The following is a 57,671-nucleotide window of genomic DNA, read 5'->3' as shown; positions in this document are numbered from 1 at the left end:
CGATGGTCATGGCTTCGCCCTTACCCGCTTCGCGCGGACTTGCGCAACCGGGCAGCCGGGCGCCTTGCGGACGCCGAAGCCGACTTATCCCCTTGGAACTTGCGCCGAAACGCGCCATCGTTGCGCCGAAGGGATCGAAACGCGACGGAAGGACGTTTTGATTCCGGCCTCGATCGACAGGGAGCAAGATAATGACGATGGGTTCGCGCCGCAAACAGACCATGACCGGGGCGCTCGCCCTGATCGGCGCGTTCGCGCTCGCCGGCTGCGCGGGCATGGGGGGCAAGGATCCCGCCGCCGATCTTCCCGTCCCCGACGCCCGGGCCGAACTGACCGACGCGCGCGGCGCCGATCGCGGCCGTGTCGATATTTTCAAGGACGGCAGCGGATTGCGGCTCGAGGTCGTCGCGCGCGGTTTCGGCACCGGCACCTATGGCATGCACGTCCATGCCGTGGGCCGCTGCGATGCGCCCAAATTCACCAGCGCCGGCCCGCACTGGAACCCGACGGGTGCCCAGCATGGCCGCGACAATCCGATGGGGGCGCATCATGGCGACCTGCCCAACCTCGTCGTCGAACCCGACACGATCGGCCGCGCCTCCTTCCAGCTGGTCGGTACGCGCCTGCTCGGCGAAGGCGGGATGATCGATGCCGATGGCGCCGCCTTCGTCATCCATGCCGGTCCCGACGACTACCGGACCGATCCCAGCGGCAACAGCGGCGATCGCATCGCCTGCGGCGTGATCGTCCCCGTGCCCGCGGGCTAGCCGGGCTCCGCGCTTAAGGCGACCTTTTCAGCATTGCCATCCCGAACTTGTCTCAGGGTGCATGACCTGCCGCTTCCTTCGGCCCCGCCAAATTCGAGTTCAGGCCGCGGATGCAGAAACGCTTTCCGCATGCCGGGACTGGAAGGCCGGCTTTCGGCCGATTGCAGTCCTTAATCCTCCCTGTGGCGCAGCCATGGGGAGGATATTCCACCCCGGCGCCTGCAAAAAAGCCCTTTCCTACAATATCCGGCCATGCCAGCCTTCATACCGGCTGGTTCATGTGAGCGCAGCCGGGTGCGCCCCGCATCCCCGCGGCCGTCAATCGGACGACGCACAGGGCTGACTTTTACTGACCTTTGGGCAGCGTCACCGGCGGTGGCTGCCAGCCTACCCCAAAACCGACATCGGGCGACCGATCCGCCGCAGATGTCCAAACGCCGGCGCCAAACCGGCGCCCGGTCAAATCCTCCCGCGCACGCCCAGAAAGAATCGGCGTCCCAGATAATCATATTGTGTCCCGAACGCCGGCGCCTGACCGATCACCGGCGGCGTCGCGGTGACGACGGTCGACACGCGCGGCGGCGGGGTGTCGAACAGGTTCGCGACCCCCAGCGTGATGCGGAAGCGGTCGGCGACGTCGCGGCTCAGCGACAGCGAATGATAAAAGGTCGCGGGCACGCTGACGTCGGGGCAGAAGCGCCCGCCGGGGCGGAAGCTCGAGGTGCGACAGGCATCGCCGCCCTGCGCGCGGAGCAGATCCTTCTCGTTCGACGCCGCGCCGATGACGTCGAGCCCGTAAAAGAGCGTCCAGCCGTCCTTCATCCAGCCGAGGCTGAAATCGCCGACCCATTTCGGATTGCCGATCTTGCCATTGTCGTCGATCGTCGTGCCGGGGAACAGCTCGACCTTGTCCTCGATCTGCCAGGTCATCTGCGCGCGCAAGGTGAGCGCGCCGAGCCGGCCAAGATCCTGGTCGACCGCCAGCGACAGGTCGACGCCGCGATTGCGCTGGCGGCTGACATTGACATAACGGTCGGTCACCGTCGCGACGCTCTGCGCGTCTGCCCCGGTGGCGGTACGCGCGAACAGGCCGCAAAAGGCTTCGGTCGCGAAATTGTCCGAATCATAGCAGCCGGTCAGGATATTGGCCGCGCCGAGCAATGTGATTTCGTCCTTCACCTTGATGTCGAAATAGTCGACGGCAAGGCGCGTCTTGAGCCCGCCCCACAGCGCCCCCGACAGGTCGGGGGTCAGGATGACCGACACCGTCTTCGCGGTCGAGGTTTCGGGCTTGAGCCGGCCGAGCCCGCCGCCCGAAGTGATCGTCACGGGACCGAGCCCCCCGACATAATCGGGGGCGATGCCGGCGGCAGCACAATTGTCGAAGACACGCTGGCTGATCGCGCCGATCGCGAGCCGCGCTGCGGTCTGGATGCACGGATCGATGTCCTGCTGAGCAAGGAAACCCGTCTGGTCCTGAAGGAAAAGTTCGAACAGCGCCGGGGCGCGGAACGAGGTGCCCCAGGTGCCGCGAAAGCGCAGCCAGTCGGTCACCGCCCAGTCGGCGCCGACCTTCCATGTCGTGTCGCTGAAGCTGTCCTGCGCACCGCTGCGCGCGGTCGCGTCGACATGCGTATAGCGCGCGGCGCCCGACAGCGTCAGCCGCTCGATCATCGGCACGCCTTCGAGCAAGGGTAGCTCGATCTCGCCGAACAGCTCCTTCGACACGGTGCGGCCGGCAGTGATGCCCGATGTCGTGAAGTTCGCGACATTGCCCGCACGCGTCGCCTCGCCCGGCGTGTCGTCGATCTCGTCGCGGCGGATATTGGCGCCGAACGCCGTGCCGACCGGCCCCGCGGGCAGGGTGAACAGCTTGCCCGTGACCAGCGCCTCGGCCGAGGTCTGCTTGAACAGGGTGCGGCCCGTCTCGCGGCCCATCAGGAAGGCGCGCTCCTCGGGCGTGAAATCGCCGCGCAGCACGCGCGGGTCGGTAAAGTCGATGTCGATGCACTGCACGTCGCGGATCGCCGTCCGCGTGCCCGTGCACGAGCGCGTGCGCAGCGTCTGCGACGCGATCGAATCCTGATAGATGACGTCCTGCGTATAGCTTGCGTCCGACCGGCTGTGCTGGCCGTGGACATCCCATTTCCATCCACCGCCTAATTCGCCACGCAGCCCGAGCACGCCGCGATAATAATCGACGTCGGCCGCACTTTCGCTTTTCACCAGCACGCGCGGGCGCAGGATCAGATTGCCCGCAAACTCGCCGTTGAGCGGATCGCCCATGTCGGTGGGATCGCAATTATACGCGATCGGGTCGCAGAAGAAAAAGGGCAACACCGATGCGCCGGTAAATTGCTGGAGCTCGATCCGCTGGACGCCGTTGTTATGCGACTTGCGGTTGCTGAACAGGAACTCGCCATAGGCGGTAATGCCGTCGGTGACGTCATAGGCGCCCTCGATAAAGGCACTCACGCGGCGGACTTCCGAAAAGACGTCCGAATCCTGCTCGGCCGGCTCGAACTGGTTGAGCGCGCCGGTCGAGGGGCCGTCGAAATTGACCCCGAAGAAATTGTCCGGGCCGGCGACGCCGATCGGGTTATAGACGTTGATCGGGATGCCGACGCCCGCAAATTCGGCGCCATATTGGCCCGCAAAAATCGCCTGTCCATTGGGCGCGATCAGCCCGGGGCCGAATGTGGGAAAGCCATTTTCATCGACCCCCGAAAAGTCGCTGAAGACGATCATATTGGCCTGCGTGCTGCTGCACGCCGGGCGCCCGGTGCGGAAATCGACGATATCCGCGCGGCTGCCGTCGGCCTCGCGCTTCAGATATTCTTCGGAGCAGAAGAGGAAATCGCGATCGCGCCGCGTCAGATTCTGCTGGCGAAAATAATCGACCGTCGCAAAGACATGCCCGCGATCGAATTTTTTGCCAAAGCTCGTGTCGACGCCGTAGCTTTCGCCGCCGCCATGCTCGGTGATCGAAGAGAAACCGCCGCCCTCGAAGCCGTCGAGGTCGTCGCGGGTCAGGATGTTGACCACCCCGGCGACCGCGTCCGAACCATAGATCGACGACGCGCCGGTTTTGAGTATCTCGACCTGCCGCACGACCGACAGCGGAAGCACGTTGAGGTCGAAGGGCGCTACCGCCCCGCGAATGCCCGCGGGCCCCGCGCGGCGGCCGTTGATCAGCACCAGCGTGCGTTCGGCGCCCAGCCCGCGCAGCGACAGCGACTGCACATCATTGCCGCCATTCGCGACAAAACGGTTCGAAATCGCCGAAGTGACCTGGATCGATCCCTGCGCCGCGGGCGCCTGCCGCAACACGTCGGCAAGCTCGACCTGCCCCTGCAACTTTGCGGTTTCGGGGTCGATGACCTGGATGGGGTCGGCGCTGGCGAACTCGCTTTTCGCGATGCGCGATCCGGTGACGACGATGTCGCCTTCGTCCTGTGCCATGGCGGGCGACGTCGCGAGCGCGGCGACCGAAACCGTCGCGGCCAGCAACACCTGGAAATGGGTGCCTGATATCATAGTCTTTTTCCGACCTAAAGTTGATCACACCCCCCGGCGCGTCGGAAATTACGCTACCGGGCGTTTCGATATGGTTACCAAGGCGGTAAGTTTTCGCGTTCGAACGGGCCGCTTGTCGCGCCCGCGCCGCGCGGCTAGGCAGGCTCGCGAAAGGATCGGGCGATGAGCAAGGCAATGGGCGAAACGCTGGGACGGCTGGAAGCGGTCATCCACGACCGGATCGCCGCGGGCGAGGCCGAAGCCTCCTATGTGGCGAGCCTGGCCGCCAAGGGCCGCGGCAAGATCGCGCAGAAGCTCGGCGAAGAAGCCGTCGAAGCTGTCATCGCCGCGGTCGGCGAGGACGATCCCGAACTGATCGGCGAAGCGAGCGACCTCATCTTCCACCTCTCGATCCTGCTCGCCGAGCGCGGCCTGACCTGGGACGCGATCGCCGCCGAACTCGACCGCCGCCACGGCACCTCGGGTCACGCCGAAAAGGCCGCCCGCCCGAAATAAGTACAACGCATAGGAGCTCCCCATGCCGATCGACGCGACCCTCCCCTATGACGAAACCAACATTTTCGCGCGCATCCTGCGCGGCGAACTGCCGTCGAAGACCGTCTATGAAGACGAGTTCGCGCTCGCGTTCCACGACATCAACCCGCAGGCGCCGCTGCACATCCTCGTGATCCCCAAGGGCGCCTATGTCAGCTGGGACGATTTTTCGGAGCGCGGCAGCGACGCCGAAATCGCGGGCTTCGTCCGCGCGGTGGGCAAGGTCGCGCGCGACCAGGGCCTCGTCGCGCCCGGCTACCGCCTGCTCGCCAATGTCGGTCTCGACAGTCACCAGGAAATCCCACACCTCCACGTCCATATCTTCGCGGGGCAGCCGCTTGGCCCGATGCTCGCCCGCTGATTTTCAGACCTGTCTGTGACCCCGGTCACAGCTTTTTCCCGAAGCGCGACTAACCGTGTGCAACGCGCGGCAACGGGTGGACTCTGTCCCCTGTTTCCAGCAGGATAGAGGTTCGGAGCGAAACGGGGAGTTCAGGATGGGCAAGGGATGGCGCGCGCTGGCCACGAGGCTGGCCGGCAAGGCGAAGCTGGCACTGCTCGTCCCGCTCAGCCTCGCGATGGCCGCGACCGCCACCGCCGACACCGTGCCGCAGGTCACGCTTGCGACCCCGGGCAGCAGCGGCGCCGGCGACGGAACGATCACCCGCTTCACTTTGCGCTTTTCCGAAGACATGGTGCCGCTCGGCGATCCGCGCGCCCCCGCGCCCGCGACCAATGACTGCAAATTGCCCGCGACCGGGCGCTGGGTCGACACGCGCACCTGGGTGCTCGAGTTCGACAAACCGCTCCCCGGCGGGCTCGCCTGCCATGTCGAGCTGCGCGACGGGCTCAAGACAGCGCGCGGCGTGTCGGTCGTCGGCAACAGCCGCTTTGCGCTCGACACCGGCGGCCCCTCGGCGCGGGCCGTGCTCGCGGGCGGCCTCAACGGCGATATCGAGGAAGACCAGATATTCCTTGTCGCCACGAATGTCGCCGCCGACCGCGCCTCGGTCGGCCGTTTCGCCTATTGCGCGGTCGATGGCATCGGCGAGAAAATCCCGCTCGACGTGCTGCCGCGCGCGACCGCGACCGAGATTTTGACCGGGCTCGGCGACAATAATTGGTCGCGCCAGTCCTTTACCTATGATGCGGGCCTGCCGCAGCGCCTGCCCGCCGCGGGCCCCGACCGCGAGGCGGTGCTCGACCGCGTCGTCGCGGTCAAATGCCGCCGCCCGCTGCCGCCGGGACGCGAGATGGCGCTCGTCTGGGACGCGCGCATCGGCCAGGCGGGCGTGCCGAGCCGCACCGCGGGCCGCGACCAGCGTTTCGACCATGACGTACGCCCCGCCTTCACCGCCAAAATGTCGTGCAGCCGCGTCAACCCGCAGGCGGGCTGCAACCCGATCAAGGATGTCGTGCTGAGCTTCGCCTCGCCGGTATCGCGCGAGACGATCCTCGCCGCGACGCTGAACACCGCCGACGGCAAGCGGCTCGCCCCGAAGATCGACGAGGACGACCGCAACGACGCCTGGCTCACCACCGTCCGCTTCGCCGGCCCCCTGCCGCAGAATGTCGACGCAACGCTTGCGCTGCCCGATGGCGTCACCGACCAGAGCGGCCGCAAATTGCAGAACCAGTCGAACTTCCCGTTTAAATTCCACATCGATCGCGCCCCGCCGCTGGTCAAATTCGCCGCCGAATTCGGCATCCTCGAAGCCGGCGAGGGCGGCGTGCTGCCCGTCACCATACGCGGGGTCGAAAACAGCCTCGTCCAATCGAACCTCAAAATGCCCGCCGCCACGCTCAAGGTCGGCGGCGACGATGCTGCGATCGCGCGCTGGCTGAAGCGCGTCGAGGATGCCGACGACAGCGACTATCGCGAGGAAAAAAACGCCGCGGGCAAGGACGTCACCGTCAATTACACGGGCACCAGGTCGGTGTTCGCCGGCGCGCCGTCGGGCGGCGAACGCCGCGACCTTCAGCTGACCCCGCCGGGCGGCGGCAAGGAATTCGAGGTCGTCGGCATTCCCCTCGCCGAAAAAGGCTTCCATGTCGTCGAGATCGCCAGTCCCGAGCTCGGCGCCGCGCTGCTCGGCCGCAAGGCGACGCGCTATGTCGCGACCGCCGCGCTCGTCACCAACATGGCGGTCCATTTCAAATGGGGCCGCGAAGGCTCGCTCGCCTGGGTGACCGCGCTCGACACCGGCCTCCCCGTCGCGGGCGCCGAAATCCGCGTCACCGACAGTTGCACCGGCCGCCTGCTCGCGCGCGGTACCGCCGACAAGGCGGGGCGCCTCGCCTTCACCGGCGGGCTGCCGCAGCCCGAAACCTATTCGAGCTGCCGCGACGACGCCGACCCGGCGAGCAGCGATGGCCATGCACTGATGGTCAGCGCGCGCGCGGGCGACGATTTCAGCTTCACGCTCACCGACTGGGGCAATGGCATCCGCCCCTATGATTTCGATCTCCCCTATGGCTGGTCGGAACGTGAGGACATCCTTCACACCATTTTCGACCGCGCGCTCGTCAAGGCGGGCGAGACGGTCCATATGAAGCATGTCCTCCGCCGCCCGATCGGGCTCGGCTTCCGCACCCCCGAACCGCTCGCGGGCAAGCTGCGCCTCGTCCACCGCGGTTCGGACACCGAATTCGAAATGCCCTTCGCGATCGCCGCGAGCGGCAGCGGCGAAACGACTTGGAACGTCCCTGCGTCCGCCCCCATGGGCGATTATGAGCTCGTCTTCGTCACCAAGGACCCCAAGGGAAAAGGGGATGGCGAGGACAAGACGATCTGGTCGGGTCAGTCGGTCAAGGTCGACGAATATCGCCTGCCGACGATGAAGGCGACGATCACCGGGCCGAAGACCGCGCTCGTGCGCCCGGGCACGGTGCCGCTCAACCTCTTCGTCGGCTATCTGTCGGGCGGCCCCGCGCCGAACTTGCCGGTCGAACTGCGCACCAATTTCCGCGCCTCCTGGTCGCCGCCCGAGGATTATCGCGACTGGGATTTCGATGGCCAGCCGGTGAAGGAAGGCGTCGTCCAGCTCGACGACAGCGGCGATACGCCGTCGGCAGATCTGCCGCTCGCGCGCTCGGTGCCCTTGAAGCTCGACGCCAATGGCGCCGCGACGACCAGCGTCACGGTCGACCAGCCGATCACCGAACCGACGCTGATGGCCGCCGAAATGGATTATGAGGATGCGAATGGCGAGACGCTGACGTCGAGCCGCCGCATCACCCTCTATCCCTCGGCCGTCCGCCTGGGGCTCAAGACCGACGGCTGGTTGATGCGCGACGATGACCTCCGCCTCAATTTCATCGCGCTCGACCTGGGCGGCAAGCCGATTGCGGGCAAACGCATTGCCGTCGCGCTCTATAACCGCGAGATCATCACCGCGCGGCGCCGCCTGATCGGCGGCTTCTATGCCTATGACAACCAGATGCGCACGACGCGGCTCGGCGCCACTTGCTCGGCGACGACCGACAAGCTCGGCCGCGCGAGCTGCGCGATGGCGCCCGGCGTCTCGGGCGAGGTCACCGTCGTCGCGACCACCCTCGACGCCGATGGCAACGAAGCCCGCGCGGTGCGCTCGGTCTGGCTGGCGGGCGACGACGACTGGTGGTTCGGCGGCGACAATGGCGACCGCATGGACGTGATCGCCGAAAAGCCGCGCTATGCCGCGGGCGACACCGCGAGCTTCCAGGTCCGTATGCCGTTTCGCGAGGCGACCGCGCTCGTCACCGTCGAACGCGAAGGCGTGCTCTCCAGCTTCGTCGTGCCGCTGAAGGGCACCAACCCCGTCGTCAAGGTCAAGCTGCCCGCAACCTATGCGCCCGACGTCTATGTCTCGGTGATGGCGGTGCGCGGCCGCGTGACCGGCGAGGAAAGCTGGTTCCGCAAGATGAAGCGCGCGGTCGGCTTCAAGATCGAGAATAGCGAAGGCGCGCCGCCGACCGCGCTCGTCGACCTCGCCAAGCCGAGCTACCGCATGGGCATCGCGCGCATCAAGGTCGGCTGGGAAGGCCATCAGCTCGGCGTGAAGGTAAAGGCCGACAAGGAGACATATTCGGTTCGCGAAACCGCGAAGGTCGGCATCGAGGTCAAGACCCCCGACGGCAAGGCACCGAAAAATGCCGATGTCGCCTTTGCCGCGGTCGACGAAGCCTTGCTCCAGCTCGCCCCCAACGACAGCTGGGAACTTCTTTCGGCGATGATGGGCGAACGCACGCTCGACGTGCTCACCTCGACCGCGCAGATGCAGGTCGTCGGCAAGCGCCACTATGGCCGCAAGGCGCTCGAACCCGGCGGCGGCGGCGGCGGCGACCTCAGCGGGCTGACGCGCGAGGATTTCCGCCCCGTTCTCTTGTGGAAAGGCAATGTCCCGCTCGACGCCAAGGGTCGCGCCATGGTCGATGTGCCGCTCAGCGACAATCTCTCGGGCTTCCGCCTCGTCGCGATCGCGACCGACGGATCGCAATTTTTCGGCACCGGCGAAACGAGCGTACGCACCGTGCAGGATCTCGGCGTCTTCGCCGGCATGCCCGAACTGGTGCGTAGCGGCGACACCTATGACGCGCGCTTCACGCTGCGCAACGGCACCGATCAGGCGATGGAGGTCACCGCGACCCCGACGCTGTCGCCCGCCGTCGCCACCGCCCCGCCCCTCACCGTCACCATCCCCGCCGGCGGCGCTGTGCCGATCAGCTGGTCGATGACCGCCCCCGAACAGGCCGGCCCGATCGAATGGACCGTCGATGCGGTGGCCAAGGGCGGCAAGGCGCGCGACCGTCTCGTCTTCGAACAGGTCGTCGAGCCCGCAGTGCCCGTCGAAACCTGGGCCGCCAGCCTGTTCCGCGTCGGCCCCGCGACCAACTTGCCGATCGCGATCCCCGCGGGCGCACTGCCCGGCGGCTATGTCGATATCGCGCTCGCCGGTACGCTCGCGCCGCCACTCACCGGCGTGCGCGACTATATGGCGACCTACCCCTATACCTGCTTCGAACAGCAGACGTCGCGCGCGGTCGCGCTCGGCGATGTCGGGCGGTGGCAGGCGCTCGCGGGCGCGATGCCGACCTATCTCGATGACGACGGGCTGCTGCGCTATTGGCCGAACGAGAATCTCACCGGATCGATCGAACTCACCGCCTATGTGATGAACGTGACCGCCGCAAACGGCTTCGCGATCCCCGAGACCTCCAAGGCAAAGATGGTGAAAGCCCTGCAGGCGGTCGTCGAAGGACGCCTCACCCGCCGGGGCTATGGCCCCTGGGATATCCGCCCCGTACGGATCGCGGCGCTCGCCGCGCTCGCACGCAACAATGCCGCGAATGCGAACCTCGTCGCCGCGATCGACGTCGCGCCCGCCGACATGGCGACGGGTACGCTCGCCGACTGGCTCGTCGCGCTCGAAAAGACGCCGGGAGTGCGCAACGCCCCCGCGCTGCGTACCGCTGCCGAAGCCGAACTCAGGAAGCGCCTCGTCTACGAAGGCACGCGGCTCGACCTCGTCGACGATGCGAAGGCGCCGTGGTGGATGATGACCAGCGGCGACGAAATGGCGATCAAGGCCTTGGAAGCCGTACTCGGCCGCAAAGGCTGGGAGGATGACACGGGCAAGCTGATGGTCGGCGTCGCGCAGCGTCAGCGCAAGGGCCATTGGGACACCACCCCCGCCAACGCATGGGGGGCGGTCACCGTCCGCCGCTTCGCCGAACTGTATCCGGCAAGCGCGATCACCGGCGTGACCAACGTCAGCCTCGCCGGCGCCACCGCCGCGCAGGGCTGGCCGCTTCCCGCCGAAGCCCCCTCGCCGCTCCGCCTCGCGCTCAACGCTGCGACGATGAGCCTCAACCATCGGGGCACCGGGACGCCATGGGCCACGGTCAGCGTCAAGGCCGCTGTGCCCTTGAAGGAGCCGCTCAACGCGGGCTACCGGATCAAACGTTCGGTCAGCATCGTCAAGGCGGCGAACAAGGACCGGCTGACACGCGGCGACGTCATCAAGGTACGGATCGAGGTCGTCGCGGCCGCAGGCCGGACGTGGGTCGTGGTGAGCGACCCTATCGTCCCCGGCGCGACGATCGTCGGCAACCTCGGCGGCCAGTCCGACATGCTGGGCCAGCAGGCCGGCGGATCGGGCGCGCAGCCGAGCTATGTCGAACGCGGCAAGGACAGCTGGCGCGGCTATTTCGGCTGGATGCCTGCGGGCACGCACACGGTCGAATATGTCGTGCGCTTGAACGGCTCGGGCCGCTTCACCCTGCCCCCGACGCGCGTCGAGGCGATGTATTCGCCCGCGATCCGCGGCCAGTGGCCCAACGCGCCGGTGACGATTGCGAGCGTCGGGTCGTGATCGGACGGCGTACCAACAAGATCCTCCCTGTCGCGCAGCGATGGGGAGGTGGCAGCGCGAAGCGCTGACGGAGGGGCCAATGGCGCGCCGTCGCAGCCCCTCCCCCATCCTTCGGATGGTCCCCCTCCCCATGCCTGCGGCACGGGGAGGATCTTCCAGGCTGTTCGATCAATGAAACCCCGTAAACGCAGCTGGTTCGATATTCTCGCATGGGCCGCGCTCGCGGCGCTCATCCTCGTCACCATCGCCCACCTCGCGACGCGCCCACCCGCGATGCCCGCCTTCGCCACCGTCCGCGCCGACTGGAAATCCAGCGAAGCCTGGCTCTACGATCGGGACGGCCGCCTGCTCGACAGCGAGCGCGTCAATTTCGAGCGCCGCCGCCTCGCCTGGGTGCCGCTCGAGGACATCAGCCCCGCCGTCCGCCACGCGGTGGTCAGGGCCGAGGATCGCCGCTTCTGGTCGCATGGCGGGGTGGATTGGCTCGCGGTCGCGAGTGCGGTCCGCACGCGCCTCGCGATAGGGGGGACCGGCGACCGCTCGCGCGGTGCCTCGACACTCGCGATGCAGCTTGCGGCCTTCCTCGACCCAGGCCTCGCGCAGCCCGGCCAGCGCGATTGGCGCGCCAAGCTGCGCCAGATGCGCGCCGCGCAGGCGCTCGCGGCGAGCTGGTCGCACGAACAGATGCTCGAGGCCTATTTCAACCTCCTCCCGCTGCGCGGCGAGGCGCAGGGCATCGGCGCGGGCGCGCAAAGCCTGTTCGGCAAGACACCCGCCGAAATGAACGGCATCGACGCGGCGCTCTTCGCCGGGCTGCTGCCCAATCCCGCCGCGGGCGCCGAAGCACTCGGCCGTCGCGCCTGCCGCATTGGGCACGCAAAGGATTGTACCGCGATCCGCGCCGCCGCCGCGACGCTCGTTTCGGGCGAGCAGGCCGCGCGCGTCGACCCCGCGCTCGCCCCGCACCTTGCGGTCCGCCTGCTCGATCAGCCCGGCAAACGTGTCACCACCACCATCGACCGCCGCATCCAGACCGCCGCGATCGTCGCGCTGCGCCGCCAGCTTTCGGGCCTCGGCGCGGCCCGCGTGCGCGACGGTGCGGTCGTCGTGCTCGACAATGCCACCGGCGAAGTGCTCGCCTATGTCGGCGGCGTCGGTTTGAAATCGACCGCCGCGTCGGTCGACGGCGCCAATGCGCGGCGGCAAGCGGGATCGACCTTGAAACCGCATCTCTATGCGCAGGTGATCGAGCATGGCTGGCTCACCGCCGCCTCGATCCTCGACGACAGCCCGGTCCAGCTCGATACGGCGTCGGGCCTCTACGTCCCCAAAAATTACGACCGCAGCTTCAAAGGCCCGGTCAGCGTACGCCACGCGCTCGCCGCATCGCTCAACGTCCCCGCGGTCCGCGCGCTCGTGATCGACGACGTCCAGCAGTTCCGCGACCGCCTTTGGGCCCTCGGCTACCACGGCCTCGTCGAGGACGGCGAATATTACGGTTTCAGCCTCGCACTCGGCTCGGCTGAAGTTTCGCTCGTCGAACAGGCCAATGCTTTCAGAACATTGGCCAATATGGGAAAGTGGTCGCCCGTGACATATCAGGCTACGCGGCAACTTCGCCAACATCCTCCGCGCCAGATCGTCCCCGCCGCCGCCGCTTTTATCGTCGGCGACATTCTTGCCGACGCCTCCGCCCGCGCCGACGCCTTCGGCGCCGACAGCGCGCTTCGCCTCCCCTTCTGGGCCGCCGCCAAGACCGGCACCTCGAAAGGCATGCGCGACAATTGGTGCATCGGCTTCACCGACCGCTTCACCGTCGCGGTGTGGGTCGGCAATCTCGAGGGCGATTCGATGCGCGCCGTCTCGGGCACCTCGGGCGCGGCGCCGGTCTGGCGCGACGTGATGATGGCTCTCCACGCGGGCAGTCCCGGAAAGCCGCCGGCGATGCCCGAAGGAGTCGAGGCGCGCCGGATCAGCCTCCCCGGCACCCGCGAACCCCCGCGCCGCGAATATTTCCTCGCCGGCACCGCGCAAAGCGAAATGGCCGCCGCACCGCAAGCCGCGCGCCGCCCGCGCATCACCAGCCCGGTCAGCGGCAGCGTCTATGCGCTCGATCCCGACATCCCGCTGGACCGCCAAAGGCTCGCCGTCACCGTCAGCGGTTCGGTGACGGGATACCGCCTGATCCTCGACAAAAAGCCGCTCGGCGACGCCGATAGCGGCCAGCAAATCTTGCCGCGCCCGGGCAGCCATATGCTCGCGCTCGTCGATCCGGGCGGGCGGATGATCGACCGCGTGCGCTTCACCATACGGTAAGCCGCGTTCGCCCTGAAATTAAGTTGCGCTACCGCGCGGAGCGGCTAGTCTGCCCCGCCATGAGACGGGCGGCAGCTCAGCCGCTCCAAAGGGGAAGAACATGCTATTTGACCGCGTAAAGCCGTTGGATGCCATTTTGGCGACCGCGGAAAAAAAGTCGCTTACGCGCACGCTCGGTGCTTTCCAGCTGACCATGCTGGGGATCGGCGCCGTGATCGGCACCGGGATTTTCGTGCTGACCGCCGAAGCCGCGCAAAAGGCCGGTCCCGGCATGATGATCAGCTTCATCATCGCCGGCTTCGTCTGCGCCTTTGCAGCGCTCTGCTACGCCGAAATGGCCTCGATGGTTCCGGTTTCGGGATCGGCCTACACTTACAGCTACGCGGTGATGGGCGAACTCATCGCGTGGATGGTCGGCTGGGCGCTGATCCTCGAATATGCGGTTGCCGCGGGCGCGGTGTCGGTCGGCTGGTCGGGCTATGTCGTCGGGTTGATCGAGCATAGTTTCGGGCTCGACATACCCGCGAAATTCGTGCTCGGCCCGTTCGACGGCGGCATGATCAACCTTCCCGCGATGTTCATTGCCGGGTTGGTGACCTTCCTCTTGGTCATCGGGACGCGCGAATCGGCGACGATCAATGCGATCCTCGTCGTGATCAAGGTCGCCGCGCTGACGCTCTTCGTCATCCTTGCGCTGCCGGTGATGAACATGGAGAATTTCGAACCCTTCGCGCCGCTCGGCATCGGCGGCATCGGCGCCGCCGCGGCATCGATCTTCTTCGCCTATGTCGGCTTCGACGCGGTCTCGACCGCGGCCGAGGAAACCAAGAATCCACAGCGCAACATGCCGATCGGCCTGATCGGCAGCCTCGCGATCTGCACCATCTTCTACCTGCTCGTCGCCGCCGGGGTCATCGGCACCGTCGGCGCGCAGCCGGTCGGCATCGACGCCGCGGCGGGCCATGCGCTCGAACCCGGCAGCCGCGAACTCGCGGCCGCGTGCGGCGCGATCGGGGATCAGGCGGTGGTCTGCTCGAAGGAAGCGCTCGCATGGACGCTGCGCGAAATCGGCTGGCCGCAGATCGGCAATTTGATCGGCCTCGCTGCCGGCCTCGCGCTGCCGTCGGTCATCCTGATGATGATGTTCGGCCAGACCCGCATCTTCTTCGTGATGAGCCGCGATGGCCTGCTCCCGCAGGCTTTTTCGAAGATCCACCCGAAATTCAACACGCCGCACGTGATCACGATCATCACGGGCATCGCGGTCGCGCTGTTCGCTGCTTTCTTCCCCGTGGGGCAGCTCGCGAACATCTCGAACTCGGGCACGCTCTTCGCCTTCGCCGCGGTATCGATCGCAGTGATGGTGATCCGCCGCACCGATCCCGGCCGTCACCGCCCGTTCCGCACGCCGGCAATCTATATGACCGCGCCGATCGCGATCGCGGGCTGCCTCTACCTCTTCTTCAACCTCGACCAGAAGAGCATCAACCTCTTCCTGATCTGGGCTGCTGTCGGCCTGGTCGTCTATTTCGTCTACAGCCGCAAGCGCAGCCATGTCGGGCTGGGACATGTCGAAGTCCACGAGGACGACAGCGACGCGCCGCCGCCGCCGGTTCCGCCGGCGCCATCGTTCACCGGATAAGGGGAAAGGGGGCTTCGGCCCCCTTTTTTTGCGGCCACGTCCCAATGGCCGCGTCCGCCCGCGACCGGCAACCGCCTCGACCCCCGAAGACAGCGGCGACAATCCGGAGCGAACGGCAGTTCCACCGCAGGCCGATCTGGACCGATGGGGACGATCCCGGGGATAACCCCGGTATAATCCTGTGGATCAGTTGTTGAGGCTGCGCCGGATCGCCGCGATCTCTGCGTCAAGTTCGCTGTCGGCGACGCGCAGTGCCTCGACGGTGCGCACGGCATGGATCACGGTGCTGTGGTCGCGCCCGCCGAAGCGGCGTCCGATCTCGGGATAGGAGCGCGGCGTCAGTTCCTTGGCGAGATACATCGCGACCTGGCGCGGGCGCGCGACGGCGCGGACGCGGCGCTTCGACGCCATTTCGCTCTTGTCGAGCCGGTAGTGCGCGCAAACCGCGCGCTGAATCTCGTCGATCGTGATACGCGGGCGCGCGCTGCGGACATTTTCCGCAAGCCGGTCCTCGGCGAGCCCGAGGTCGATCGTCGTGCCGGTCAGGGCGGCATAGGCGAGCAGCTTGTTGAGCGCGCCTTCCAGCTCGCGGATATTGCGCGTGAAATGCTTGACCAGATAGGCGACGACGTCGTCCGGCACCTCGACCATCGGCATCGCGGCAAGCCGCTGACGGATGATCCGTTCGCGCAGATCGTCCTCGGGCGCCTCGATATCGGCGACGAGCCCGCCCGAGAGGCGCGACAGCAGCCGCGCCTCGACCCCGTCGAGCATCGCCGGGGGCCGGTCGGCGGTGACGACAAGGCGTTTGCCCGCGGTCATCAGATCGTCGATCGTATGGAGCAGCTCTTCCTGCGTCGAATTCTTGCCGATCACGAACTGGAGATCGTCGAGCAGCAACAGGTCGGCGGCGCGCAGCCGCGCCTTGAACGCCATCATGTCGCCGCCGCGCATTGCGCCGACGAATTCGAGCATGAATTTTTCCGCCGACATCAAGATGATGTTCGCGGTCGGATGCGCCGCGGCATAATCCTGCGCGATCGCCTGGAGGAGGTGCGTCTTGCCCTGTCCGGTGCCCGAACAGAGATAGAGCGGGTTGAATTGCGGCGTCTCGACCATCGCCATGCGGCGCGCGGCATTGGCGGCGAGGATGTTGCTGCGCGCGACGACGAAGCGGTCGAACGACAGCCGCGGGTCGAAACCGAGCAGCGCCGGATTGGCGGCGGGCGCGGGCGATGTTTCGAACGCCGGCAGCGGCGCAGCCGCAAGGCTCGCCGCCCTGTTGTCTGCCGTGGCGCCGCCACGCACCATCACGCTGCGTACTGCGGGCAAATGCTGCCGCCACGCCAGTTCGAGCCGATCGCCAAAGCGTTCGTTGATCCAGTTCGCCGAAAAGCGGCTAGCCGTTTCGAGCGTCACCACGCCCGACAGCGAGCAGAAATCGGCAAAGCGCACGGGCTTCAGCCAATGATCGAAGGTGCGAACGCCAAGATCGCGGCGCAGCCCTTCGGCAACGCGCGGCCAGAGCATCGCAGCATCGCCGCTCATTGCTCCACCCGTTGCGTCATTGCCATGCCGATTGCCGCTCTCTGCCACGCTATCATGCCCCCTTGGTGCCCTTGCCCCGATATCGGGCAGCCATCCACGCGCCGAATCGTCGCCCGTGCGCAGGCACAGGTTCTCCCTCCGGCGCACGCAGCCCGAAAAGTCGCGAATCATGTCGATGTGGCGGCCGCCAGCGAAGGCCGACGACGCACCCTGTCTAGTCAGGGGGCGGCGAGTCGATCAAGGGCTCGCCATGTAAAAATACTGAAATAAAAATCTTGACTCATCGGGGGTCCCGGAATCGCGCGAAAGGCATGTTTTTCTTATATTTTTCAGATACTTATTTATGACAATCCAGCGACAGACCAACGAATCGCGGTAATTCCGTCACTTACCGCGCTGCAACACTATTGCCATCGCGATGTCACAATATCGGAAACAGAAAAGGACCCGCAGGCAAAAAGCCGGCGGGTCCTTTTTGTTCCTTTTCAGGACAGATGGATCAGGCGATTGCGTTCACGCTCTTCGTCAGGCGCGAGAATTTGCGCGCAACGGTATTTTTGTGAAGCACACCCTTGGCAACGCCGCGCGCCATTTCGGGCTGCGCCGCCTTCAGCGCAGTTGCAGCCGCGTCCCTGTCACCGGCGGCAACGGCGGCTTCGACCTTCTTCACCAGCGTGCGAATGCGCGAAACGCGATTCTTGTTCACGATGGTGCGCGCGGTGTTGCGGCGGATGCGCTTCTTTGCCTGCGGCGTATTGGCCATAAATTCCTCTAGTCTTTCAAACGGTCTACATGGTCGGAGCACAGCCTCAACGGAGCAGCCGAATCGCGCGTTTGCGGCGAATCAATGTCCGGATGCGGCCGGTTCCGGACGACCGGACCCTGCTCGAAGGGTGCGCGCATAGCGGTGACAGACGCTTTGGTCAATGGCTTTGCGGGCAATTACCCGCATTAGCGCTGGCATTTCGGGCAACAAAAGGTCGAGCGGCCCGATTGCACGATCCGTGCGATCGTTCCTCCGCATTCGCATGCCTGGCCTTCACGCCCATAGACGCGCCAGTCCTTCGCGAAATAGCCGAGGTCGCCTTCGGGGCTGAGGAAATCGCGCAGGGTCGAGCCGCCCGCCGCGATCGCCGCAGTCAGCACCGCCTTGATCGCGGGGACCAGCGCGATGAGCTTCGCCTTCGACACGTCGGCAGCGGGCTTCGTCGGCGAAATATGCGCCATGTTGAGCGCCTCGCAGCCATAGATATTGCCGAGCCCCGCGACGATGGTCTGGTCGAGCAGCATCGCCTTGATCGGCGCGCGTCGCCCGGCGAGCGCCCGCGCCAGATAAGCGGCATCGAACGCGTCGGACAAGGGTTCGGGCCCGAGCGTCACGAAGGCAGGGAAGATCGTCAGCGGATCGCCCCCGACCAGATCGACCGAGCCGAATCGCCGGGGGTCGTGGAGGAAAAGCCGGTGCCCCGCCCCCGTTTCCAGCAGCAGATGGTCGTGCTTGCCCGCCTCGCCGCCCTCGGTCCGCCAGCGCCCCGACATGCCGAGGTGGAAGATCATATGGTCGTCGCGGTCGGTCGAGATCACGCCATATTTGGCGCGGCGCGACAGGCTGGTGACCATCGCCCCGGTCAGCCGCTGCGCAAGGTCGGCGGGAAAGGGCCGACGCAGGTTGGGGCGGAAGGTGATGACGCTGGTCAGCCTCTGGCCTTCGAGGAAGGGAGCAAGGCCGCGCACGGTGGTTTCGACTTCGGGTAGCTCGGGCATATCGCGCATCGGCTACGCGCCATTTGCGCGCGCGACAAGGCCCCGCTAAAGGCCGTTCGACTTTATCTCTCCCCCGCAAAGGCGCGCAATCCATGGCCACTCCCGATACCGTCAGCTTTGGTTACGACCAGGTGCCCGCGGGCGCGAAAACCGCGATGGTCGGCGAGGTGTTCAGCCGCGTCGCGCGCAAGTACGACATCATGAACGATGCGATGTCGGGCGGGATGCACCGGCTGTGGAAGGACCGCTTCGTGCGCCGCGTGAAGCCGCGCGAAGGCGAGGCGATCCTCGACATGGCGGGCGGCACCGGCGACGTCGCCTTTCGCATGGAGCCTTCGGGCGCGAGCATCACCGTCGCCGACATCAACCCCGACATGCTGGGTGTCGGGATGGAGCGCGCGGCCGAACGCGGTATCGACAGCCTCGTCTGGTCCGAACAAAATGCCGAGAAGCTGAGCTTTCCCGACCAGTTTTTCGACGCCTATACGATCGCCTTCGGCATCCGCAACGTCACCGACATTCCGGCGGCGCTGAAGGAAGCGCACCGTGTGTTGCGCTATGGCGGACGGTTTTTCTGCCTCGAGTTTTCGACCAACGAATGGCCGGGTTTCGCGCAGGTCTATGACGCCTATTCGCACCATCTCGTCCCCAAGCTCGGCAAGCTGATCGCCGACGACGAGGACAGCTATCGCTACCTGATCGAATCGATCCGCCGCTTTCCGCCAATGCCCGCTTTTGCGCAAATGATCCGCGAGGCGGGCTTTGCCGCGGTAAAGGTCGAGCCGATTCTCGGCGGGCTGGTCGCGATCCACAGCGGGTGGAAAGCGTGAGCGGACGGCATTTCCATCCCCTCCCGCTTGCGGGAGGGGCAGCGAGACTTGCGAACTTGTTCGCTCGTCGCAGCGGGGTGGGCTTTTGCACCGTGGCCGGCCCACCCCCAACCCCTCCCGCAAGCGGGAGGGAAGCCCGTTGACCCGACCGATCACCCATATTGTCCGCCTGCTGAAGTGGGGCCGCATCCTTGCGCGCCACGGGGCGCTGCGCGGGATCGAGACGGCGCCGCAGACTCCGCCGGGGGTCAAGCGGCTCTGCCGCGTTGCGCGGCTCGGCACGATCCAGCCGAAAATCCCGGACTATGCCGCCGCCTTCCAGGCGATCGGTCCCGCCGCGGTGAAGCTGGGGCAGACGCTCGCGACGCGCCCCGACCTGGTCGGCGAGGAAGCGGCGCATAATCTGCTGACGTTGCAGGACGCGCTCGCACCCGTCGCCTTCGACCGCATCCGCCAGGAAATCGAGACGACCTTCGAAGTGCCGCTCGAAAGCCTGTATAGCGAATTCGACCCCGAACCCGTCGGATCGGCGTCGATCGCGCAGGTCCACCGCGCGGTGACGACCGACGGGCGCAAGGTCGCGGTCAAGGTGCGGCGCCCCGGCATCGACAAGCAATTCGCGCGCGATATCGAAACCTATGAATGGGCGGCGGCGCATCTCGAAGCGTTCGGCGGCGAAGCGTCGCGCCTCCGCCCGCGGCAGGTGATCGCCAATTTCCGCCGCTGGACGCTGCGCGAGCTCGACCTGCGCCGCGAGGCGGCCTCGGCATCCGAACTCGCCGACGCAATGGCGGCAGTGCCCGAATATGAAGTGCCGGCGATCGACTGGGACCGCACCGCCAGCCGGGTGATGACGCTCGACTGGATCGACGGGATCAAGATTTCGCGGCGCGACGCGCTGATCGCCGCGGGGCACGACATGGAAAAATTGTCGGCGAACCTCGTCAACGCCTTCCTGCGGCAGGCGATCGCCGAGGGATTTTTCCACGCCGACATGCACCAGGGCAATTTGTTCGTGAAGGCCGACGGGACGATCGCCGCGGTCGATTTCGGCATCATGGGGCGGATCAACCGCCAGGCGCGTTATTGGCTCGCCGAGATCCTCTATGGCCTGACCACGGGCAATTACCGCCGCGTCGCCGAAATCCATTTCGAGGCGCAATATGTGCCCGATTATCACAGCGTCGAGGAATTTGCGACGGCGCTGCGCGCGGTGGGCGAGCCGATGCGCGGCAAGCCGGTGAGCGAACTCAGCGTCGGGCAGATGCTCGACGGGCTGTTCGCGATCACGCGCGATTTCGACATGCAGACGCAGCCGCACCTGCTGCTGCTGCAAAAGACGATGGTGATGGTCGAGGGCGTCGCGACGATGCTCAATCCCAAGATCAACATGTGGGACGTATCGGGTCCCTTCGTTAGCGAATGGATCCGCGACGAGCTCGGCCCCGAGGCCGCGCTCGCCGACGGCATCCGCGAACAGGGCAAGACGCTCGCACTAATCCCCGACATCATCCGCCGGCTCGACGCCCAACTGCCGAGGAAAGGCGCGGCGCCGCCTGCACCGCCGCTGCCCGACATCCCGCTGATGTGGGACAAGGGTGAAAAGCGCATCTGGTGGCGCTACGCGCTGACCGCGGTCGCGGGCGCGGCGGCGGGGGCCGGCATCCTGGCGTGGCTCGGCTGAGCCCGGCGGCGCCGGCTACCTTGGTTACCGGACATTTACCCTGAATCGCTAAGGCTTGGCCTCGACCAGCCCCGGACCTGGAATCCGGACAGAACCGAGGTTTCATGCGTCACGACCTATTGCTTGCCGACAGGCCCCTGTCCGCCGAAACGCTGCCGCTCGAGATTGCGGTCGTCGTGCCGACGCTCAACGAAGCCGCCAATGTCGAAAAGCTGATCGCGAAGCTGTCGCTCGTCCTCGCCGGTCGCGGCTGGGAAGTCGTGTTCGTCGACGATAATTCGCCCGACGGCACGAGCGAGCTGGTGCGCCGTATCGGCCGGAGCGCGCGGCATGTCCGCATCGTCCAGCGGGTCGGCCGCCGCGGCCTGTCGTCGGCGGTGGTCGAAGGCATATTGGCGACCGCCGCGCCGATTGTCGCAGTGATGGACGGCGATCTTCAGCACAGCGAGGATGCGCTGCCGCGGCTGATCGACGCGATAGCGGACGGCGGAGCGGATATCGCCGTCGGCACGCGCTATGGCGCGGGCGGCGGGATCGGCGACTGGGACAAGGGCCGCGCGCGCATGAGCCGGCTCGCGACGCGCGCCGGGCAGATCGCGCTCGGCACCGACGTCAGCGATCCGATGAGCGGGTTCTTCGCGGTTCGCCGCGACGCCTTCGAACGCGCGCTGCCGCGACTTTCGGCAATCGGCTTCAAGATATTGCTCGACATTCTCGCGTCGAGCCCGACCCCGCTCAAGGTCGCCGAAGTCCCCTATATCTTCCGCACGCGCGAAGCGGGCGAGAGCAAGATCGGCGCGCGCGTGATCGCCGAATATGCCGAATTGATCGCCGACAAGACGATCGGCCGCTTCGTTCCTGTGCGCCTGCTCAAATTCCTGATGGTCGGCGGGCTCGGCGTGTTCGTCCACCTCGCCGTGCTGCGCGCGGTGCTCGGCACGGGCAGCGCGTTCGTCACCGCGCAGACCGCGGCGGTGATGACCGCGATCGCCTTCAATTTTTTCCTGAACAACAGCTTCACCTATGCCGACCGCAAGCTGAAGGGCTGGCGCCTCGCCAGCGGCCTCGCGAGCTTCTACGCGATCTCGGCGCTCGGCGCGGTCGCCAATATCGGCATCGGGACGTGGATGGCGGGGCAGGACGAGCGCTGGTGGGTCGCAGGCGTCGCCGGTGTCGTCGTCGGCGCGATCTGGAACTTCGCCATGTCCTCGGCGCTGACCTGGCGCAAATGACCGGCGCCGCATCCGGCTGGAACCGCTTTGCCGGCGTGCCGCGCCCCGCCGCCGCCGCGGTGCTGGCGCTGCTCGCGCTGATGATGGTCTGGGGCGTCGCGGGCGGCGTCGGGCGCGACCATATCGCGGTCGCCGGTCCTGTATCGGCGCGGCTCGACGAAGCCGTCGACGATCACGCGCTCTACGCGCGCATCGCCGAGCGCGTCGCGGCGGGTGAACCCTATTATGCGGCGGCGGCCGACGAGCACCGGCGCGGCAATTACCCGCTGCGCCCGTTCGTGACCGTTCGCCTGCCGACGCTGGCCTATATCGTCGCCGCACTCGGCGAACGCATATCGATGGCGCTCTTCCTGCTGGTCGGCGGGGCGGCCATTTTCGCCTGGTACCGTCGGCTGCGGATCGAGCCCGGCCTGCCGCTCGCGGCCGCCGCCGTCGGGGCGCTGTTCGTCGCGGCGAACCTCAGCCAGCTCGCGGCGCGCGACTGGCTCTATATCCACGAAACGGGCGCGGGCGCGCTGCTTGCGCTCGCACTCGCGCTCTATCGTCCCGAGCGACCATGGGCGACGATGGCGATCGTGGCGGCCGCGCTCGCGATCCGCGAAACGCTGCTGCCCGCCGCGATGCTCTTCGGATTATTCGCACTGATCGACCGCGACTGGCGCGCGGCGGCGGGATGGGTGGCGGTCGGCCTCGCTTTCGCGGGCGGCCTGGCGGCGCACATCGCCGCGCTCGCCGCCGTCACCTCGCCCGCCGACGCCGCCAGCCAGGGATGGAACGGGCAAGGCGGCTGGGCCGCCTATCTGTCCTTCGTGCAGGCCACATCGGCGCTGCGCTTCGTCCCGGGCTGGGCCGCGCTGCTCGTCCCGGTCGCGCTCCTCGGCTGGGCGGCATGGCGCTCGCGGCTCGGGATGGCGATGCTGTCGATACAGCTCTTCTATGCCGCATTATTCATGCTGTTTGCGCGCCCATCCAATTTCTATTGGGCGATGCTCGTCGTGCCAACCTTGTTCGTCGGGTTGGTCTTTGCCCCCGCGGCGCTGGCCGGCCTCGTCCGCTCGCTGCTGCACCCGCCGCGCCTTGAACTCGCACGCCGAAGCGCATAACTGGGAAGCGTGAAGGAGACGGCGATGTATTACCAACTGTCGGTCGCCGCTCGCCCCGTGCGGGCCCATCGCCGCTGATGGCCGCGCCGCGCATCCTGCTCATCATCGGCGGCGGCATCGCAGCCTATAAATCGATCGAGCTTGTCCGCCTGCTCCGCAAGGCGGGCTATGTCGTGCGCTGCGTGATCACGCGCGCGGGCGAACAGTTCGTAACCCCGCTGACGCTCGCCGCGCTCAGCGAGAACAAGGTCTATACCAGCCTCTTCGACCTGAAGGACGAGGTCGAGATGGGGCATATCCAATTGAGCCGCGAGGCCGATCTGGTCGTCGTCGCTCCCGCGACCGCCGATTTGCTCGCGAAGATGGCGGGGGGACAAGCCGACGACCTCGCGACGACGCTGCTGCTCGCGACCGACAAGCCCGTGCTTGCGGCGCCCGCGATGAATGTGCGCATGTGGCTGCATGCCGCGACGCGCCGCAACGTTGCGACGCTGCGCGGCGACGGGGTGACGGTGATGGAGCCCGACGAGGGCGAGATGGCGTGCGGCGAATTTGGCCCCGGACGTTTGCCCGAACCACAGGCGATCAAGGATGCGATCGATTCGGCGCTGGCCGGCGCTCCCGCCGTGGTGCCGCTGACCGGCCAGCCCGATTTCGCGCCCGCGAACCATCGCCCGCTGTTCGGCCGCCGCATCCTGATCACCGCGGGGCCGACGCACGAGCCGATCGACCCGGTGCGCTATATCGCCAACCGGTCGAGCGGGAAGCAGGGCTTTGCCATCGCCGCCGCCGCCGCCGAGGCCGGGGCCGAAGTCCTGCTGGTCGCCGGCCCCGTCCCGCTGCCGACCCCGCCGGGCGTGATCCGCGTCGATGTCGAAACCGCGCGCGAGATGGCGGCCGAGGTCGAAGCCGGCCTGCCCGTCGATGCGGCGATCATGGTCGCCGCCGTCGCCGACTGGCGCGCCGCCGATACGGCGCCGCAAAAGATCAAGAAGGACGGCAGCGGACAGGTCCCGCCGCTCGCGCTCGCCGAAAATCCCGACATCCTCGCCAGCCTCGCGAAGAGCGCGCAGCGCCCGCCGCTGCTGGTCGGCTTCGCCGCCGAGACCAATGACATCATCGCGCATGCCGAAGCGAAGCTGGCACGCAAGGGATGCGACTGGATCGTCGCCAACGACGTCGCCGCCGACCCGATGGGCGGCGAAACGAACCGGGTGCATATCGTTAGCAAAGACGGGGTCGACAGCTGGGACCGCCTGCCCAAACACGCCGTCGCCCGCAAATTGATGGAAAAGATCGCCGATGAACTCGATGCGCTTATCCCCTCTCGATCCGATTGACATCGCGATCCAGCGCCTGCCCAATGGCGGCGGCCTGCCCCTGCCCGCCTATGCGTCGGACGGCGCGGCGGGGATGGACGTCGTCGCCGCCGAGACGCTGACGATCCGGCCCGGCACGCGCCACGCGGTCGCCACCGGCTTCGCGATGGCGATCCCGGCCGGCTATGAGGTGCAGGTTCGCCCGCGCTCGGGGCTCGCCTTGAAACATGGCATCACCTGCCTCAACACGCCGGGGACGATCGACAGCGATTATCGCGGCGAGGTGAAAGTGATCCTCGCCAACCTCGGCGACGAAAATTTCGAGGTGAAGCGCGGCGACCGCATCGCCCAGCTCGTTCCCGCGCCGGTCCAGCGCGCGGCCTTTACCGAGGTCGCGGCGCTCGACGAGACCGTGCGCGGTGCGGGCGGTTTCGGATCGACCGGCGTCGCGGCCGCCAGCGGCGAAGACGCGTCCGACGACGATGTCGTCCCCGCCAATGTCGGGTCGCTGTTCAGGGTGAAGATACGGCAGCCGGGCGAATAGGCGTTGCTCAGCGACGCCGAACTGGACCGCTACGCCCGCCAGATCATCCTGCCCGCATTCGGCGGCGCGGGGCAGGCGAAGCTGAAGGCCGCCCATGTCGCGGTGATCGGCGCGGGCGGGATCGGCTGTCCGGCGATCACCTATCTCGCGGCGGCCGGCGTCGGCAAGCTGACGATCATCGACGATGACGTTGTCGAGCTATCGAACCTGCACCGCCAACCACTGTTCACCGACGCCGATCTCGGCGCGCTCAAAGCCGAGGTCGCGGCCGAAGCGGCGCGGCGGATCAACCCGCATGTCGAGATGGCTATGGTCACCGAGCGACTGAACGATGCCAACGCCGCCTCGCTGCTCGCGGGTGCGGGCCTGATCCTCGACGGCTGCGACAATTTCGCGACGCGGCTCGCGGTCAACCGGGCGGCGGTCGCGCTCGAAATTCCGCTGCTCTCGGCCGCGATCGGCGCGTTCGAGGGACAGGTCGCACTCTACGAAGGCTGGCGCGCCGGCGCCCCCTGCTATGCCTGCCTGGTCGGCGACGATCCCGACCGCCCGGGCATCAATTGCGCTGAGGCGGGCGTGATGGGCGCGCTCGCGGGCATGGTGGGGACGATGGCGGCGCTCGAGGCAGTGCGCGCGCTCAGTGGTTGGGGCCAGACACTGAGCGGCAGGCTCGCGATCGTCGATATGCTCGACCGGCGCTGGCGCGAGGTTGCGGTCGCCAAGGACCCCGAGTGCCCGATATGCCGGGGCTGAACATCATCGTCGCGGGGACCGAGGGCGCGCGCTTTTGCGCCGCGCTCGAAACCGCGATCGCGGCCGCGGCGCTGGGACAGCGCGCGCGCTTGTTCCTGCAGGGCGATGCGGCGGCGATGCTGCGCGCGCCCGCGGGCTTGGCCGGCGACGGCGCGCGGCGCGCGGCGGGGTTGCCCGGCCTTGGCGAATTGATCGACGAGGCATTGGCGAGCGAGGTCGAGATAATCGTGTGCCAATCCGGGTTGGCGCTCAGCGACCTGACTGCGGACCGGATCGTCGGCGGCGTCAAGGCGGGCGGGGTCGTCAGCTTCCTCGCGGCGATCGCCCCGGAGGACCGGCTGATCGTTTATTGAGCGGCTGCCGTCGCCCCGTCGTTAAGGATTTTCGCAGACCTTGATCGCGTCCGGCGCCGGGCGTTTGCCTTCGGGTGCGAAGCGCGCGAGATAGCCGCCGGCATGCTGTTTGTCGTCGTAGGACACGAGCTTGTAACCCACCGCCTGAAATTCGCAGACGAGCAGGCGGAACGGTGTGCCATGCTGCGCGATCGGCCGATCGCCGTCGACGACGAGTACCTGCCCGCCCTTGCGAAGTGCCGGACGCAGCCGCCACAGGAAGGCGTAGGGCTCGCCGATCTCGTGATACATGTGGACCATGAAGACGCGGTCGAAACTGGCCACAGGCAGGCGCGGATCGTCCACCGCGCCGAGTTTGAGCGAGACATTGTCGAGCCGTTCGCGTGCGACCCGGTCGGCGAGGCGTTCGATCACTTCGGGCATGATGTCCTGCGCCAGCACGCGCCCGCTGGCGCCGACGCGCTGCGCGAGGCGGACGGTATAATAGCCGTCGCCGGCACCGATGTCGGCGACGGTCATGCCCGGGCGGACATCGGCCGAATCCATAACGTCCTCGGCCTCGTTTACCCGGTCGCGCGCTTCCTCGGTCGACCATTTGGTCGAGGTGATCGGCGCCACCGGGCGATCGGCTGGAGGGAATTTGCGCGCCGTTTCGACGCGGTTGCCGTCATCGTCCCAGGGCGCGTCGCAACCGTTCAATAACGGTAGCAGCGCCAGCAGGACGAAGACGGCGCGCTTCATCAATCGATGTCCTCCACCTCGACCTTTTCGCCGGTCACCTTTTGCGACAGCGCCGCCGCCATGAACGGATCGAGCGCGCCGTCGAGCACGTCGCCGGGCGCGGTCGAGGTGACGCCGGTGCGCAAGTCCTTCACCAGCTGATAGGGCTGGAGGACATAGGAGCGGATCTGGTGGCCCCAGCCGATTTCGGTCTTCGCCTGATATTCGCCCGACGCCGCGGCCTCGCGCTTCTGCAGCTCGGCCTCGTACATCCGCGCCTTCAGCATCCCCATCGCGGTCGCGCGGTTCTTGTGCTGCGACCGGTCGTTCTGGCTCGCGACGACGATCCCGGTCGGGATGTGCGTGATGCGCACCGCCGAATCGGTCGTGTTGACGTGCTGGCCGCCCGCTCCGCTCGCGCGGTAGGTATCGATCTTGAGGTCGCCCTCGTTGATCTCGATTTCGATATTGTCATCGATCACCGGATAGACCCAGACGCTCGAGAAGCTGGTGTGGCGCCGCGCCGAACTGTCGTAGGGCGAGATGCGGACGAGGCGGTGAACGCCGCTTTCGGTCTTGGCATAGCCATAGGCATTCTCGCCCTTCACCAGCATCGTTGCCGATTTGATGCCCGCCTGTTCGCCCGCCTGATATTCGACGAGTTCGACCTTCATGCCGCGCTTTTCGGCCCAGCGCATATACATGCGCTGAAGCATTTCGGCCCAGTCCTGGCTTTCGGTGCCGCCGGCGCCGGCATGGACTTCGATATAGCAGTCATTGCCGTCGGCTTCGCCCGCGAGCAGTGCCTTGATCTTGTCCTCCTCGGCGCGCGCGGCGAGCGCCGCCAGCGATGCCACCGCCTCGTCGACCATCGCCTCGTCGCCTTCCATCTCGGCAAGCTCGATGAGTTCGGCGGTATCGGCGCATTCGGTTTCGATCGCGCGCGTCGCGGTGATCGCCTCGTCGAGCCGGCGACGTTCGCGCATGACCTCCTGCGCCGCCTTGGCGTCGTTCCACAGCGTCGGGTCCTCGACCTTCGCGTTGAGTTCGTCGAGGCGGCGCACCGCGCGGTCCCAGTCGAGAAAGCGGCGCAGCAGCGCCAAGGCGGCGCCAATCTTGTCGATATGATCCTGCGCTTCGGCGCGCATGTCCTTGCTCCTGAAATATGTCGGTCCCGCCCTTACGGCCTCAAAGGCCGAAGGGGAAGGAGGGGCGCAGCGTCAGATGATGCCGCCGCGATCCTCCAGAAAATCGCTGTCGCTGCGGCGGCCGTTGCCCTGCTGCACCGGCGCGTCCTGACGCCGCGGGGGTTTTACCGGCTTGATTTCCTCTTCGCGGATCGTCCGGCGCGGTTCGCTTTCGGGCTTGAACGCCTCCCAGATGATCGACGCTTTCGGATCGGTGCCCGGCCAGCTGCCATAGACGCGGCGCCCCGACTGGCGGTCGATACGAACCATCCGCACGCCCTTGGGCGCGGCAAAGGGAATCGGCTGGCGATCGGCCAGCGCGGCGAGCGCGAAATCCTTGAAGATCGGCGCCGCATAGCTGCCGCCCTGCGCATAGCCGCCCATGCTGCGCGGCTGGTCGAAGCCGATATACATGCCCGCGACGACGTCGGGCGTGCCGCCGACGAACCAGACATCGTTCGGGCCCGTGGTCGTCCCGGTCTTGCCGAACAGCGGCACGCCCAGGTCGCGCAGCCGCACCGCAGTGCCGCGCTGGACGACGCCTTCGAGCATATGGACGACCTGATAAGCGGTGATCGGGTCCATCAGCTGCTTGCCCGACTTGGCGAAGCGCGGCATAGGCCGGCCGTCCCAGTCCTTCATGTTGCAGCCTTCGCACGGTTTCCAGTTCTTGGGAAAGATCACCTTGCCGCGGCGGTCCTGCGCATAATCGATCACGCGCGGCTTGAGTTCGCGGCCGTGGTTGGCGAGCATGGCAAAGGCGTTGGTCATCTTTTCGACCGTCGTCGATCCGGCGCCGAGCGCGGTCGACAGATAGGGTTCGTGCTTGCCGATGCCCATCGTGCCGATCATCTCGACGACCGGCTCCATGCCGACCTGGCTCGCGGCGCGCACCGTCATCAGGTTGCGCGACTGTTCGAGGCCCCAGCGCATCGTATGTTCGCCCGACCCGCCCGCGCCGCCGAAGTTGCGGAAGCATTTGTTGCCGAGACGCGCGCCCTGATAGACGCAGAAAGGCCCATCGACGATCATCGTCGCCGGGGTCATGCCGTTGTCGAGCGCGGCGGCATAAACGAACGGCTTGATCGTCGATCCCGGCTGGCGTTCGGCCTGCGTCGCACGGTTGAAGGGCGACAGGCGGACGTCGAAACCGCCCTGCATCGCATAGATGCGGCCCGAATGCGGGCTTTCAACGACCATGCCGCCCGACACTTCGGGGATGTTGCGCAAGGCATAGCGGTCGCCGCCGGTCGCCTTGACGGCGATCAGGTCGCCCGGGCGCAGCGCCGAAAAGGCGTTGCCGCCGGTCTTGCGATAACCCAGGGTCGCGGCGCTGGCGGACAGCGTGCCGGTGTCGCCATTGGCAAAGCCGATGCGCGCAGCACCCGCCGATTTCGACAGCACCGCGGCGACGCGCCAATTGTCGTAATCGATGCCGATGAAGCTCGAGGCAAGGCGGCTCTGCCACTGGTCGTCGGCCTCGATCGTCGCGATCGGCCCCGACCAGCCCTTGCCCGCATCATAGCGCTGGAGCCCCTTGCGCAGCGCCATCGTCGCGGCGTCCTGCATCTTGCCGTCATAAGGGGTGCGCACCCAGAGGCCGCCGGCATAGACGCTGAGCGGGCCGTCCTCGGCGGTTTCGCCGAACTGGGCGATCAGCTGGCGCCGCACCTCTTCCATATAATAGCCGCCCACCTGCGCGATCGCCCGGTTACCGCTGTCGGTGAGGCCGAGCGGCATCGCGCGCGCCGCGTCGCGCTGCGCCGCAGTGATCCAGCCGTTGCTCTCCATCGAACCGAGGACGAAATTGCGCCGGGCGAGCGCTTCGGCCTCGTTGCGCGCGCGCCCATATTTCTCAGGCGCCTTGGGCAGGATGGCAAGGAACGCCATTTCGTGCAGCTGGAGCTGATCGACATCCTTGTCGAAATAGGCGCGGCTTGCCGCCTGCACCCCGAAACTGCGGCGGCCAAGCGGGATTTCGTTGAGATACAGCTCGAGAATCTGCTCCTTGGTCAGCGCATCCTCGATCCGCATCGCCAGGATTGCCTCGCGCACCTTGCGGCGATAGCTGAGCTCGTTGGTCAGCAGCAGGTTTTTCGCGACCTGCTGGGTGATCGTCGATGCGCCGACGGGGCGGCCGCTGTTCGTCAGATTGGTGAGGATCGCGGTCGCGATCCCCGGATAGTCGATACCGCCGTGGCTGAAAAAGGTCTTGTCTTCGGCCGCGAGGAAGGCGCGCACGAGCAGCTGGGGATATTCGCTATATTCCAGCTGGACGCGGCGTTCGCGGGCATAGGCATGGACGGGCTTGCCTTCGCCATCGCGGACCATCGTCGGAAGCGGCGGTTCATAATTGCGCAACTGGTCGACCGACGGCAGGTCGCGCGCGAAAACCGCCCAGATCAGCGCGAGCCCGGCAAGGCCGGCGAGCGCGAGATAGCCGAGCCAGCGGAACCAGCGCCGGGTCCACATATCGCTCAGCCATGCGAGGACGGCGTTGCTGTCGCGGCGCAGGCGCAGGCGGAAATCGGGCGGACTGTCGGCGACCATAGGATCCCGCCTCTAAAGCCTCGGTCGCCGAAAGGGAAGCATGCTTGCGGCAAGGCGGGCGGCGAGGGTCAGGCCCCTGAATTTTCCACCAGCTCTTGCCATGTCGACCGCAGCATCGCCGCCGCTTGTTCGCGAACCTCACCCGCCGAAACGCGATCCTCTTCGTACAGCATCGCGTCGGCAGCGAAGCCGAGTTCGACCGCGAGGCGGAGCCGCGACCACAGCCTGTCGCGGTCGATCCCCGCGATATCGGGCAGACAGGCATCGGTCAGCCGGTCGGTCACATGGCGATGCGATTCGAGCCGGACATGGACCAGTTGCGGCGAGGCGTGCAGCGCGCGCAGGATCCATATCGCGCCGGGTTCGGCCGCCGTAACCGCCGCATTTTCGGCGAGCAGGTCGCCGATATGATCGGCCATGCCGGCGAGCCCGCCCGGCGCATGGCGCGCCAACCATGCTTCGAGCACCGCGTTCTGGCGGTCCATCAGCCGCCGTCCCAGCGCCTCCAGCACCGCATATTTATCGGCAAAATAGCGATAGAGCGCGGGCGGGGTCAGCCCCGCGCGCGCGGCGATTCTATTGGTCGAGATGCGATCGACCCCCACCTCGGCGAGCAATTCGCCTGCAACGTCGAGCAGCCTCTCGCGTGTCTGCCGCGCGCGATCCTGCTGCGGCGGGCGGCGGACCGCGACACTCACCGGGCGCTGCCGCGCGCGCCGACCGGCCAGATATCGACGAGCGTGTCGCCCGCGACGACATGGTAACTGTCATACAGATTCACCGTCGGGTCGCAGTGCGGCACGATCAGGCTGACCGGGTCGCCGGGTTCGAGCTGCTTGCCGATCTCGGGCGCGATCAGGGCCGCATGCTCGTCGCCCATGAACGCGAAAAAGGCCGTTTCGGGCGCGCCGCGTCGCGCCACCGCGACGCCGCCGTCGGTCGACAGCGACTTGAACCCGGCATCGATGGTGACGAGGCCGCTGTGATTCGCGCTGACCACGCGCGCATCGACGCCCAGCGACACCTCGAACGGCGCCGCGCCGTCGCCGGTCAGGTCGCAGTCGAGATATTGCTTGTCCATGAAGACATAGCTGCCCGCCTGCAATTCGGTGAAGACCCCGAGGTCGAGGTCGATGCGATGCGTACCCGTGCCCGATCCGGTGACGACAGCGGGCGCGAAACCGGCCTCCGTCAGCGCCGCGATCACATCTTGCAAATAGGCGGTGCGTTCGACGATCGCTGCCCGGCGCTCGGCATAATCTTCGATATGCTGCTGCGACCCGCAGTAAAATTGCACGCCGCGATACGCAAGGTTCGGCGCCTCGGCGATCGTTCGCGCCAGCGCCACCGCCGCCTCGGCCGACGCGACCCCGGTGCGCGCGATTCCGGGGTCGATATCGATGATCACGTCGAGCATCGCCCCTGCCGCCGACAGCGCCGCGTCGATCCGGCCGGCGACGCCGGGGTGATCGACCACCGCCATCAATCCGCCGGCCGTTCGGGCGAGCTTCGCCAGCCGGTCGATCGCCGCGGGCGCGGCGACGGGCGAAGTGATGAGGATGCCGCTCACGCCCCCTTTGGCCAGCACCTCGGCCTCGCCGATCTTGACGCAGCAGACGCCGACCGCCCCCGCCGCGCGCTGGCGCCGCGCGATATCGACGCTCTTGTGCGTCTTGGCATGCGGGCGCAGCGCGACGCCATGGCTGGCGGCGAGCGAGGCCATCGCCGCGATATTGCGGTCGAGCGCCTCGATATCGAGCACCAGCACCGGTGTATTGAGGTCGGCGCGCGAGCCCTGCCGCCCGATCAGATGCTCGTGCAATTCACGGTCGCTGGTCATGCAAACAGGCTTTCGAGATGCGGGTTGAGGAACTTGCCGTGCGGGTCGGCGGCGCGGCGCACGGCAGCATAGCGTGCCGCCATCGGATAAAGCGCCGCGACATCGCCGCGGCCGAGCGTGTGGCGTTTCGCCCAGTGGGGCCGCCCGCCCGCGCCGCGAAAAATGGTTTCGGCTTCGGCGAACAGATTTTGCCAGGGCATTTTGGCATATTGGTGCATCGAAATCGCGGCGACGGGCCCCGCGTTCATCGGGCTCATCCAGATATCGTCGGCGGCGACGACGCGATATTCGAAGGGAAAGGTGACGGGCAGGCGTTTCTTGCGGATCCAGCCGACGACCTCGTCCAGCGTCTCGATCCCTACGGCGCGCGGCATCTCATATTCCATTTCCTCGAAGCGGATTGTCCGGTCGGACGGGAAGATGCTGTGCGCGGGACCGCGGCGGCGGCTCGCAAGGCCGCTTCTCATCATCAGCCGCTGGAGGAAGGGGGTAAGGAACGGCAGGCGGGCGGCGATGTCGAGGATGCGGCGAAAGCTCGCTTCTTCCATATCGGTCGTTTTCCGCGGCGGGTCGCAGGGATCGCAGGGGTCGAGCGTCTTCAGGATCACCTGGTCGCTATGCGGAAAGAACCAGAATTCGACGTGGCGATGCTCACGCGTCAGCTCCTCATAGCTTTCGCGAATCTCGGCCCAGCGGCGCTTTTCGATCCGCTCGGCAAGGTGGAAGGCGGGGACGACCGCGACCTCGATCTCGGTCGCGACCCCGAACAGACCCAGCGACAGGCGCTGCGCCTGATACAGGTCGGCGTTGGTGTCGGCGTCGCACCAACGCGCCTCGCCATCGGCGCCGACCAGCCGGAAGCCGCGCGCGAAGGTCGCCAGCGAACCCAGCTCGGCTCCGGTGCCGTGCGTGCCCGTCGCCATCGCGCCGGCAAGCGACTGCGGGTTGACGTCGCCCTGATTCGCGAGCGCCAGCCCCTCCTCCCACAAGGCGGCGGTGAGCCGCTTGATCGACCAGCCGGCGGGGATGCGGGCCGTTTGCCGGTCGGCGGCGACGCGCATCGTCCCCGCCAGATCGTCGAGGCTGGCGATCAGCTCGCCCGATTCGCACAGCGGCATGAAGCTGTGTCCGGCGCCGGCGACGCGAAGCCGGTGGGCGCTCCGCACGAGCATCGCGAGTTCGTCCTCGCTTTGCGGACGCGCGATTTGCGCGGCAGCGGTGACGCTCCCCGACCAGTTGCTCCACGCCACGCCTCTTCTCCCGAAACCAGCCCGGCAAAGCTGTTCGCGAAAGAAAAGTTAGTCAAGACTACTTTATTGGAAGGGCGGCGGGTTTCGACCGGTTGCGGACATAAAGTCCTCGACGTGGCGCAGCCATGGCGAGGGGGACCGCCGCGAAGCGGTGGTGGAGGGGCTGCGACGGGGTGACGAGGGCGGAGCTGACTGTGACGGCTCCCCACCCCAAATCCGGCGCCTGCAAAAAGGGCTTTCCTACATTGTCCGGCTATGCCAGCCTTCATACCGGCTCTTTCAACTGGTCGATAAAAAGCGGTTTCTGGCTCGTTTGCGCAGGCTATCGGGGCTGGACGCGCCCGTACCCCTGCGGCGTCAAATCGGGCGGCGCACAGGGCTGACTTTTACTGACCTTTGGACAGCGTCACGCGTTCCGGACGCCAGCCGCGCCAAGGCGATTAACGCGCCGAGATCTGCCGTGCGAAATGGACCTGCACCGCGTCGCGTACCCCGCGCGCGACCTTTTTACGGCCAGCCTCGGACGCGAGGAATTCGGCGTCGTCCTTGTTCGAGATGAAGCCCGTCTCGAACAGGATCGATGGCGTATCGGGCGCCTTGAGCACGATGAACGAGGCGAAGCGGTGCGCACTCGTGCGGAATTTAACCCCGTCGGACGCCTCACGCTGGAGCAGGCGGGCGAAATCGGAGGCGACATTCATCGTCTCGCGCTGGGTCAGGTCGAGCAGGATCGCCGACACGTCGCCGCTATGCGCGCCGAGGTCGACGCCATTGATGATATTCGCCTTGTTCTCGCGCGCCGCGAGCCGCGCTGCTTCGCGATCGGAGGCGACTTCGGACAGGGTATAGATCGACGCGCCGCTCGCCGCATGGTTTTCCGCCGCGTCGGCGTGGATCGAGATGAACAGGTCGGCCTTGAGCCGCCGCGCGATGCCGTAGCGTTCCTCAAGCACCAGAAACCGGTCGTCGGAGCGTGTCAGCGCGACGCGGACGCGACCCGAGGCGACGAGGTCGTCGCGGATCGCGCGGGCGAGCGCGAGCGTGATGTCCTTTTCGCGCTTGCCGCTGTGCGGGCTGATCGCGCCCGGATCGTGCCCGCCGTGTCCCGCGTCGATGACGACCAGCGGCAGGCGGCTGTTGTCGGGTCCCTCGACGCGCGGCAGCGCGATCGCGGGCTTGGGTTTGCCGATCGGCACGGTCACGCTGTAGCGCTTTTCGGGCGGCTTGGCGCGAAAGCCCGCGGGCGGCTGCAATGTCGCGCGCGGGCTGCGCGCCGCGCGCTCGAATTCGCCCGCCGACACGGGACGCAGCTGGAACGTCAGGCTGCGCCCGTCGGCCGCGAAGCGCGCGCTTGAAACGACCGCCGGCCGGGCGAGGTCGAAAACGATCCGCGCCGTGTCGGGCGCCGTCTGCCCCTGCCGCACCGTGCGGACCAGTCCGCTACCCGCCGCCGACGTCCCGATCTTTGCGCCTGCGATGTCGAGCGCGATGCGGTCGGGGCCGGCCAGAACGAAAGAAGACGCCCCGGCGACAAGATCGTCGAAGCGCAGCGTCACATCCGAATCGCCGATTTCGACTGCGCCGATTTGCCCCGCCAGCGCCGCCGCGGGATTTGCCATCATGGCCATCAGGACAAAGAGCGGGCCCATGGCGCTTCTATGCCGCCAGGGCGCGGCGATGGTCCAGTGCTTATTCGAAAACATGAGGCCCCCGGCGGCAGGATGTCGTGAACCCGTTATTAGCCATTGGGTGTCAAACCCCGGTCAACTGGCAAGGTTAACCGGCGATTCAGCACGATCGGCGCCTTCGGCATAATTGCAACACCGAAGGGCGATCCTATCTTTATAGGGCGGTTGTGGTTGCCGTCGGGACATGCCGATGCTAGCACGCCCTCACTGACGGTGTCGTTCCCGGTGCCGTCCGGCCTTTTGAGGGGAAGGCCTGCTCCGCAAATCTGCGGAACATGGCCGCCTTGGCGCCGGACATACGGGGAAGGACATGCCTGCCGCCAGTCCACCCGGTTGACCGGACAGTCGGGGCGTTCGCTTGACGCCCGCCCTGCCCGCCCGCTCATCCCGTAACAGGTTGATGCCGCATGAGGCTTGCCATGCCCTCTTCTATTCGCGACGCGGGCGCTTTCGCCCCGGCCGTCGCCGGATATGAAGACCGCATGCGCGTCCACGACCGGACGCAGGCCCCCCGCGGCAATAACGTCTTTTTCCTTTTCGCCCTTTTCCGCCGCAGCAACCCTTCGGGGCGGTTCGCGGGATTTTTTGATGGCGCGCCGAGGCGCGCTTGGAGTGTAACGAATGACCACGCGCATGTTGATCGACGCGCGGCACCGGGAAGAAACCCGGGTCGCCGTCACCAAGGGAAACCGCATCGAGGAGTTTGATTTCGAGTCCGCCGAGCACAAGCAGCTCAAGGGCAATATCTATCTGGCAAAGGTAACCCGCGTCGAACCGTCGCTGCAGGCGGCGTTCGTCGAATATGGCGGCAACCGCCACGGCTTCCTTGCCTTCAGCGAAATCCACCCCGACTATTACCAGATTCCGAAGGAAGACCGCGAAGCGCTGCTGCGCGAAGAGGCCGAACATGCCGCCGCCGCCGCGCAGCGCGCCGAGGAGGACCTCGACGAGCTCGAAGGCGATGTCGCCGACGTTGAATATCACGACGAAGACGAAAATGGCGACGCCCCCGCGCCCGAAACCATCGGCGAAGAGACCGAAGGCGACGAGGAAGAGGGTGCCGATAATGGCGATGCCGACGACGGCGAAGAAAGCGCCGACGAAGGCAAGGATGGCCGCGGCGACCGCAAGCGCCGTGGCCGCGACGGCCGCAAGGGCGGCCGGGGCCGCGGACGCGGCCGCCGGGGCGACGACGAGGACGGCGAAAGCCGCATGTCGCTGCGCCGCCGTTACAAGATCCAGGACGTCATTCGCCGCCGCCAGGTGATGCTGGTGCAGGTCGTCAAGGAAGAGCGCGGCAACAAGGGTGCAGCGCTGACCACCTACCTGTCGCTCGCCGGCCGCTACTGCGTGCTGATGCCGAACACGATGCACGGCGGCGGGATCAGCCGCAAGATTTCGAACGGCGCCGATCGCCGCAAGCTGAAGGCGATGATCGACGAACTCAACCTCCCTCCGACGATGGGCTGTATCGTACGCACCGCCGGGATGAGCCGCACCAAGGTCGAGATCAAGCGCGACTTCGACTATCTCGCCCGCCTGTGGGACGAGATTCGCGAGAATACGCTCGGCAGCTCGGCGCCGGCGCTGATCCATTCGGACAGCGACCTCGTCAAGCGCGCGATCCGCGACATCTATCACAAAGACATCGAGGAAGTGCTTGTCGAGGGCGACGAGGGTTACAAGGCCGCCAAGCAGTTCATGAAGCTCTTGATGCCGAGCCATGCGCGACGCGTGAAGCAATATGCCGACCCCGTCTCGCTCTATCAGCGCTATGGCGTCGAGGACCAGCTCGCGGGGATGCTCAACCCCGTCGTCCAGCTCAAATCGGGCGGCTATCTGGTCATCAACCCGACCGAGGCGCTCGTGTCGATCGACATCAACTCGGGCCGGTCGACGCGCGAGCATAATATCGAGCAGACCGCGCTCAACACCAATCTCGAAGCCGCGGCCGAGATCGCGCGCCAGCTCCGCCTGCGCGACATGGCGGGCCTTGTCGTCATCGATTTCATCGACATGGATCATGGGTCGAACGTCCGCAAGGTCGAGCGCGCGATGAAGGACGCGCTGAAGAACGACCGCGCGCGCATTCAGGTCGGCCGCATCTCGGGCTTCGGCCTGATGGAGATGAGCCGCCAGCGCCTGCGCACCGGCGTGCTCGAAGCATCGACGCGGCCGTGCCCGCATTGCGAAGGCACCGGGCTCGTCCGCACCGCTTCGTCGGCGGGGCTCAGCGCGCTGCGCCTGATCGAAGAGGAAGCCGCACGCGGCAAGGGCAACAAGATCACGCTGCGCGCCAGCCAGGAAGCGACCTTCTACCTGCTCAACGAAAAGCGCCGAGAACTGCGCGAAATCGAGGAGCTTTACGGCGTCACCGTCGAAATCCTGCCCGACGGCGAGACCGAAGGCGCACGCATGGCGGTAGAGGTCAGCGGCCCGCCGCCGGTCGCACGCCGCAGCTTCGCCCCGATCGCGCCGATCGAGGACGATGACGACGAGGACTTCCCCGAAGAGGAGGAAGAGGAAACCGCCGAGGAACAGAGCGAGCGTCCGGCCCGTTCGCGCGACCGTGAAGACGCCGACGGCGAAGGCGAGGGCCGCAAGCGCCGCCGCCGCCGCCGCCGTGGCCGCCGCGGCCGCCGCGACGAGGACGGCAATGAAATCGGCGAAAGCGGCGATGAGAGCGAAAGCGACGCCGGCGAAACCGAAGAAGGCGATGTTGCGCCGGCGGAAACCGTCGAGCCGGCGCCCGAAGCAGCCGAGGCCGACGCGGACGACGCCGATGCCAAGCCGCGACGCCGCCGGGGCGGCCGTGGTCGCAAGAAAGCCGATGCGGTAGAGGTGGCCGACGAGGCCGTCACCGAAGCCGAAGCGCCCGCAGAGGTGGTGGAAGCCCCCGAGCCGGTTGCCGAAGAAGCCCCGGCCGCCGAGGAAAAGCCGAAGCGCAAACGCGCGCCGCGCAAGACCAAGGCCGCCGCAGCAGCCGAAGCCGCCGAAGCCGCCGAAGCCTCGAAAACTGCCGAAGCGCCCCCCGCCGAAACGCCGACGGAAGAGGTCGTGGCCGAGCCTGTGGCCGAGGCCGAACCCGCCAAGCCGGCGCCGAAGAAGCGCGCGAGCCGCGCTAAGAAGGCGGTCGCCGCCGAGGCGGCAGCCGAGCCCGCAACCGCTGGCGAAGCCGAGCCGGAGGCCGCCGGTGACGAAGGTGGCGACGGCGAACCGCGCCGCGGCTGGTGGCAGCGCACGTTCGGCAATTGATCGGGCAAGCCGATCGGGCGGCAATTGATCGGGCAAGCCGATCGGGCGGCAATTGATCGGGCAAGCCGATCGGGCGGCAATTGATCGCAGAAATCGCAAGCTGACCTTGCGCCCGCGCGCGCTGGGCCCCAATAAGCCTTGATGGCTTCACTTGGGGTTCAGGCGCGCGGCGCAAGAGACGCGGGGATGACCGCTTTCCCGCCGCAGCCCATGATCGGCGCGCAAAGGCTGCGCGCCATGTTCCGTATCGTCCTCACCTTGCTCGCGATGTTCGCCATCGCGATGCGCCCGGCTGCGGCGCAGTCGATCCTGCGCGACGCCGAGACCGAGGCGCTGTTCCAGGACATGATGGATCCGCTGCTCGTCGCGGCGGGGCTCCAGCCGGGGCAAGTGCGCGTTCACCTGCTCGGCGACCGCAGCATCAACGCCTTCGTCGCCGGAAGCCAGGACATCTATGTCTTCAGCGGGCTGATCGAGGCCGCCGACAGCGCCGAGGAAGTCCAGGGCGTGCTCGCACACGAACTGGGCCATGTGATGGGCGGCCACGCGATTCGCGTGAACGACGGGGCGCGGGCGGCGACGAACATCTCACTGCTCAGTCTGCTGCTCGGCGCCGCGGCGATCGCCGCGGGCGGCGGCGAGGCGGGCATGGGCATCATGATGGCCGGCCAGCAGGCGGCGCTCGGCAAATTCCTGGCTTTCAGCCGCGTCCAGGAATCGACCGCCGATGCCGCTGGCGCACAATATCTGTCGAAAGCGGGGATCAGCGGCCGCGGCAGCCTGGCTTTCTTCAAGAAATTGCAGAATCTCGAATTTCGCTATGCGGTGAAACAGGACGACGATCAGGCCTATGGCCGAACCCACCCGATGTCGGGCGATCGCATCCAGACGCTTCGCGAAGTCTATGTCATCGATCCCGCGTGGGACAAGCCCGCCGATCCCGTCATCGAAAAGCGTTTCCAGCGGGTCAAGGCCAAGCTTTCGGGCTATATGTCGGATCCCGAACGAACGCTGCGCCAGTTTCCCGAAAGCAACAACAGCATTCCCGCGCGCTATGCCCGCGCTTATGCCTGGCACAAAAGCGCCTATCCGCAAAAAGCGCTGGCCGAAGTCGAAGGCCTGCTCGCCATCGACCCCGACGATCCCTATTTTCTGGAACTCGAAGGGCAGGTGCTGCTCGAATCGGGGCGTCCCACGGAAGCGATTCCGGCGCTGCGCAAGGCGGTCGCGCGGTCGCGGTCGCAGCCGCTGATCAGCGCGACGTTGGGCCACGCGCTGATCGCGACCGAGGATTCCGCCAATTTCGCCGAAGCCGAAAAGGTACTGAAGACGGCCGTCGCGCTCGACAATCAGAACCCCTTCGCCTGGTATCAGCTTGGCATCGTCTATGCGAACAAGGGCGATCAGGCGCGCGCCGCGCTCGCCTCGGCGGAACGCTATAGTCTTGAGGGTGGACAGGCCGGGCTGGCGCTGCGTAATGCCGAAACGGCGATGCAGGGCCTGCCCCAGGGGTCGCCCGACTGGATCCGCGCACAGGATATTTCGCTGGTTGCCCGCGCCGAGGTGGAACGGACACGCAAACGGCGTTAGATTCGGTCGGACATAGGGGCGACGCATCACAATTCCGCGATGCTCGAGGGCAACAAGTGACTGATAGAAACGACGATTATTACCAGCCGTGGCTGCGCGACCCGGCGCCGACGCCGAGTGGTGTGGCGCCCGGCCACGACCAGGGCTTGGCAAAACCGAAGGAAGAGCCGCCGGTCGGCATCGACCTGTCGCGTTACACGAGCGCCGAAAAGCCACGCGATCCGCGGGTGAAGCCCGAGGCGATCAGGGCTGGCGCGGCGAGCCTGTGGGACCGTATCCGCAGCGGCGCGGAGGCTTTTGCCGACTGGACGATCCGCGCCGGCGAGCGCGCCGACATCCCCGCGCGCGTCGAGGCGATGGAAATCCCGCGCCGCTCGCGCGAACTGGCTGCCAAGACCGGCGCGCTGACCGCCCGCGCTGCGCGCGCCGCAAGCCGCGGTTCGGCACGCGCGGGTCGCGCCGCCGCCAAGGCCTGCGGCGCGGCGTGGGCCAGGATGGCGCTTGGCGACAAGGCCCGGAAACTGTCGAGCGAAGCGGGGCGCGGGATCGGCGAAGTCGCAGGCAAGACCCGGGCCGGCGTCGCCGATATCGCACGGGCGAGCGGCGAAAGCATTCGTGAAGGCATCGGCGAGGCGGCCAACAAGCTGCGCCCTGCCCCCCGCGAGGAACCCGCGCCGCCACCCTCGGGGCTCGAACAATTGCTCGCGCGCGAACAGGCCGCTGCGGCAGAGGCGAAAGCCCAGGCCGTGCCCGACCTGCCGTTGTTTGCGGGCGACGCCGCGATTCCGGCAACGGCGAGCCCCGCGGTTTCGCTGGAGGGCGACGACCGGTCGCCACCCCCGCCACAGGCAAAAAGGCCGGCGGGAACGAAGGCGATGTCGGCACCGCGCTTGCCGGAGACGAGGGGGACGGCAATGAATGGCATCGTGACACGCCCATGGGCTGCGGCAGCGGGCGGGATCCTCCTGCTCGCCGTCGTTTTCTGGCTCGGGGGCCGCTTTGGCGGAGGAATGAGCAGAAGCGAGGTCGAAACCGTCGTCGCCGATTATATCAAGGCGAACCCGCAGATCATTCCCGAAGCGCTCGAAGCGCAGCGCGGGCGCGAAATCGCCAAGGCGATCGACGCGATCCGCCCGGCGCTAGAAAAGCCCTATGCCGGCGCCTGGGCGGGCAATGCCGACGGCGACGTAACGCTCGTGGTGTTCACCGACTATGCCTGCGGCTTCTGCCGCGCGAGCGTGCCCGATGTCGACCGGCTGATCCGCGAGGACAAGCGCCTGAAAGTCGTGTTCCGCGAACTGCCGATCATCGCGCCGCAAAGCCGTGACGCCGCGATCATGGCGCTCGCTGCTGCGCGGCAAGGCAAATATGACGCCTTCCACCACGCGATGTTCCAGGCAAGCTCGCTCGACCGGACGGCGATCGCCGCGGCGGCGGCGAAGGCCGGCGTGGTCACCGACGGCAGCGCCGATGCGACCGCGAACGAAGCGCTGTTCCAGCGCGAACTCGACAGCAATCTGGCGATCGCGACGCAGCTCCAGCTCAACGCAACGCCGACCTGGGTCGTCGGCGACCAGCTGCTGCAGGGGCAGGTCGGCTATGACACGCTGCGGCAGGCCATCGGCAAAGCGCGGGCCGCGAGCTGAGGCGCGGCATTGGCGACGGTCACCCATGACGAGGCGCTCTTTAACGCCCGTCGGCTATTGAACGGGCAGCCCCGCGCCGCGCTCGAACAGGCGCGTGCGATCGTCGACGCCGTTCCCACCTCGGCGGCGGCGCACCGGATCGCGGCGGAAGCGCTGCGCCGGCTGGGGCACGCAGACGAGGCCGCCGAGGCCGCGCTCGCGGCGGTTGCCGCCACGGTGCATGACGAAGCGATGATCGATGCGGCGCTTGCGCTCGCCGAAAACCGGCTGTCCGATGCCGAAGCGGCGCTCCGCGCGCGGCTGAAGGAAGACCCCACCGACGTCGCGGCGATCCGCATGCTCGCCGAAGTCGCCGGGCGGATCGGCCGCTATGGCGACGCCGAAAAGCTGCTCACCCGCGCGCTCGAACTGGCGCCCGGGTTCGGCGCGGCGCGCGCCAATCTCGCGACCGTGCTTTACAAGCAAAACCGCTATGCCGAGGCTGTCGAAACGCTCGACGCAGTGCTGGCTGGCGACCCCGACAACCCCGCGCATGCGAATCTGAAGGCCGCCGCGCTCGGTCGGATCGGCGGCTATGACGAAGCGATCGCGCTTTATGCCGAGCTGGTCACGCGCTTTCCCGGCCATGCAAAGCTGTGGATGAGTTACGGTCACATGCTGAAGACAGTGGGGCGGCAGGAGGACAGCATCGCGGCCTACCGCCGCGGCCTCGATGCCGAGCCGGGGCTGGGCGAAATCTGGTGGAGCCTCGCCAACCTCAAAACCATTCGTTTTCGCGAAGCCGACCGGCAGGCGATGGAAGCGCAGCTCGCGGCCGCTGCACCCGCCAGCGTCGAGCGCGACGACGACCGGCTGCATCTGCATTTCGCGCTCGGCAAGGCCTATGACGACGCGGGCGAGCCTGCGGCGGCGTTTCGCCATTATGACGCGGGCAATGCGATCCGCGCCGGCCAACTCGGCTATGACGCCGCCGAAACGAGTGCGACCGTCGACGCCGCGATTGCGACGTGCACCGCCGATTTCTTTGCCGAGCGCGCCGGACAGGGCGACCCCAGCGACGATCCCGTCTTCATCCTCGGGATGCCGCGCGCCGGATCGACGCTCGTCGAACAGATTTTGGCGAGCCATTCGGCGATCGAGGGGACGATGGAATTGCCCGACATCCCCGCGATCGCGCTTGGTCTTGGCCGCGAGGCGAAGGGCGAGGGCCGGCACTGGGTCGCGGCACTCGCCGAGGCGTCGCCCGACAAGCTCGCCGAGATGGGGGCCGCCTTCGTGCGTCGCACAGCGGTTCAGCGCAAGACCGCCAAGCCTCTCTATATCGACAAGCTGCCGAACAACTGGCTCTATGCCCCGCTGATCCGGCTGATCCTGCCCAATGCAAGGATCATCGACGCGCGGCGCCACCCGCTCGATTGCTGCTGGTCGAATTTCCGCCAGCATTTCGCCACGGGGCAGGCATTCAGCTATCGCCTGTCCGACATGGGCGCCTATTACCGCGACTATGTGCGGCTGATGGCGCATCTCGACACGGTGCAGCCGGGGCGCATCCACCGCGTCATCCACGAAGCGCTATTGAGCGATCCGGAGGCCGAGGTGCGCGCCATGCTCGCCTTCCTTGGCCAGCCGTTCGAGGAAGACTGCATGGATTTCCATGCCAATGCGCGCGCGGTGCGCACGGCATCGAGCGAACAGGTGCGTCGCCCGATCAACCGCGACGGGGTCGACCAATGGCGGCCTTACGCCCGGTGGCTCGGGCCGCTGGAGAAGGCGCTGGGGCCGGTTCTGGGCGCCTATCCGGCCGTTCCGGACGAATATCGGCCAACCAGAGGGTAAATTCGTTGCCTTTGGGCAACATCGGGCGACATTTTCGACCAATGACCGGGCGCACCGACGAACTAGGCTTGCGCTTGCGCCGCGCCGCGTCATTCTCATGTCACATGCTTGTCATCTGTGGGGGGTCCATGATGCGGAATCGGTCGGCTTTTTGGGTTAAGGGCGGCGCGATGCTGCTCGGCACCACCATCCTCGCCACGTCGGGCACGGCGCTGGCGCAGCAGGTGAATACCGGGGGCGACAGCGACATCGTTGTCACCGCATCGAAGCGCGAGGAAAATCTGCAGGACGTGCCGCTGGCGATCACGGCGATCGGCAACGAACGGCTCGGCGAACTGCAGGTCAAGGAATTCCAGGACGTCGTCAAATTCCTGCCGTCGGTGACGATCCAGACGCTGGCGCCGGGGTTCAGCCAGGTCTATTTCCGCGGCGTCGCATCGGGAGAGAATGCCAACCACTCGGCGTCGCTGCCGACGGTCGGCACCTATCTCGACGAAATGCCGATCACGACGATCCAGGGGGCGCTCGACATCCACGCCTATGACCTCGCCCGCGTCGAGGCGCTCGCGGGGCCGCAAGGCACGCTCTATGGCGCGAGCTCGATGGCCGGCACGATCAAGCTCGTCACCAACCAGCCCGACACCAGCGGTACTTATGGTTCGCTGGGGCTCGAACTCAACAGCATCACGAGCGGCGGCATCGGCGGCGTTGCCGAAGGCTTCATCAACGCCGCGCTCGGTGAGCGCGCCGCGTTGCGCCTCGTGGGCTGGTATCGCCACGACGCGGGCTATATCGACAATATCGCGGGAACTCGCATCTATCCTATCAAATATATCAACGATGACGGCGATCTCGTCGACGATCCTGGCGATGAGATCACTCAAACCAACGCCGGGCTCGTCGAGAAGGATTATAACGACGTCGACACCTATGGCGCGCGCCTCGCGCTCGGCATCGACCTCGACGACGACTGGACGATCCGCCCGACGCTGATGGGCCAGGTGCAGAAAGCCAATGGCAGCTTTGCGCAGGAACGCTCGACCGCGGTGACGCGCAAGCTGCAAACGGTGCAATATAACCCTGAGCGCAGCGACGATAAATGGATTCAGGCCGCACTGACTATCGAGGGCAAGATCGGCAGTTGGGATCTGACGGCGACCGGCGGACACCTGCGGCGCAAGACCACGACCGAGAGCGATTATTCGGACTATGCCTATTTTTACGATGCCGTCGCGGGCTATGCTTCCTATTTCTATGATGACGACGGCAATCAGGTCAGCCCGAACCAATATATTCAGGGAATAGACCGCTACAAGCGCAGCTTTGCCGAAGTCCGCGTCGCGTCGCCCGCCGACGCGCGTATCCGCTTCATCGGCGGCGTGTTCTGGCAACGCCAGTCGCACAACATCGAACAGAATTATATCATCGACAACATCGCCGACGCGATCACCGTCCCCGGCACCGACAGCGATATCTGGCTGACGAAGCAGCTGCGCGTGGACCGCGATTATGCGGCGTTCGGCGAGATCAGTTTCGACATCACCGACCAGCTCACGCTGACCGGCGGCGGCCGCGTGTACAAGTTCGACAACAGCCTCGTCGGCTTCTTCGGCTATTCCGACGGTTTCAGCGGCAGCACTGGCGTTGCGGGCTGTTTCGGCCCGCCGCAAATATCGGGAAGCCCTTGCACCAACCTCGACAAGAGCACGAGCGACACCGATTTCATCCACAAACTCAACCTGACCTACAAGATCAACGAAGACGCGCTGGTCTATGCGACCTGGTCGCGCGGCTTCCGTCCCGGCGGCATCAACCGCCGTGGCACGCTGCCGCCCTATGGTCCCGACACGCTCGACAATTACGAGTTCGGCTGGAAAACCAATTTCGGTCCGGTGCGCTTCAACGGCGCGGTGTATCAGGAGGATTGGAACGACATCCAGCTGTCCTTCCTCGGTGCCAACGGCCTCACCGAAATTCGCAGCGCGGGCATCGCGCGCATTCGGGGGATCGAACTCGATCTCGGCTATCGCGCGGGCGGTTTCTCGCTCAACCTTGGCGGGAGCTATAACGACGCGACGATCCGCCGCGACTTCTGCGCGATCGCCAACCCCCAATTCGACTGCACGATCGACCCGCCGGGCCAGACGAACGACCTGCTCGCGCCGTCGGGCTCGCGCCTGCCCGTCACGCCGAAATTCAAGGGCAATGCGGTGGCGCGCTATGAATGGCCGATGGGCGATCTGGATGCGCACGTCCAGTTCGCCGTCAACCATGTCGGCAAGCGCCGGTCGGACATACGCACCTTCGAAAACGGCATCGTCGGCAATTTCAAGGCCTATACCACCGCCGACGTCAGCGTCGGGGTCAAGGGCGAAGGATGGAGTGCCGAGGCCTTTGCGACCAATTTGTTCAACAGCAATGGCGTCATCAACAGCGCGGTCCAGTGCGGCGAATCGATCTGCGGCGACCCCGACGGGATCAGCAACACCGGCGGCGTCTTTTACGACAATGTCATCCGCCCGCGGCTGGTCGGGATCAAGGTGAGCAAGGATTTCTGACCGGGTGACCGATAGGACGATCAACAGCGAAAGGCCGGGCCAAAAGCTCGGCCTTTTGATGTGCGTCGCACTCGGCATGGGCAACATGATCGGGTCGGGGGTGTTCCTGCTCCCGCGCGATCTGGCACCGCTCGGCTGGAACGCGGTGATCGGCTGGGGCGTGTCGATCGCGGGCACGCTGTGCCTCGCGGTCGTGTTTGCGCGGCTGGCGAAGCGGCTGCCCGAGGGCTGCGCCGCCTTCACCTATGGCGCCGCGGCTTTCGGCCCCGGGACGGGTTTCATCGTCGCATGGAGTTACTGGATCAGTTGCTGGACGGTGGTGGCGACGCTTGCGGTCGCGGCGATCAGCAATATGTCGATCCTGATGCCGTGGCTCGGCGAACAGGGCGCAGCGCCCGCGTGGATCGCGATCGGCTGCATCTGGTTCTTCACCCTCGTCAACCTGTTCGGCGTCCGCCGCGCCGGCGGCGCGCAGCTCCTTACCCTCGGCCTCAAACTGATCCCCGTGATCGGCGCGGTGATCGTCGGCGTCTGGGCGCTCGGCAGCGGCGCCGCGCCGCCGCCGACGATGGCGGGGACCGAACCGGTCAGCCTGTCGGGGGTCAGCTCGGCGGCGACGCTGACCCTGTTCGCGCTGCTCGGTTTCGAAAGCGCATGCGTTGTCAGCGACCGCGTCAAGGATCCCGAGCGCACCGTCCCGCGCGCGACAATAATCGCGGCAGCCGCGGTCGGCCTGCTCTATCTCTTGTCATGCACGACGGTGACGCTGCTGGTGCCGCTCGATGTGCTGCACCAATCGAACGCGGCCTATGCGACCTTCTTCGGCCGCCTCGTCAGCCCGGCCGCCGGCGACATCGTCGCGCTGTTTGCGGCGATTGCAGCACTTGGCGCGCTCAACGGCTTCGTGCTGCTGCAGGGCGACATCCCCCGCGACCTTGCGCATCGCCGCCTGCTGCCGCCGGCCTTCGGCCGCGACAATGACTATGCGTCGCCGTGGGTCACCCAGCTGGTGTCGAGCGGGCTCGCCAGCCTGATCGTCTATGCCAATTATTCGCGCGGGCTCGCCGACCTGTTCGCATTCATGGTGAAGGTCACGACATCGACCGCGATCATCCTCTATATCGTCGGCTCGCTCGCGGCGCTGGTCCTCGAGCGGCGGGGCACCCTCAAGGTCTCGGCAGGATTTGCCGCTGCCACCATCGCGGGCTTTTTCTATAGCTGCTGGGCCTTTTACGGCGCAGGCTTGGAGGCGAGTGCCTGGAGCCTGCTGATGACCGCAGCGGGGCTCCCGATCTATCTGTTGATGCGCGCCTCAGCGCCAGCGCGGCGCGAAGAGGCTCCGGTCGCGTAGGATCACCCGCGCCGCATTGTGCCCCGGCGCGCCGGTGACGCCGCCGCCGGGGTGCGTGCCCGCGCCGCACATATAAAGGCCCTTCACGGGCCCGCGATAGCCTCCATTGCCGAGCACCGGGCGCGCGGCCCAGAGCTGGTCGAGGCTCATATTGCCGTGCATGATATCGCCGCCGACGAGGCCGAACTTGCGTTCAAGCCCCTTGGGAGACAGGCGGGTCTGGGCGATGATGCTCGTCCTGAAACCCGGCGCATGCTGCTCGACGGTGTCGATGATGCAGTCGGCGGCCGCTTCCTCCTCGTCGTCCCAATCGCGGCCGTCAGGCAATTCGGGCGCGAATTGCTGGCAAAAGAGGCTGGCGATATGCTGGCCCGGCGGCGCGAGGCTGTCGTCGACGGTCGACGGGATCAGCATCTCGACGATCGGCGCTTTCGACCAACCGTGCTGCTTCGCGTCGAGGAAGGCGCGGTCCATATAATCGAGCGTCGGCGCAAGGATGATCCCCGACTGATGATGCTCGCCGGGTTCGGGCAGGCAGGTGAATTTGGGCAACTCGCTGAGCGCGACATTCATGCGGAAGGTGCCGCTGCCTGCCTTGAAGCCCTTAATTCGGCGCTCGAAGTCCGCGGGAAGGTCGCTTGCGTCCATCATCCGTTCGTAAAGCAGCTTCGGCCCGACGTTGGCGATCACGCGCGCCGCGGCGATTTCCTCGCCGCCGACGAGCTTGACCCCGACCGCCTTGCCGTCGTCGACGAGCACTTTCGCTACCGGGCTTTCCAGGCTGATCTCGACGCCATGATCGCGGCAGACCTTCGCCATGATCTCGGTAATCTTGCCCATGCCGCCGACGCAGTGCCCCCACGCGCCCTTCTTGCCGTTCACCTCGCCAAAGACGTGGTGGAGGAGGACATAGGCGCTGCCCGGCGTGTCGGGGCTGGCGTAGTTTCCGACGACCGCGTCGAAGCCGAAGGCGGCCTTGACCGCCTCGCTTTCGAACCAGCTATCCAGCATCGTGCGCGCCGACTTTGTGAACAGGTCGAGCACGTCGCGCTGCTGTTCGAGGCTGAGCGTCGCGAAACGCCGCCCCTGCCGCGCACCGTCGAGCAAGGTGCGGAGGCCCTCGCCGACATTGGGTGGCACGCGAAGCGCGAGGTCGCGGAGCAGTTCGGCGACATTTTCGAGTGCGTCATAATAATGGGGTAGCACCTCGGCGTCGCGCGCGCTGAACTTGCGAAACTCGGCCTGCGTGCGTTCGAGCCCGCCGCCGAGCTTCAAATAGCCGCCATCCTCCTGCGGCAGGAAATTGCTGATCGGCCGCTCGATCACGCGGTAGCCATGGTCGGCGAGCTTCATGTCGGCGATCACCTTCGGCTGGAGCAGGCTGACCGTGTAGCTCGCGACCGAATTGCGGAAGCCCGGCGCGAATTCCTCGGTCACCGCGGCTCCGCCGACGACATCGCGCGCCTCGACAATGCGCACCTTCAGCCCCGCCTTGGCGAGATAGAAGGCGCAGACGAGGCCATTGTGGCCGGCGCCGATAATCAGCGCGTCATAGGCTTTGGTCATGAAAAGTCTTTCGCTAGCGGGGATTGGACATGCTGCCGGCCGAAGCCGAGGCCGAGAATGCGGCCTGGGATGCGGCGGAGCAGCGGGATGCGGTCGAGCAGGTGCACCGCGAGGGGCACGCGGGTAATTTCGCCGCGGAGCATCGGTTCGATGATGCGCCGATGCGCGAAGCGCTGGAGCGCCTGCATCCGCACCGTCGGTTTCCAGCGGCGCGCCTGCACGCGGGCGAGCCACGGATCGGGATCGGCGCCCCCGGCGAGCCGGGCGGCGAGGATATTCGCCGCGGCAACGGCATCCTGCACCGCAAGGTTGATGCCCACGCCGCCGACGGGCGACATCGCGTGCGCGGCGTCGCCGATCGCGAGCAGCCCGGGACGCGACCAGCGCGTCAGCCGGTCGAGCGCGACCGAAAGCAATTTCACATCGCCGAAGCTTTTGATCGCGTCTGTCCCGGCGGCGAGGCCGGGCGCGATCTCGATCATCCGCTGGCGAAAGGCCTCGATGCCTTCCGCCTCGATCGGCGCGAAGCCGCCCTTTCCGATAATCTGCGCGCACTGCCAATAATCGCCGCGCGGGATCGCGACGACCATGCCGCCCTTGTCGATCGTGCCGAGGGCGACTTCGGGCATGTCCATCCCCGCAGGCACGGGGACGCGGAACCACAGCACGTCCATCGGTGCGCCCAAATCTTCGAGCGGCAATTCGGCGGCATCGCGCAGCACCGAGCGGCGCCCGTCGGCGGCGATGACGAGCCACGCGGGCAAGACCTCGCCGCTCGCGAGCGTCACACCGCTGACGCGTCCGCCGGCGTCATAGATGAGCCCCGTCGCCTCGGTCGACATGCGCAGGTCGAAGGTCGGGTAACGCCTGCCCTGCCCCGCGATGAAATCGAGCAGATCCCATTGCGGCATCATCGCGACGAAGCGCGCCGCGACCGGGAGATGCTTCATCGTCGCAATCGTATATTGCTGCCCAAGCAGGTGGAGCGTCATCGTATCGATCGCTGCGTGCGGCTCCTTCAGCAACTCCTCAAGCAGCCCGATCTCGTCGAACAGTTCGAGCGTCGAGGGATGCACGGTATCGCCGCGGAAATCGCGGAGGAAATCGGCGTGCTTTTCGAGAATGGTGACCGGAACACCCGCTCGCGCGAAGAGCAGCCCCGCGACCATGCCGGCGGGGCCGCCGCCGACGATGATGACTGGAGGATCGCTCTTCATTCTCCCCTCCCGCTTGCGGGAGGGGCCGGGGGAGGGCCTGTCCCACTGACAATCGACCGGAGGAAACAGGTCCTCCCCTAACCCCTCCCGCGAGCGGGAGGGGTGTTTTACCGGCTCCAACCCGCCTTCGGCGCCTGCTCCAGCCGTGCCTCGGGAATGATGTCGCGCATCCGCGCGCCGAAATGCTTGAGGCACACTTCCTTGTCGCTGAGCGGCCCCATCGAAAAGCTTTTCGACTGCATTCCCATCTGGACGCGGGTGATCAACGCCGTATCCTCGGCGTTGACCTGCCGGTTGATGCGCCAGTTGAGATAACGCGCCGCCTTCATCTCGCGCCGCTCATCGGGCAGCACGTAAGAAATTTCGCGAATCAGACAACTCGTCGGCCCGGTCGGCAGCCATTGCATGAAATCGACCTGGTCGGGGTAGATGTCGAAGGCGACATTGGGCCAGAGCTTGAAATAGAGCCAGTGACGCTGCCGGTCTTCGGGCAGGTGCGGCACCGGCGGCAGCAAGCGCTGGTACATGCGTTCGGACCAGTTCACCGAAGGCCGGTCGATCAGGTCGCCCCACATGCGGTCGACATTGTCTTCGGCCTCGACGCCATAGCTTTTGCCGAACAGGCGGGTGAGGCCGGGATGCGCGACGGGAATGTGGAGCCCGTCCGAATAATTGTCGCCGACATTTTTCCAGTTCACGTCGCGCGGGCGGAGCGTGACGCGGCCGAGCGCGCCGAGGTCCTCGAAACGATAGGGTTCGATCATCGCCTCATAGGGCGCCATCATCGCCGCGACCGACGGGCCACCGTCATCCTCGAGCCGGATGAACCAGAAGCCGCGCCATTGTTCGAGGCCGACGGCGACGAGCCCCGCCTTGCCCTTGTCGAGCGTGGGATAGCTCGCCGAATCGGGCACGCCGCTCAGCCGGCCGTCGAGTTCGTAAGTCCAGGCGTGATAGGGACAGACGAGCTTTTTCGCGCAGCCCGCCGCGCCGTCGACGAGGCGCGAGCCGCGATGGCGGCAGACATTGGTGAAGGCGCGCACCGCGCGATCGGCGCCGCGCACCAGAATCACGCTCTCGCCGCAATAGTCGATGCTGTGCCAGTCGCCGACGTTCGGGATATCGCTGTCGTGACACACGACCTGCCAGCTCGGGCGGAAAATCCGCTCAATTTCAGCATTGTAGAAATCGGGGTCGCGGTATGTCCACGCAGGCAATGACCAACCGTCGAGCGGGTCCAGATTCGAATCGCGAAGCGGTGCAGTTGCCATGGCTCATTCCTTGTTATACAAACGTATAACAATATGCAGCCCGCTCGCCAAGCCTTTACGCGCGAAAGCGCCGACGCCCGCCGGGCGGACCTGATCGAGGCGACCGCCGCGGTGCTCGCGGAACATGGCCTTGCGGGAACAAACGTCCGTGCGATCTGCGCAAAGGCGGGGGTGTCGCCGGGGCTGCTGCGCCATTATTTCGGCGGCATCGACGATCTGGTCGCCGCGACCTATCAGGCCACCAGCGACCGGATGGACGCGATTTTCGCAGCCGCGGAGGACGCAGCCGGCGCCGATCCGCGCGCGCGGCTGACCGCCTATCTCACCGCCAGCTTCCGCCCGCCGGTCACCGACCCCGAACTGCTCGGCGCGTGGACCGCCTTTTGGGCGCTCGCGCGAAGCGACGCGCGCATGGCGGCCATCCATGCGCAAAGCTATGCGGGCTATCGCGCCCGGCTTTGCGAATTATTGGCCGCGTGCGGTGCATCGGACGCTGCGCGGCTGGCGATCATGCTCACCGCGATGGTCGACGGCCTGTGGCTGGAACTGTCGCTCGACGCCGACAGCTTCGGCGCCGAGGCGGCGGTGACGATGATCGAAAAGGCCGTGGCGGCGCTGCTCGACTAGCAACGCCGCCGACGTAGGCTCAGAAGAGGCCCTTGACCGGGCGCACGATGATCTCGCTGACATCGACATCGTCGGGCTGTTCGACCGCGAAGCGGATCGCGCGGGCGATCGCGTCGGGAGTGATCGCGATGCTTCGGAACTCCGCCATCGCGGCGGCGCTGCCCGGATCGGTGATATCATGGCCGAGATCGGATTCGACCACACCGGGCGAAATGATCGTCGCGCGGACGTCGCGATGTTCCTGGCGAATGCCGTCGGTGCACGCGGCTGCGCTTGCTGGAGGCACGCGCTTGATGGTTGCGGAGGCGATGGACGCAGCCAGCGCGGGCTTCCGCGTCGGCTACGAAAGTCCGTCCCACTTCAATCGCGATTACCGTCGCGCCTTTGGTCTGCCGCCGCGGCACGACGCCGCGCGGCTGCGCGCGGCGCCCGAGGCCGAATTGGCGGCATAACGCCGACTATTTCGACAGGTCGCGCAGCAGGCTGTCCCAATGCGCGAGCGCGGGCGCGATCGCGTCGACGGGGACGCGTTCGTTGAGCCCGTGCGCGAAACTGTCGCTGGCCTTCGAGAAAAGGCCCGCGACGCCGTAGCTCGGCACGCCCTGGATGCGGAAATGATAGCTGTCGGTTGCGCCCGCGCTCATCGACGGGATGATCGGCAGGCCCGGCGCGCGCGCATGCACCGCCTTCGTCACCGCCGCCATCACGTCGGCGCGCAGCGGCGAGGCGTCGCTGGCGCTCGCGTCGGGATCGGGGTTCACCTTCACCGCCGGGTCGGCGATCAGCTTTTCGAGTTCGGCGCGCACCGTTTCGACCGGAACGCCGGGAAAGATACGGCAGTTGATGTTGGCACTCGCACGCTGGGGCAGCGCATTTTCGGCGTGGCCGCCCTTGACCAAAGTCGGCACGCAGGTCGTACCGATCTGGCCGACATATTCGGGGTCGGCGCGGATCGTCGCAATCGCTTTCGCATCCGATGGGTTCGCGGCAAAGGCTTTCAGCGCCGCGCCGATCTCGCCGCCGACCTGGTCGGCGACGATCGGCATGCCGACCCTGGTCAGTTCGTTCTGCTGCGGCGCGAAGCGATAGGCGCCGACCTTGGCGAGCGCGTTGGCGAGCTGGACGATCGCATTGACGTCCGACGGGCGCGAGCTGTGGCCGCCGGGGTTGGTCACCTCGAGCGTGAAGTCGGCGTAGGTTTTCTCGCCCGCCTGGAGCCCATAATATTGCGGCTTGCCGTCCTCGCCGATCAGCCCGCCGCCGCCGTCGCCATTCAATGCAAATTCGGCGTTCCTATATTTCGCCGCGAGCGCGCGCGTCGTCGCCATCTGCGTTTCCTCGTCGCCCGAAAGCGCCAGGATGATCGATCGCTTCGGCTTGAACCCGTCCTTCTTCAGCTGCGCCATCGTCGCGACCATCATCGAGACGTCGAATTTATTGTCCTCCGACCCACGGCCGAAAATATAGCCATTCTCCTCGACCGGGACGAAGGGATCGCGCGTCCAGTCCTTCGGATCCGCCTCGACCACGTCCATATGACCGAGCAAAACAATCGGCTTTTGCTTCGTCGTGCCGTGGAGTGTCGCGGCGAAGGTCGCGGTCTCGCCCATCGGCGTGATCTCGATATCGGCGTCGGCGTAACCCGCGGCTTTGAGCACGCCGGCATAATAGGCCGCCAGCTCGGGCACTTTGCCGCGCCCTTCGACCGTCGGGATCGCGATACTGTCCTTCAGGATTTTCTTCGCCGCATCGGCGTCGGCGGGCTTGGCATGGACGGGCGCGGCGGCGAGCAGGGCGGCGGCGAGAGCGATGGGGGTGTAAGGCATGCGCATGGCAACGGACTATGCCGTGATAAAGGCAGACGGCAAGCGTCAATCTGTTCCGTGCGGCACGACGGCGAGTTTCGGCCGGTAGTGGCCATAAGATCCTCCCTGTGGCGCAGCCATGGGGAGGTGGCAGCGCGAAGCGCTGACGGAGGGGCAAATGGCGCGACGCTGCGGCCCCTCCACCACGCCCTGTGGACGCGGTCCCCCTCCCCATCGCTACGCGACAGGGAGGATTTTTAACGTCGGCTCACCACCCCAAATCCGCCATCCGCAAGGCGAAAAAAGGCCTTTCCTACATTATCCAGCCGTGCCAGCTTTCGTCCCGGCTCTTTCTCCATGTCGGCAAAGGCACGCGTTTCCCGGTTTATGGATGCGCGCACGAACCGCGCGCGGCAAGTCAGCCGGGTACGACAAATGGGGGCTGCACAAGGCTGACCTTTCCTGACCTTTGGAATGCCGCGCAGCCGCCGGCCAAGCGGATTGCGGGATCGGCGCGCGACAACCGAAGGCGGCAATTTCCGCCCCTACCCTACAGCCGTCCGTCCCGTCACGCCGCCTTGTTCGCTTTCGGCGCGGGTGTCTTAGGCCTGTACCGGCAGAGGTCGTCGACCGGACAGCGCCAGCATTCGGGCGTACGCGCCTTGCAGATATAGCGGCCGTGGAGGATCAGCCAGTGGTGCGCGCCGACGCGGAAGGGTGCGGGGGTTTCCTTGTCCAGCTTCTTTTCGACCGCCAGCACCGTCTTGCCGGGCGCAAGGCCGGTGCGATTGCCAACGCGGAAGATATGCGTGTCCACCGCGAAAGTTTCCGCCCCAAAGGCGCAATTCATCACGACATTGGCGGTTTTTCGCCCGACGCCGGGAAGTTCGACCAGCGCGTCGCGGTCGGCGGGAACCTCGCCGCCATAATCGCGCACGAGGATTTCGCTGAGCGCGATGACGTTTTTTGCCTTCGCGTTGAACAGGCCGATCGTCTTGATATGCTGCTTGAGCCCTTGCTCGCCGAGGTCGATCATTTGCTGCGGCGTTTTCACGTCCTGGAACAGCGTCCGCGTTGCCTTGTTCACCCCGACGTCGGTCGCCTGCGCCGACAGCACCACCGCGACGAGCAGTTGATAGACATTGCCATATTCGAGCTCGGTTTCGGGGCTCGGGTTCAACTCGGCAAGACGGCGGTAGAATTCGAAGATATCGGCCTTTTTCATTGCGCGGAGGACAGTCCCAGCACCTGCGGCATCGTATAGCGATCGGGCTTTTGGCCAATGAGCCACAGCGCCGCGCGCACCGCGCCGCGCGCAAAGATCATGCGGTTTTCGGCGCGGTGCGAAAGGGTGATCATCTCTTCGGGGCCCGCGAAAATGACGTCATGGTCGCCCGCGACGGTGCCGCCGCGCAGGCTTGCGAAACCGATCTTGCCATGGCCGCGTGCGCCGGTGAGGCCGTCGCGGCCGCGTTCCGAACAGGTTGCGAGATCGATCGCCCGGCCCTCGGCCGCCGCCTGCCCAAGCAGCAGCGCGGTGCCGCTGGGCGCGTCGATCTTGCGGCCATGGTGCATTTCGAGGATTTCGATATCCCATTCGGAGTCGAGCCGCGCCGCCGCCTCGCGGACAAGGTGCGCGAGCAGCGTCACGCCGAGCGACGTGTTGCCGGTCTGGAGCACCGCGATGTCTCTGGCGGCATCGTCGATCAGATAATGATGGCGTTCCTCGAGTCCGGTGGTTCCGATGACGATCGGCGTCCGCGCCGCGACGCATGCGTCGAGCGTCGCTTCGAGCGCGGCGGGCGAAGAAAAATCGACGAGCACATCGGCGTCCGATGCCAGCCGCACGACATTGCCTCCCTTGTCGATGCCGCAGCTGCGTTGCCCCGCCTCCGATATCGCGGCGGCCAGCGCGACGCCCATCCGTCCTGCGCTGCCGATAATGCCGATGCTGGTCATGATGCGTCCCCTATATTGCCACTCCCTTTAGCCGCTGGTGTCGCGCGAAGTCGAGACACCCCGCGATCCAGGCCCGGACCGACTGAATCTCGACTTCATCCCAAGGGCGCCGTTTATCCCGAGCGCCTGCAAAAGACGGTCGAAGGGCTCGACGCGAACGGTTACAGGGAGCTATGGACCCTATCCCGAATATCGTCATCCTGACCGGCGCAGGCGTTTCGGCCGAAAGCGGGATCGATACGTTTCGCGACGCCGGCGGCCTGTGGGAACAGCACCGCGTCGAGGATGTCGCGACGCCCGAAGCCTTTGCCCGCGACCCCGACCTCGTCCTGCGATTCTACGACATGCGGCGCGCGGCGATCCAGACCAAGGCGCCGAACGCCGCGCACGACGCGCTCGCCCGGCTCGATGCAGAATGGCCGGGCGAGTTGCTGATCGTCACGCAAAATGTCGACGACCTGCACGAACGCGCGGGCGCGAAGCGGCTGATCCACATGCACGGCGAGCATCTGAACGCCTGGTGCACCCGATGCGACCATCGCATGCCGTGGAGGGGCCCTTTGCTGGGCCGTCCCGCCTGTCCCGGTTGCGGCGCCGCGGGTGCGCTGCGCCCCGACATCGTCTGGTTCGGCGAAATGCCGTACCGGATGGAAGAGATTTATTCCGCGCTGAACCGTGCCGACCTGTTCGTGTCGATCGGCACATCGGGCGCGGTTTATCCCGCCGCAGGTTTCGTGCGCGAAGCGCGCGCGGCGGGCGCACGCACGCTCGAACTCAACATGGAACCGAGCCAGGGCAGCCACTGGTTCGACGAGGCGCGCCACGGCCCGGCGACCGAATTGGTGCCGGGGTGGGTGGAAGAGGTTTTGGCCCGCTACGGCGGGTAAAGACGCCGACAGCAGCCGTCGTCCCCGCGACGGCGGTTCCTCCGCCCGCACGCTGGACACAAAAAGGGCCGCCCGATCGGACGGCCCCTTCTTTTTGCAGTGGGCAGGCGTCAGCCCTGGCGCGTGCCGGTCATCGCCATCGAACCGAACGCACCGGCCTTGATCGTGCCGGTCAGCGCGTCGCCGTCGATCGTCGCTTCGCATTCGAGCGTCATCGGCATCGGCACCTTCATGTTCATGGTCCAGGTCAGCTTGTTGCCGTCGACCTTGCCATTTTCGACGTCGAGCGACCCCATCGCGCCGGCGTTCTGGCCGGTGAAGCTGCCGCCGTCGCTCTTGACGGTGAAAACCGATTTCTGGTCGCCCATCGGCGACTTGGTGACGCAATCATAGCTGCCATCGACTTGAGACATTGCGGCTCTCCTTACTGAAACTGATGTTAGTTAGCGGGAGACACCGTTTCCACGGGCAGACCCAATCCGTCAAGCTGCGGTTTCACCACCGCGGCGTCGCCGACCACGACATAGACGAGGTCGTCGGTGCTGAGCATCTTGCGAGCAGCCGCGTCGATCTGGGCGAGAGTCATCCC

General features: G+C 66.6%; 43 protein-coding genes and 1 pseudogene (2 of these 44 running past the window's edge). 23 read left to right on the top strand and 21 right to left on the bottom strand.

The window, feature by feature from the left end; genetic code table 11:
- Positions 1-10 carry the beginning of an alpha/beta fold hydrolase gene (locus HDC35_RS11505; protein ID WP_184646841.1) on the bottom strand. The gene continues 743 nt to the left of window position 1, outside the view, so only the first 10 of its 753 coding nucleotides appear in the window; it begins with the start codon at positions 8-10; its stop codon lies beyond the left edge, outside the window.
- A 181-nt stretch (positions 11-191) separates the two neighbouring features.
- Here HDC35_RS11505 and HDC35_RS11500 point away from each other — a divergent pair, with 181 nt between their 5' ends.
- Positions 192-767 carry a superoxide dismutase family protein gene (locus tag HDC35_RS11500; RefSeq protein WP_260397686.1) on the top strand — a complete coding sequence of 192 codons (576 nt, stop codon included), beginning with the start codon at positions 192-194 and terminating at the stop codon, positions 765-767.
- A gap of 459 nt (positions 768-1,226) precedes the next feature.
- Here the strand turns inward: HDC35_RS11500 and HDC35_RS11495 are convergent, their stop codons facing one another.
- Positions 1,227-4,304: a TonB-dependent receptor domain-containing protein gene (locus HDC35_RS11495; protein ID WP_184646839.1), complete on the bottom strand. Its 3,078-nt coding sequence runs from the start codon at positions 4,302-4,304 to the stop codon at positions 1,227-1,229.
- A gap of 162 nt (positions 4,305-4,466) precedes the next feature.
- Between HDC35_RS11495 and HDC35_RS11490 the strand changes: the two genes are divergently transcribed.
- The 5 genes from HDC35_RS11490 (at position 4,467) to HDC35_RS11470 (ending at position 15,149) form a co-directional block, all read left to right on the top strand.
- Positions 4,467-4,799 (top strand): phosphoribosyl-ATP diphosphatase, encoded by a 333-nt coding sequence (locus HDC35_RS11490; protein ID WP_184646837.1) that lies wholly within the window; start codon positions 4,467-4,469, stop codon positions 4,797-4,799.
- Between the two features lie 22 nt (positions 4,800-4,821).
- Positions 4,822-5,199 (top strand): histidine triad nucleotide-binding protein, encoded by a 378-nt coding sequence (locus HDC35_RS11485; RefSeq protein ID WP_184646835.1) that lies wholly within the window; start codon positions 4,822-4,824, stop codon positions 5,197-5,199.
- Positions 5,200-5,335: 136 nt separating this feature from the next.
- Complete coding sequence (locus HDC35_RS11480; RefSeq protein WP_184646833.1) at positions 5,336-11,191, top strand: alpha-2-macroglobulin; 5,856 nt, start codon at positions 5,336-5,338, stop codon at positions 11,189-11,191.
- A 171-nt stretch (positions 11,192-11,362) separates the two neighbouring features.
- Positions 11,363-13,507: a penicillin-binding protein 1C gene (gene pbpC, locus HDC35_RS11475; protein WP_184646831.1), complete on the top strand. Its 2,145-nt coding sequence runs from the start codon at positions 11,363-11,365 to the stop codon at positions 13,505-13,507.
- A gap of 100 nt (positions 13,508-13,607) precedes the next feature.
- Entirely contained in the window at positions 13,608-15,149 is a 1,542-nt protein-coding gene (locus HDC35_RS11470; protein ID WP_184646829.1) for an amino acid permease, read from the top strand.
- Between the two features lie 186 nt (positions 15,150-15,335).
- On the opposite strand, the gene dnaA is transcribed toward HDC35_RS11470, so the two are convergent.
- The 3 genes from dnaA to mutM all read right to left on the bottom strand — a co-directional run bounded on the left by dnaA (position 15,336) and on the right by mutM (position 18,461).
- Positions 15,336-16,697, bottom strand: a complete 1,362-nt coding sequence (gene dnaA / locus HDC35_RS11465; protein ID WP_184646827.1) for a chromosomal replication initiator protein DnaA — start codon at positions 16,695-16,697, stop codon at positions 15,336-15,338.
- A gap of 499 nt (positions 16,698-17,196) precedes the next feature.
- Positions 17,197-17,460: a 30S ribosomal protein S20 gene (gene rpsT / locus HDC35_RS11460; RefSeq protein WP_184646825.1), complete on the bottom strand. Its 264-nt coding sequence runs from the start codon at positions 17,458-17,460 to the stop codon at positions 17,197-17,199.
- A 188-nt stretch (positions 17,461-17,648) separates the two neighbouring features.
- On the bottom strand, positions 17,649-18,461 hold the full coding sequence (gene mutM / locus HDC35_RS11455; protein ID WP_184647375.1) for a bifunctional DNA-formamidopyrimidine glycosylase/DNA-(apurinic or apyrimidinic site) lyase: 813 nt from the start codon (positions 18,459-18,461) through the stop codon (positions 17,649-17,651).
- Between the two features lie 92 nt (positions 18,462-18,553).
- Between mutM and HDC35_RS11450 the strand changes: the two genes are divergently transcribed.
- The 8 genes and pseudogenes from HDC35_RS11450 to HDC35_RS11415 all read left to right on the top strand — a co-directional run bounded on the left by HDC35_RS11450 (position 18,554) and on the right by HDC35_RS11415 (position 26,279).
- Positions 18,554-19,291 (top strand): class I SAM-dependent methyltransferase, encoded by a 738-nt coding sequence (locus HDC35_RS11450; protein ID WP_184646823.1) that lies wholly within the window; start codon positions 18,554-18,556, stop codon positions 19,289-19,291.
- A 139-nt stretch (positions 19,292-19,430) separates the two neighbouring features.
- Positions 19,431-20,975 (top strand): 2-polyprenylphenol 6-hydroxylase, encoded by a 1,545-nt coding sequence (gene ubiB, locus HDC35_RS11445; RefSeq protein WP_184646821.1) that lies wholly within the window; start codon positions 19,431-19,433, stop codon positions 20,973-20,975.
- Positions 20,976-21,079: 104 nt separating this feature from the next.
- Complete coding sequence (locus tag HDC35_RS11440) at positions 21,080-22,207, top strand: glycosyltransferase family 2 protein (RefSeq protein ID WP_184646819.1); 1,128 nt, start codon at positions 21,080-21,082, stop codon at positions 22,205-22,207.
- Positions 22,204-23,310, top strand: a complete 1,107-nt coding sequence (locus tag HDC35_RS11435) for a hypothetical protein (protein ID WP_184646817.1) — start codon at positions 22,204-22,206, stop codon at positions 23,308-23,310. Before HDC35_RS11440 ends, HDC35_RS11435 begins: the two co-directional genes overlap by 4 nt.
- 77 nt (positions 23,311-23,387) lie before the next feature.
- The gene (coaBC, locus tag HDC35_RS11430) at positions 23,388-24,650 is read left to right on the top strand and encodes a bifunctional phosphopantothenoylcysteine decarboxylase/phosphopantothenate--cysteine ligase CoaBC (RefSeq protein WP_184646815.1); all 1,263 of its coding nucleotides are present in this window, start codon (positions 23,388-23,390) and stop codon (positions 24,648-24,650) included.
- Positions 24,622-25,074 (top strand): annotated as a pseudogene (gene dut, locus HDC35_RS11425) (dUTP diphosphatase); the annotation flags it as partial. The gene coaBC and the pseudogene dut, both read left to right, overlap by 29 nt.
- A gap of 102 nt (positions 25,075-25,176) precedes the next feature.
- Positions 25,177-25,926 (top strand): molybdopterin-synthase adenylyltransferase MoeB, encoded by a 750-nt coding sequence (locus HDC35_RS11420; protein ID WP_184646814.1) that lies wholly within the window; start codon positions 25,177-25,179, stop codon positions 25,924-25,926.
- Entirely contained in the window at positions 25,914-26,279 is a 366-nt protein-coding gene (locus HDC35_RS11415; RefSeq protein WP_184647371.1) for a DsrE family protein, read from the top strand. The genes HDC35_RS11420 and HDC35_RS11415 overlap by 13 nt, the downstream gene beginning before the upstream one ends.
- Before the next feature lie 21 nt (positions 26,280-26,300).
- On the opposite strand, the gene HDC35_RS11410 is transcribed toward HDC35_RS11415, so the two are convergent.
- The 7 genes from HDC35_RS11410 to HDC35_RS11380 form a co-directional block, all read right to left on the bottom strand.
- A complete protein-coding gene (locus tag HDC35_RS11410; RefSeq protein WP_184646812.1) occupies positions 26,301-27,020 on the bottom strand; it encodes a class I SAM-dependent methyltransferase in 720 nt (239 codons plus the stop codon).
- A complete protein-coding gene (gene prfB, locus HDC35_RS11405) occupies positions 27,020-28,147 on the bottom strand; it encodes a peptide chain release factor 2 (RefSeq protein ID WP_058804947.1) in 1,128 nt (375 codons plus the stop codon). Before prfB ends, HDC35_RS11410 begins: the two co-directional genes overlap by 1 nt.
- 72 nt (positions 28,148-28,219) lie before the next feature.
- Positions 28,220-30,736, bottom strand: a complete 2,517-nt coding sequence (locus HDC35_RS11400) for a penicillin-binding protein 1A (RefSeq protein WP_184646809.1) — start codon at positions 30,734-30,736, stop codon at positions 28,220-28,222.
- Between the two features lie 68 nt (positions 30,737-30,804).
- A complete protein-coding gene (locus HDC35_RS11395; RefSeq protein ID WP_184646807.1) occupies positions 30,805-31,434 on the bottom strand; it encodes a TetR/AcrR family transcriptional regulator in 630 nt (209 codons plus the stop codon).
- Positions 31,431-32,576 carry a DSD1 family PLP-dependent enzyme gene (locus tag HDC35_RS11390; protein WP_184646805.1) on the bottom strand — a complete coding sequence of 382 codons (1,146 nt, stop codon included), beginning with the start codon at positions 32,574-32,576 and terminating at the stop codon, positions 31,431-31,433. The genes HDC35_RS11395 and HDC35_RS11390 overlap by 4 nt, the downstream gene beginning before the upstream one ends.
- Positions 32,573-33,826 carry a D-arabinono-1,4-lactone oxidase gene (locus HDC35_RS11385; protein ID WP_184646803.1) on the bottom strand — a complete coding sequence of 418 codons (1,254 nt, stop codon included), beginning with the start codon at positions 33,824-33,826 and terminating at the stop codon, positions 32,573-32,575. Before HDC35_RS11385 ends, HDC35_RS11390 begins: the two co-directional genes overlap by 4 nt.
- Before the next feature lie 440 nt (positions 33,827-34,266).
- Positions 34,267-35,475 (bottom strand): N-acetylmuramoyl-L-alanine amidase, encoded by a 1,209-nt coding sequence (locus tag HDC35_RS11380; RefSeq protein ID WP_260397685.1) that lies wholly within the window; start codon positions 35,473-35,475, stop codon positions 34,267-34,269.
- Between the two features lie 660 nt (positions 35,476-36,135).
- Here HDC35_RS11380 and HDC35_RS11375 point away from each other — a divergent pair.
- The 6 genes from HDC35_RS11375 (at position 36,136) to HDC35_RS11350 (ending at position 47,750) form a co-directional block, all read left to right on the top strand.
- A complete protein-coding gene (locus HDC35_RS11375; RefSeq protein ID WP_184646798.1) occupies positions 36,136-38,769 on the top strand; it encodes a ribonuclease E/G in 2,634 nt (877 codons plus the stop codon).
- A 186-nt stretch (positions 38,770-38,955) separates the two neighbouring features.
- Positions 38,956-40,359: a M48 family metalloprotease gene (locus HDC35_RS11370; protein WP_184646796.1), complete on the top strand. Its 1,404-nt coding sequence runs from the start codon at positions 38,956-38,958 to the stop codon at positions 40,357-40,359.
- 56 nt (positions 40,360-40,415) lie between these two features.
- Positions 40,416-42,005, top strand: coding sequence for a thioredoxin domain-containing protein (locus HDC35_RS11365; protein WP_184646794.1), 1,590 nt, complete (start codon positions 40,416-40,418; stop codon positions 42,003-42,005).
- Between the two features lie 9 nt (positions 42,006-42,014).
- Complete coding sequence (locus HDC35_RS11360) at positions 42,015-43,841, top strand: sulfotransferase (protein WP_184646792.1); 1,827 nt, start codon at positions 42,015-42,017, stop codon at positions 43,839-43,841.
- A gap of 170 nt (positions 43,842-44,011) precedes the next feature.
- Positions 44,012-46,399 (top strand): TonB-dependent receptor, encoded by a 2,388-nt coding sequence (locus HDC35_RS11355; protein WP_260397684.1) that lies wholly within the window; start codon positions 44,012-44,014, stop codon positions 46,397-46,399.
- A gap of 4 nt (positions 46,400-46,403) precedes the next feature.
- Positions 46,404-47,750, top strand: a complete 1,347-nt coding sequence (locus HDC35_RS11350) for an amino acid permease (protein ID WP_184646790.1) — start codon at positions 46,404-46,406, stop codon at positions 47,748-47,750.
- Here the strand turns inward: HDC35_RS11350 and HDC35_RS11345 are convergent.
- From HDC35_RS11345 to HDC35_RS11335, 3 genes are all read right to left on the bottom strand, one after another.
- A complete protein-coding gene (locus tag HDC35_RS11345) occupies positions 47,712-49,316 on the bottom strand; it encodes an NAD(P)/FAD-dependent oxidoreductase (RefSeq protein WP_184646788.1) in 1,605 nt (534 codons plus the stop codon). The two genes, HDC35_RS11350 and HDC35_RS11345, sit on opposite strands and share 39 nt — an antisense overlap.
- A complete protein-coding gene (locus tag HDC35_RS11340; protein WP_184646786.1) occupies positions 49,313-50,533 on the bottom strand; it encodes an FAD-dependent oxidoreductase in 1,221 nt (406 codons plus the stop codon). The genes HDC35_RS11345 and HDC35_RS11340 overlap by 4 nt, the downstream gene beginning before the upstream one ends.
- 107 nt (positions 50,534-50,640) lie before the next feature.
- Positions 50,641-51,804 carry an aromatic ring-hydroxylating dioxygenase subunit alpha gene (locus HDC35_RS11335; protein WP_184646784.1) on the bottom strand — a complete coding sequence of 388 codons (1,164 nt, stop codon included), beginning with the start codon at positions 51,802-51,804 and terminating at the stop codon, positions 50,641-50,643.
- Positions 51,805-51,837: 33 nt separating this feature from the next.
- On the opposite strand from HDC35_RS11335, the gene HDC35_RS11330 reads away from it, so the two are divergent.
- Entirely contained in the window at positions 51,838-52,431 is a 594-nt protein-coding gene (locus HDC35_RS11330; RefSeq protein WP_184646781.1) for a TetR family transcriptional regulator C-terminal domain-containing protein, read from the top strand.
- Between the two features lie 19 nt (positions 52,432-52,450).
- On the opposite strand, the gene HDC35_RS11325 is transcribed toward HDC35_RS11330, so the two are convergent.
- Positions 52,451-52,717 carry a hypothetical protein gene (locus HDC35_RS11325; protein WP_184647432.1) on the bottom strand — a complete coding sequence of 89 codons (267 nt, stop codon included), beginning with the start codon at positions 52,715-52,717 and terminating at the stop codon, positions 52,451-52,453.
- 22 nt (positions 52,718-52,739) lie between these two features.
- On the opposite strand from HDC35_RS11325, the gene HDC35_RS11320 reads away from it, so the two are divergent.
- Positions 52,740-52,883 (top strand): hypothetical protein, encoded by a 144-nt coding sequence (locus tag HDC35_RS11320; RefSeq protein WP_221438228.1) that lies wholly within the window; start codon positions 52,740-52,742, stop codon positions 52,881-52,883.
- Between the two features lie 6 nt (positions 52,884-52,889).
- Here the strand turns inward: HDC35_RS11320 and HDC35_RS11315 are convergent, their stop codons facing one another.
- From HDC35_RS11315 to dapB, 3 genes are all read right to left on the bottom strand, one after another.
- Positions 52,890-54,257: a M20/M25/M40 family metallo-hydrolase gene (locus HDC35_RS11315; protein ID WP_184646779.1), complete on the bottom strand. Its 1,368-nt coding sequence runs from the start codon at positions 54,255-54,257 to the stop codon at positions 52,890-52,892.
- Between the two features lie 547 nt (positions 54,258-54,804).
- Positions 54,805-55,461 carry an endonuclease III gene (nth, locus tag HDC35_RS11310; protein ID WP_184646777.1) on the bottom strand — a complete coding sequence of 219 codons (657 nt, stop codon included), beginning with the start codon at positions 55,459-55,461 and terminating at the stop codon, positions 54,805-54,807.
- Entirely contained in the window at positions 55,458-56,195 is a 738-nt protein-coding gene (gene dapB / locus HDC35_RS11305; RefSeq protein ID WP_184646775.1) for a 4-hydroxy-tetrahydrodipicolinate reductase, read from the bottom strand. The genes nth and dapB overlap by 4 nt, the downstream gene beginning before the upstream one ends.
- 173 nt (positions 56,196-56,368) lie before the next feature.
- On the opposite strand from dapB, the gene HDC35_RS11300 reads away from it, so the two are divergent.
- Positions 56,369-57,082, top strand: coding sequence for an NAD-dependent deacylase (locus HDC35_RS11300; RefSeq protein WP_184646773.1), 714 nt, complete (start codon positions 56,369-56,371; stop codon positions 57,080-57,082).
- 110 nt (positions 57,083-57,192) lie between these two features.
- Here HDC35_RS11300 and HDC35_RS11295 read toward each other — a convergent pair whose 3' ends face one another.
- Both HDC35_RS11295 and HDC35_RS11290 read right to left on the bottom strand, forming a co-directional pair.
- Entirely contained in the window at positions 57,193-57,495 is a 303-nt protein-coding gene (locus HDC35_RS11295) for a hypothetical protein (RefSeq protein WP_184646771.1), read from the bottom strand.
- Positions 57,496-57,521: 26 nt separating this feature from the next.
- Positions 57,522-57,671, bottom strand: the final stretch of a protein-coding gene (locus tag HDC35_RS11290) for a pitrilysin family protein (protein WP_184646769.1). 2,730 nt of this gene lie beyond the right edge of the window; 150 of the gene's 2,880 nt are visible here — the last part of the coding sequence; its start codon lies off the right edge, out of view; its stop codon occupies positions 57,522-57,524.

The sequence above is a fragment of the Sphingopyxis sp. JAI128 genome, assembly GCF_014207235.1.
Classification (GTDB): domain Bacteria; phylum Pseudomonadota; class Alphaproteobacteria; order Sphingomonadales; family Sphingomonadaceae; genus Sphingopyxis.
The sequence above is the reverse complement of the archived record's forward strand: the minus strand, read 5'-3'. Positions and strand labels throughout refer to the sequence as shown.

Excerpts from the sequence above, each read along its gene's own strand:
- HDC35_RS11480 (WP_184646833.1), top strand. The coding sequence starts at position 5,336 with ATGGGCAAGGGATGGCGCGCGCTGGCCACGAGGCTGGCCGGCAAGGCG.
- HDC35_RS11345 (WP_184646788.1), bottom strand. The coding sequence starts at position 49,316 with ATGACCAAAGCCTATGACGCGCTGATTATCGGCGCCGGCCACAATGGC.
- dnaA (WP_184646827.1), bottom strand. The coding sequence starts at position 16,697 with ATGAGCGGCGATGCTGCGATGCTCTGGCCGCGCGTTGCCGAAGGGCTG.
- HDC35_RS11410 (WP_184646812.1), bottom strand. The coding sequence starts at position 27,020 with ATGAAGCGCGCCGTCTTCGTCCTGCTGGCGCTGCTACCGTTATTGAAC.
- HDC35_RS11300 (WP_184646773.1), top strand. The coding sequence starts at position 56,369 with ATGGACCCTATCCCGAATATCGTCATCCTGACCGGCGCAGGCGTTTCG.
- HDC35_RS11375 (WP_184646798.1), top strand. The coding sequence starts at position 36,136 with ATGACCACGCGCATGTTGATCGACGCGCGGCACCGGGAAGAAACCCGG.
- HDC35_RS11335 (WP_184646784.1), bottom strand. The coding sequence starts at position 51,804 with ATGGCAACTGCACCGCTTCGCGATTCGAATCTGGACCCGCTCGACGGT.
- prfB (WP_058804947.1), bottom strand. The coding sequence starts at position 28,147 with ATGCGCGCCGAAGCGCAGGATCATATCGACAAGATTGGCGCCGCCTTG.
- HDC35_RS11400 (WP_184646809.1), bottom strand. The coding sequence starts at position 30,736 with ATGGTCGCCGACAGTCCGCCCGATTTCCGCCTGCGCCTGCGCCGCGAC.
- HDC35_RS11435 (WP_184646817.1), top strand. The coding sequence starts at position 22,204 with ATGACCGGCGCCGCATCCGGCTGGAACCGCTTTGCCGGCGTGCCGCGC.
- pbpC (WP_184646831.1), top strand. The coding sequence starts at position 11,363 with ATGAAACCCCGTAAACGCAGCTGGTTCGATATTCTCGCATGGGCCGCG.
- nth (WP_184646777.1), bottom strand. The coding sequence starts at position 55,461 with ATGAAAAAGGCCGATATCTTCGAATTCTACCGCCGTCTTGCCGAGTTG.
- HDC35_RS11330 (WP_184646781.1), top strand. The coding sequence starts at position 51,838 with ATGCAGCCCGCTCGCCAAGCCTTTACGCGCGAAAGCGCCGACGCCCGC.
- HDC35_RS11490 (WP_184646837.1), top strand. The coding sequence starts at position 4,467 with ATGAGCAAGGCAATGGGCGAAACGCTGGGACGGCTGGAAGCGGTCATC.
- HDC35_RS11415 (WP_184647371.1), top strand. The coding sequence starts at position 25,914 with ATGCCGGGGCTGAACATCATCGTCGCGGGGACCGAGGGCGCGCGCTTT.
- dapB (WP_184646775.1), bottom strand. The coding sequence starts at position 56,195 with ATGACCAGCATCGGCATTATCGGCAGCGCAGGACGGATGGGCGTCGCG.
- HDC35_RS11340 (WP_184646786.1), bottom strand. The coding sequence starts at position 50,533 with ATGAAGAGCGATCCTCCAGTCATCATCGTCGGCGGCGGCCCCGCCGGC.
- HDC35_RS11470 (WP_184646829.1), top strand. The coding sequence starts at position 13,608 with ATGCTATTTGACCGCGTAAAGCCGTTGGATGCCATTTTGGCGACCGCG.
- HDC35_RS11355 (WP_260397684.1), top strand. The coding sequence starts at position 44,012 with ATGCTGCTCGGCACCACCATCCTCGCCACGTCGGGCACGGCGCTGGCG.
- HDC35_RS11495 (WP_184646839.1), bottom strand. The coding sequence starts at position 4,304 with ATGATATCAGGCACCCATTTCCAGGTGTTGCTGGCCGCGACGGTTTCG.
- mutM (WP_184647375.1), bottom strand. The coding sequence starts at position 18,461 with ATGCCCGAGCTACCCGAAGTCGAAACCACCGTGCGCGGCCTTGCTCCC.
- rpsT (WP_184646825.1), bottom strand. The coding sequence starts at position 17,460 with ATGGCCAATACGCCGCAGGCAAAGAAGCGCATCCGCCGCAACACCGCG.
- HDC35_RS11485 (WP_184646835.1), top strand. The coding sequence starts at position 4,822 with ATGCCGATCGACGCGACCCTCCCCTATGACGAAACCAACATTTTCGCG.
- HDC35_RS11380 (WP_260397685.1), bottom strand. The coding sequence starts at position 35,475 with ATGGGCCCGCTCTTTGTCCTGATGGCCATGATGGCAAATCCCGCGGCG.
- HDC35_RS11370 (WP_184646796.1), top strand. The coding sequence starts at position 38,956 with ATGACCGCTTTCCCGCCGCAGCCCATGATCGGCGCGCAAAGGCTGCGC.
- HDC35_RS11390 (WP_184646805.1), bottom strand. The coding sequence starts at position 32,576 with ATGACCAGCGACCGTGAATTGCACGAGCATCTGATCGGGCGGCAGGGC.
- coaBC (WP_184646815.1), top strand. The coding sequence starts at position 23,388 with ATGGCCGCGCCGCGCATCCTGCTCATCATCGGCGGCGGCATCGCAGCC.
- HDC35_RS11315 (WP_184646779.1), bottom strand. The coding sequence starts at position 54,257 with ATGCCTTACACCCCCATCGCTCTCGCCGCCGCCCTGCTCGCCGCCGCG.
- HDC35_RS11440 (WP_184646819.1), top strand. The coding sequence starts at position 21,080 with ATGCGTCACGACCTATTGCTTGCCGACAGGCCCCTGTCCGCCGAAACG.
- HDC35_RS11320 (WP_221438228.1), top strand. The coding sequence starts at position 52,740 with ATGGACGCAGCCAGCGCGGGCTTCCGCGTCGGCTACGAAAGTCCGTCC.
- HDC35_RS11295 (WP_184646771.1), bottom strand. The coding sequence starts at position 57,495 with ATGTCTCAAGTCGATGGCAGCTATGATTGCGTCACCAAGTCGCCGATG.
- HDC35_RS11450 (WP_184646823.1), top strand. The coding sequence starts at position 18,554 with ATGGCCACTCCCGATACCGTCAGCTTTGGTTACGACCAGGTGCCCGCG.
- HDC35_RS11500 (WP_260397686.1), top strand. The coding sequence starts at position 192 with ATGACGATGGGTTCGCGCCGCAAACAGACCATGACCGGGGCGCTCGCC.